General features: G+C 52.4%; 58 protein-coding genes, 3 tRNA genes and 1 riboswitch (1 of these 62 running past the window's edge). Of the genes, 31 read left to right on the forward strand and 30 right to left on the reverse strand.

Features of this window, described 5'->3' with window-relative positions:
• Positions 1–222: 222 nt before the first annotated feature.
• Both JDW22_RS07135 and JDW22_RS07140 read right to left on the reverse strand, forming a co-directional pair.
• Positions 223–621 (reverse strand): hypothetical protein, encoded by a 399-nt coding sequence (locus tag JDW22_RS07135; protein WP_040559057.1) that lies wholly within the window; start codon positions 619–621, stop codon positions 223–225.
• A gap of 25 nt (positions 622–646) precedes the next feature.
• On the reverse strand, positions 647–1,135 hold the full coding sequence (locus JDW22_RS07140) for an outer membrane protein assembly factor BamE (RefSeq protein ID WP_040559059.1): 489 nt from the start codon (positions 1,133–1,135) through the stop codon (positions 647–649).
• A 132-nt stretch (positions 1,136–1,267) separates the two neighbouring features.
• Here JDW22_RS07140 and JDW22_RS07145 point away from each other — a divergent pair.
• Positions 1,268–1,358: transfer RNA gene (locus JDW22_RS07145), tRNA-Ser, on the forward strand.
• Positions 1,359–1,408: 50 nt separating this feature from the next.
• Here JDW22_RS07145 and JDW22_RS07150 read toward each other — a convergent pair.
• The 6 genes from JDW22_RS07150 to JDW22_RS07175 all read right to left on the reverse strand — a co-directional run bounded on the left by JDW22_RS07150 (position 1,409) and on the right by JDW22_RS07175 (position 5,532).
• Positions 1,409–1,480: transfer RNA gene (locus JDW22_RS07150), tRNA-Arg, on the reverse strand.
• Between the two features lie 7 nt (positions 1,481–1,487).
• Entirely contained in the window at positions 1,488–2,462 is a 975-nt protein-coding gene (locus tag JDW22_RS07155) for a polyprenyl synthetase family protein (RefSeq protein ID WP_003798218.1), read from the reverse strand.
• A gap of 156 nt (positions 2,463–2,618) precedes the next feature.
• Positions 2,619–2,891 (reverse strand): 50S ribosomal protein L27, encoded by a 273-nt coding sequence (gene rpmA, locus JDW22_RS07160; protein WP_003798220.1) that lies wholly within the window; start codon positions 2,889–2,891, stop codon positions 2,619–2,621.
• A 25-nt stretch (positions 2,892–2,916) separates the two neighbouring features.
• On the reverse strand, positions 2,917–3,219 hold the full coding sequence (gene rplU / locus JDW22_RS07165) for a 50S ribosomal protein L21 (protein ID WP_003798221.1): 303 nt from the start codon (positions 3,217–3,219) through the stop codon (positions 2,917–2,919).
• Between the two features lie 192 nt (positions 3,220–3,411).
• Positions 3,412–4,722, reverse strand: coding sequence for an ATP-binding protein (locus JDW22_RS07170; RefSeq protein ID WP_003798222.1), 1,311 nt, complete (start codon positions 4,720–4,722; stop codon positions 3,412–3,414).
• A gap of 141 nt (positions 4,723–4,863) precedes the next feature.
• The gene (locus JDW22_RS07175) at positions 4,864–5,532 is read right to left on the reverse strand and encodes a response regulator (RefSeq protein WP_003798224.1); all 669 of its coding nucleotides are present in this window, start codon (positions 5,530–5,532) and stop codon (positions 4,864–4,866) included.
• A 299-nt stretch (positions 5,533–5,831) separates the two neighbouring features.
• Here JDW22_RS07175 and rseP point away from each other — a divergent pair, with 299 nt between their 5' ends.
• From rseP to JDW22_RS07210, 7 genes are all read left to right on the forward strand, one after another.
• Positions 5,832–7,160, forward strand: coding sequence for an RIP metalloprotease RseP (gene rseP, locus JDW22_RS07180; protein ID WP_407929584.1), 1,329 nt, complete (start codon positions 5,832–5,834; stop codon positions 7,158–7,160).
• Between the two features lie 13 nt (positions 7,161–7,173).
• Positions 7,174–9,711, forward strand: a complete 2,538-nt coding sequence (gene bamA / locus JDW22_RS07185) for an outer membrane protein assembly factor BamA (RefSeq protein WP_200522464.1) — start codon at positions 7,174–7,176, stop codon at positions 9,709–9,711.
• A gap of 185 nt (positions 9,712–9,896) precedes the next feature.
• Complete coding sequence (locus JDW22_RS07190) at positions 9,897–10,409, forward strand: OmpH family outer membrane protein (RefSeq protein WP_003798229.1); 513 nt, start codon at positions 9,897–9,899, stop codon at positions 10,407–10,409.
• 171 nt (positions 10,410–10,580) lie between these two features.
• Positions 10,581–11,621 carry a UDP-3-O-(3-hydroxymyristoyl)glucosamine N-acyltransferase gene (gene lpxD / locus JDW22_RS07195; protein ID WP_040559061.1) on the forward strand — a complete coding sequence of 347 codons (1,041 nt, stop codon included), beginning with the start codon at positions 10,581–10,583 and terminating at the stop codon, positions 11,619–11,621.
• A gap of 62 nt (positions 11,622–11,683) precedes the next feature.
• Positions 11,684–11,923, forward strand: coding sequence for a hypothetical protein (locus JDW22_RS07200; RefSeq protein ID WP_200522465.1), 240 nt, complete (start codon positions 11,684–11,686; stop codon positions 11,921–11,923).
• A 2-nt stretch (positions 11,924–11,925) separates the two neighbouring features.
• A complete protein-coding gene (locus JDW22_RS07205) occupies positions 11,926–12,141 on the forward strand; it encodes a hypothetical protein (protein WP_003798234.1) in 216 nt (71 codons plus the stop codon).
• Positions 12,142–12,320: 179 nt separating this feature from the next.
• Positions 12,321–12,500: a hypothetical protein gene (locus tag JDW22_RS07210; protein ID WP_200522466.1), complete on the forward strand. Its 180-nt coding sequence runs from the start codon at positions 12,321–12,323 to the stop codon at positions 12,498–12,500.
• Positions 12,501–12,531: 31 nt separating this feature from the next.
• Here JDW22_RS07210 and JDW22_RS07215 read toward each other — a convergent pair whose 3' ends face one another.
• The 5 genes from JDW22_RS07215 to gloA form a co-directional block, all read right to left on the reverse strand.
• On the reverse strand, positions 12,532–13,419 hold the full coding sequence (locus JDW22_RS07215) for a polyprenyl synthetase family protein (RefSeq protein WP_200522467.1): 888 nt from the start codon (positions 13,417–13,419) through the stop codon (positions 12,532–12,534).
• Positions 13,412–13,639 (reverse strand): exodeoxyribonuclease VII small subunit, encoded by a 228-nt coding sequence (gene xseB / locus JDW22_RS07220; protein WP_003798240.1) that lies wholly within the window; start codon positions 13,637–13,639, stop codon positions 13,412–13,414. The genes JDW22_RS07215 and xseB overlap by 8 nt, the downstream gene beginning before the upstream one ends.
• 92 nt (positions 13,640–13,731) lie before the next feature.
• Positions 13,732–15,129, reverse strand: coding sequence for a tRNA uridine-5-carboxymethylaminomethyl(34) synthesis GTPase MnmE (gene mnmE / locus JDW22_RS07225; protein ID WP_200522740.1), 1,398 nt, complete (start codon positions 15,127–15,129; stop codon positions 13,732–13,734).
• Between the two features lie 84 nt (positions 15,130–15,213).
• Positions 15,214–15,669, reverse strand: a complete 456-nt coding sequence (locus JDW22_RS07230) for an acyl-CoA thioesterase (protein ID WP_200522468.1) — start codon at positions 15,667–15,669, stop codon at positions 15,214–15,216.
• 128 nt (positions 15,670–15,797) lie between these two features.
• The gene (gene gloA / locus JDW22_RS07235; protein WP_200522469.1) at positions 15,798–16,208 is read right to left on the reverse strand and encodes a lactoylglutathione lyase; all 411 of its coding nucleotides are present in this window, start codon (positions 16,206–16,208) and stop codon (positions 15,798–15,800) included.
• A 347-nt stretch (positions 16,209–16,555) separates the two neighbouring features.
• On the opposite strand from gloA, the gene tsaA reads away from it, so the two are divergent.
• Positions 16,556–17,227: a tRNA (N6-threonylcarbamoyladenosine(37)-N6)-methyltransferase TrmO gene (gene tsaA, locus JDW22_RS07240; protein ID WP_200522470.1), complete on the forward strand. Its 672-nt coding sequence runs from the start codon at positions 16,556–16,558 to the stop codon at positions 17,225–17,227.
• A 123-nt stretch (positions 17,228–17,350) separates the two neighbouring features.
• Here the strand turns inward: tsaA and JDW22_RS07245 are convergent, their stop codons facing one another.
• On the reverse strand, positions 17,351–17,665 hold the full coding sequence (locus tag JDW22_RS07245; protein ID WP_200522471.1) for a PepSY domain-containing protein: 315 nt from the start codon (positions 17,663–17,665) through the stop codon (positions 17,351–17,353).
• 453 nt (positions 17,666–18,118) lie between these two features.
• On the opposite strand from JDW22_RS07245, the gene JDW22_RS07250 reads away from it, so the two are divergent.
• The 3 genes from JDW22_RS07250 (at position 18,119) to JDW22_RS07260 (ending at position 20,793) form a co-directional block, all read left to right on the forward strand.
• On the forward strand, positions 18,119–19,237 hold the full coding sequence (locus tag JDW22_RS07250; protein ID WP_200522472.1) for an RNA ligase RtcB family protein: 1,119 nt from the start codon (positions 18,119–18,121) through the stop codon (positions 19,235–19,237).
• A 71-nt stretch (positions 19,238–19,308) separates the two neighbouring features.
• On the forward strand, positions 19,309–19,929 hold the full coding sequence (gene prfH / locus JDW22_RS07255) for a peptide chain release factor H (RefSeq protein WP_200522473.1): 621 nt from the start codon (positions 19,309–19,311) through the stop codon (positions 19,927–19,929).
• A gap of 180 nt (positions 19,930–20,109) precedes the next feature.
• On the forward strand, positions 20,110–20,793 hold the full coding sequence (locus JDW22_RS07260; RefSeq protein WP_200522474.1) for a 2,3-diphosphoglycerate-dependent phosphoglycerate mutase: 684 nt from the start codon (positions 20,110–20,112) through the stop codon (positions 20,791–20,793).
• Between the two features lie 85 nt (positions 20,794–20,878).
• Here the strand turns inward: JDW22_RS07260 and gap are convergent, their stop codons facing one another.
• The gene (gap, locus tag JDW22_RS07265; protein WP_200522475.1) at positions 20,879–21,883 is read right to left on the reverse strand and encodes a type I glyceraldehyde-3-phosphate dehydrogenase; all 1,005 of its coding nucleotides are present in this window, start codon (positions 21,881–21,883) and stop codon (positions 20,879–20,881) included.
• Between the two features lie 389 nt (positions 21,884–22,272).
• Between gap and lpxC the strand changes: the two genes are divergently transcribed.
• Positions 22,273–23,196, forward strand: coding sequence for a UDP-3-O-acyl-N-acetylglucosamine deacetylase (gene lpxC / locus JDW22_RS07270; RefSeq protein WP_200522476.1), 924 nt, complete (start codon positions 22,273–22,275; stop codon positions 23,194–23,196).
• Between the two features lie 182 nt (positions 23,197–23,378).
• On the opposite strand, the gene JDW22_RS07275 is transcribed toward lpxC, so the two are convergent.
• A complete protein-coding gene (locus JDW22_RS07275; RefSeq protein WP_003798271.1) occupies positions 23,379–23,729 on the reverse strand; it encodes a heavy metal-binding domain-containing protein in 351 nt (116 codons plus the stop codon).
• 86 nt (positions 23,730–23,815) lie between these two features.
• Positions 23,816–25,264, reverse strand: a complete 1,449-nt coding sequence (gene gnd / locus JDW22_RS07280) for a decarboxylating NADP(+)-dependent phosphogluconate dehydrogenase (protein WP_200522477.1) — start codon at positions 25,262–25,264, stop codon at positions 23,816–23,818.
• A gap of 443 nt (positions 25,265–25,707) precedes the next feature.
• Here gnd and JDW22_RS07285 point away from each other — a divergent pair, with 443 nt between their 5' ends.
• The 10 genes from JDW22_RS07285 to polA all read left to right on the forward strand — a co-directional run bounded on the left by JDW22_RS07285 (position 25,708) and on the right by polA (position 35,954).
• Positions 25,708–26,454 (forward strand): electron transfer flavoprotein subunit beta/FixA family protein, encoded by a 747-nt coding sequence (locus tag JDW22_RS07285; protein WP_200522478.1) that lies wholly within the window; start codon positions 25,708–25,710, stop codon positions 26,452–26,454.
• A gap of 12 nt (positions 26,455–26,466) precedes the next feature.
• Entirely contained in the window at positions 26,467–27,405 is a 939-nt protein-coding gene (locus tag JDW22_RS07290) for an electron transfer flavoprotein subunit alpha/FixB family protein (RefSeq protein WP_200522479.1), read from the forward strand.
• Positions 27,406–27,469: 64 nt separating this feature from the next.
• A complete protein-coding gene (gene fabZ / locus JDW22_RS07295; protein WP_040559135.1) occupies positions 27,470–27,925 on the forward strand; it encodes a 3-hydroxyacyl-ACP dehydratase FabZ in 456 nt (151 codons plus the stop codon).
• 139 nt (positions 27,926–28,064) lie between these two features.
• A complete protein-coding gene (gene lpxA / locus JDW22_RS07300; protein WP_200522480.1) occupies positions 28,065–28,841 on the forward strand; it encodes an acyl-ACP--UDP-N-acetylglucosamine O-acyltransferase in 777 nt (258 codons plus the stop codon).
• Positions 28,842–28,921: 80 nt separating this feature from the next.
• Positions 28,922–28,998, forward strand: a tRNA-Met gene (locus tag JDW22_RS07305).
• A gap of 109 nt (positions 28,999–29,107) precedes the next feature.
• Positions 29,108–29,938, forward strand: a complete 831-nt coding sequence (locus JDW22_RS07310) for a GNAT family N-acetyltransferase (RefSeq protein ID WP_200522481.1) — start codon at positions 29,108–29,110, stop codon at positions 29,936–29,938.
• Between the two features lie 63 nt (positions 29,939–30,001).
• Positions 30,002–31,864 (forward strand): ABC transporter ATP-binding protein, encoded by a 1,863-nt coding sequence (locus JDW22_RS07315; RefSeq protein WP_200522482.1) that lies wholly within the window; start codon positions 30,002–30,004, stop codon positions 31,862–31,864.
• A gap of 261 nt (positions 31,865–32,125) precedes the next feature.
• Complete coding sequence (locus tag JDW22_RS07320) at positions 32,126–32,659, forward strand: hypothetical protein (protein ID WP_003798295.1); 534 nt, start codon at positions 32,126–32,128, stop codon at positions 32,657–32,659.
• A gap of 260 nt (positions 32,660–32,919) precedes the next feature.
• Positions 32,920–33,114, forward strand: coding sequence for a hypothetical protein (locus tag JDW22_RS07325; protein WP_003798300.1), 195 nt, complete (start codon positions 32,920–32,922; stop codon positions 33,112–33,114).
• Positions 33,115–33,176: 62 nt separating this feature from the next.
• Complete coding sequence (gene polA, locus JDW22_RS07330) at positions 33,177–35,954, forward strand: DNA polymerase I (protein WP_200522483.1); 2,778 nt, start codon at positions 33,177–33,179, stop codon at positions 35,952–35,954.
• A gap of 80 nt (positions 35,955–36,034) precedes the next feature.
• On the opposite strand, the gene JDW22_RS07335 is transcribed toward polA, so the two are convergent.
• Together JDW22_RS07335 and JDW22_RS07340 are read right to left on the reverse strand one after the other, a co-directional pair.
• Complete coding sequence (locus tag JDW22_RS07335) at positions 36,035–37,042, reverse strand: thiamine ABC transporter substrate-binding protein (RefSeq protein ID WP_040559141.1); 1,008 nt, start codon at positions 37,040–37,042, stop codon at positions 36,035–36,037.
• Positions 37,043–37,121: 79 nt separating this feature from the next.
• A riboswitch (TPP riboswitch) is annotated at positions 37,122–37,214 on the reverse strand.
• 216 nt (positions 37,215–37,430) lie between these two features.
• Complete coding sequence (locus JDW22_RS07340; RefSeq protein WP_200522484.1) at positions 37,431–37,847, reverse strand: MliC family protein; 417 nt, start codon at positions 37,845–37,847, stop codon at positions 37,431–37,433.
• A 247-nt stretch (positions 37,848–38,094) separates the two neighbouring features.
• Here JDW22_RS07340 and ileS point away from each other — a divergent pair, with 247 nt between their 5' ends.
• The 3 genes from ileS to JDW22_RS07355 all read left to right on the forward strand — a co-directional run bounded on the left by ileS (position 38,095) and on the right by JDW22_RS07355 (position 42,628).
• Positions 38,095–40,878: an isoleucine--tRNA ligase gene (gene ileS, locus JDW22_RS07345; RefSeq protein ID WP_200522485.1), complete on the forward strand. Its 2,784-nt coding sequence runs from the start codon at positions 38,095–38,097 to the stop codon at positions 40,876–40,878.
• 275 nt (positions 40,879–41,153) lie between these two features.
• Complete coding sequence (locus JDW22_RS07350; RefSeq protein ID WP_200522486.1) at positions 41,154–41,624, forward strand: Dps family protein; 471 nt, start codon at positions 41,154–41,156, stop codon at positions 41,622–41,624.
• Between the two features lie 173 nt (positions 41,625–41,797).
• Positions 41,798–42,628, forward strand: a complete 831-nt coding sequence (locus JDW22_RS07355; protein WP_200522487.1) for a 5'-nucleotidase, lipoprotein e(P4) family — start codon at positions 41,798–41,800, stop codon at positions 42,626–42,628.
• A gap of 78 nt (positions 42,629–42,706) precedes the next feature.
• Here the strand turns inward: JDW22_RS07355 and JDW22_RS07360 are convergent, their stop codons facing one another.
• From JDW22_RS07360 to JDW22_RS07395, 10 genes are all read right to left on the reverse strand, one after another.
• Entirely contained in the window at positions 42,707–43,411 is a 705-nt protein-coding gene (locus JDW22_RS07360) for a DUF4198 domain-containing protein (RefSeq protein ID WP_003798314.1), read from the reverse strand.
• 156 nt (positions 43,412–43,567) lie between these two features.
• Entirely contained in the window at positions 43,568–44,317 is a 750-nt protein-coding gene (locus tag JDW22_RS07365; protein ID WP_200522488.1) for an ABC transporter permease, read from the reverse strand.
• A gap of 10 nt (positions 44,318–44,327) precedes the next feature.
• The gene (locus JDW22_RS13690; protein ID WP_235965311.1) at positions 44,328–44,963 is read right to left on the reverse strand and encodes an ABC transporter substrate-binding protein; all 636 of its coding nucleotides are present in this window, start codon (positions 44,961–44,963) and stop codon (positions 44,328–44,330) included.
• Positions 44,963–45,493 carry an ABC transporter substrate-binding protein gene (locus tag JDW22_RS13695; RefSeq protein WP_235964970.1) on the reverse strand — a complete coding sequence of 177 codons (531 nt, stop codon included), beginning with the start codon at positions 45,491–45,493 and terminating at the stop codon, positions 44,963–44,965. The genes JDW22_RS13690 and JDW22_RS13695 overlap by 1 nt, the downstream gene beginning before the upstream one ends.
• A 90-nt stretch (positions 45,494–45,583) precedes the next feature.
• Positions 45,584–46,381: an ABC transporter ATP-binding protein gene (locus JDW22_RS07375; RefSeq protein WP_200522489.1), complete on the reverse strand. Its 798-nt coding sequence runs from the start codon at positions 46,379–46,381 to the stop codon at positions 45,584–45,586.
• Positions 46,382–46,566: 185 nt separating this feature from the next.
• Complete coding sequence (locus JDW22_RS07380; protein WP_200522490.1) at positions 46,567–46,836, reverse strand: GNAT family N-acetyltransferase; 270 nt, start codon at positions 46,834–46,836, stop codon at positions 46,567–46,569.
• Between the two features lie 90 nt (positions 46,837–46,926).
• A complete protein-coding gene (locus JDW22_RS13905) occupies positions 46,927–47,058 on the reverse strand; it encodes a hypothetical protein (RefSeq protein ID WP_268884218.1) in 132 nt (43 codons plus the stop codon).
• A gap of 48 nt (positions 47,059–47,106) precedes the next feature.
• A complete protein-coding gene (locus tag JDW22_RS07385; protein WP_200522741.1) occupies positions 47,107–47,964 on the reverse strand; it encodes an EamA family transporter in 858 nt (285 codons plus the stop codon).
• Positions 47,965–48,216: 252 nt separating this feature from the next.
• Positions 48,217–49,332 carry a glycosyltransferase family 2 protein gene (locus tag JDW22_RS07390; protein WP_003798328.1) on the reverse strand — a complete coding sequence of 372 codons (1,116 nt, stop codon included), beginning with the start codon at positions 49,330–49,332 and terminating at the stop codon, positions 48,217–48,219.
• Positions 49,333–49,346: 14 nt separating this feature from the next.
• A complete protein-coding gene (locus JDW22_RS07395; RefSeq protein ID WP_200522491.1) occupies positions 49,347–51,653 on the reverse strand; it encodes an HAD family hydrolase in 2,307 nt (768 codons plus the stop codon).
• On the opposite strand from JDW22_RS07395, the gene ruvC reads away from it, so the two are divergent.
• On the forward strand, positions 51,644–52,180 hold the full coding sequence (ruvC, locus tag JDW22_RS07400) for a crossover junction endodeoxyribonuclease RuvC (RefSeq protein ID WP_200522492.1): 537 nt from the start codon (positions 51,644–51,646) through the stop codon (positions 52,178–52,180). The two genes, JDW22_RS07395 and ruvC, sit on opposite strands and share 10 nt — an antisense overlap.
• Positions 52,181–52,322: 142 nt before the next feature.
• On the opposite strand, the gene JDW22_RS07405 is transcribed toward ruvC, so the two are convergent.
• Positions 52,323–52,535, reverse strand: a complete 213-nt coding sequence (locus tag JDW22_RS07405; RefSeq protein ID WP_200522493.1) for a hypothetical protein — start codon at positions 52,533–52,535, stop codon at positions 52,323–52,325.
• Between the two features lie 57 nt (positions 52,536–52,592).
• Between JDW22_RS07405 and JDW22_RS13910 the strand changes: the two genes are divergently transcribed.
• From JDW22_RS13910 to mltA, 4 genes are all read left to right on the forward strand, one after another.
• Positions 52,593–52,718: a hypothetical protein gene (locus tag JDW22_RS13910; RefSeq protein WP_003798339.1), complete on the forward strand. Its 126-nt coding sequence runs from the start codon at positions 52,593–52,595 to the stop codon at positions 52,716–52,718.
• Between the two features lie 66 nt (positions 52,719–52,784).
• A complete protein-coding gene (locus JDW22_RS07410) occupies positions 52,785–53,207 on the forward strand; it encodes a hypothetical protein (RefSeq protein WP_200522494.1) in 423 nt (140 codons plus the stop codon).
• 91 nt (positions 53,208–53,298) lie between these two features.
• Positions 53,299–55,821, forward strand: coding sequence for a DUF4132 domain-containing protein (locus JDW22_RS07415; RefSeq protein ID WP_200522495.1), 2,523 nt, complete (start codon positions 53,299–53,301; stop codon positions 55,819–55,821).
• A gap of 164 nt (positions 55,822–55,985) precedes the next feature.
• A protein-coding gene (gene mltA, locus JDW22_RS07420) for a murein transglycosylase A (RefSeq protein WP_200522496.1) crosses the window boundary here: on the forward strand, positions 55,986–56,248 show its 5' end (the start). 1,081 nt of this gene lie beyond the right edge of the window; 263 of the gene's 1,344 nt are visible here — the first part of the coding sequence; its start codon is at positions 55,986–55,988; its stop codon lies off the right edge, out of view.

Here is a 56,248-nt window from a genome sequence, read left to right on the forward strand (position 1 = left end):
GTGAGGCGGCTGCCGTAGCAGCGAAAGATGCGAACTATACGCACACAAACCAATATTGTCAATCCCCACAACAGAAAATGTTTCTGTAAAACGGTCAAATGATTGCGCAATAATGGTTTTTTTGTTCGGATGCACTTGCTCGCAATCAATGGTAATAGGTTGTGGGGTGGTGTGCGGACAGCATGAAATTGGGGGGAGTGGGGTTTTCAGGCTGCCTTACTATCAAATCACTTCAAGCACAAAGTATTCTCGTAATTTCTCATAAACTGCATCGCTAACATTAATGCAGCCATTTGTCATGATACGGTCTGACACTTTATCGGATACGATTCTTTCTTGCCTGCGTTCCGATGGCTTTCCTAGCCATACACGATGCAATGCAAACAGAAAGTCTTTTTCTTCTTTGAATCCAATAATTTCTCCGCCGTATCCTTTCTTTGCAGTCGCGTAAAGTGTTAATGGAAAAACGCCTTTCGGGGTTGTTTTTCCAATAAGCACTTTATGGCAATCTTGCGTATCAGCAAAACATAATTCTGCTTTTTTCGTATCCACAACAACTCTTCGGCTTTGTTTATATTGCTCAATGTTATCCTCGGCTTGCGCATAGGAGAACAACAGCAAAGACAAAACAAAGCCGATAATTGCGTTATTGACGGATTCTTGCGGGCGTTTGCACAATTTCACGGACAATCACTTGAGGTTCAGCTTGTTGAACAACAGGAGCGGGGGCAGGAGGCGGACAAACAGCATCAACAGGATCTACTGCGCGCCAGTGGAAACTGCGGGCGTATTTTTTGCTATCAAACAGCACTTTGTATTGGCAGGTTGTTACGCCTTGCGTGCCTTGCCCGGGTGTGTTGAAGTGGAACAGATAGTTCCATTCGCGCACACGGAAGCCTTCGGTGAACTGCGGGCGCCCGATTAAGTCGTACAATTCGTCTTTTGACATGCCTGAGCGAATTTTGCTGAGGTTTTCCAAATTGGGATAGGTGCCGCGATCTTTATTGAAAGATGTGCTGGTCGGATTAGGCCAGCTTAATTCGCTTGCTGTGCCATCTTTGGCTACTTTTGTGCTTGTGCCAGAACAGGCGCTAAGGGCTGCCACGGCAACTAATGTTAATGCCAATGCCTTCATAATTTTCTTTCTGTTGACCAAAAATTTAAAACGTTAAGATAACTTAATATTTTTAATTTGTCTATTCTAAATCGCTTCTGCTTGCTTGTTATGTTGTTTATTTATGCGTATAATCGCGCCCTTCACTTCAACAGAGGGGTGGATGAGTGGTTTAAGTCGCACGCCTGGAAAGTGTGTATACGTTAATAGCGTATCGTGGGTTCGAATCCCATCCCCTCTGCCAAAATATGTTTAAGGCAGCCTGAAAATTGATTTCAGGCTGCCTTTTTTGTGTCCCGCCGACAGGAATCGAACCTGTATTTTACGCTTAGGAGGCATACGTTCTATCCGTTGAACTACGGCGAGCGGAGCTTTATGCGATGCGCGATAGGGATTGTTCCGCCAGTTCGCGCATGGCGTGGGTAACTTCGTTTTCAGGCAGCATTTGCAATGCCAAAATGGCTTTATCCGCTGCGTGCCGGGCTTGCTGCACGCAATAATCCAGCGCACCCGATTGCATTACATGATTGTGTATGGTTTCAAAATAACTGCGGTCGGCGTGTTGCAAGGCGTGGCGCACATCGCGGGCGGCTTCTTCGCTGCCTTGCCGCATCAGATAAATCAGCGGCAAGGTAGGCTTGCCTTCGGCTAAATCGTCGCCGACATTTTTGCCGATTTGCTCCACGCTGCCCGAATAATCCAACACGTCGTCAATGATTTGGAACGCGGTGCCGATGTGCGCGCCGTAGTCTTTCAGGGCTTGCTCTTGCCCGCTCGTTGCGCCTGCTAGGATTGCGCCCACTTGCGCGGCGGCTTCAAACAGCTTGGCAGTTTTGTATTGGATGACTTGCAAATACTCAGTTTCGCTGATTTCGGTGTTGCCGATGTTCATTAGCTGCATCACTTCGCCCTCGGCGATGATGTTGGTGGCTTCTGCCATCACTTCTAGGATTTTCAGGCTGCCCGAACCCACCATCAGCTGAAACGCGCGCGTGTATAAAAAATCGCCCACCAACACGGCGGCGGCGTTGCCAAACAGATTGTTGGCGGTTTTGCGCCCGCGCCGCAGTTCGCTTTCGTCCACCACATCGTCATGCAACAGCGTGGAGGTGTGGATAAATTCTACCATGGCGGCGAGGGAATACAGTTTGTCGCTGTCGCAGCCCAAGCATTTGCCCGCCAAAATGGTGAGAATGGGGCGTAGCCGCTTGCCGCCTGCGCTGATGATGTAGGTGCCGATTTGCGAAATCAGGGCAACTTCGGATTGCACCGCGCGGTTGATGACCACGTTTACGCGGCTTAAATCGGTTTCCAAATTTTGTTGAAAATAGGGAATGGTGTGCAGCATGACTTGCGGCTTTCGTGCGAATGCGTGTGGTTGGGAAAAGGGGCGATTATAGCAGTTATCGGCTTTTCAGGCTGCCTTTTGCTCGCGCAGCAGAGGCAGCCTGAAAATTGAAAAACCCCGTTGCGGCACAACAGGGTTTGCTTGGCGAAAACCGGATTAGTTTTCTGCACCTTCGTAGGGGCGAACGCTTACGGTTTTGCGGTTCAACGCGCCTTTGGTGGCGAATTCTACATAACCGTCCACTTTGGCAAATAAGGTATGATCTTTGCCCATGCCTACGTTTTCGCCTGCGTGAAATTTGGTGCCACGTTGGCGCACGATGATTGAACCTGCGGGAATCAGCTCGTTGCCGTAGGCTTTCACGCCTAGGCGTTTGGCTTCTGAATCGCGTCCGTTGCGGGTGCTACCGCCTGCTTTTTTACTAGCCATGTTGGTTACTCCTGATTAGATTGGTTTAGGCGATGGACAAAATTTCAATTTGGGTGAAATTTTGGCGATGGCCTTGACGTTTTTGATAGTGTTTGCGGCGGCGCATTTTGAAAATGCGGACTTTTTCGCCGCGACCGTGGGCAACCACTTTGGCTACCACTTTGGCTTTGGCGGCTTCTTCGCCTAGTTTTAGTTTATCGCCGTCAGCAATCATCAGAACTTCTAGTTCGATTTGGCTGTCGAGTTCGGCTGGTATCTGTTCTACTTTCAATTTTTCGCCAACGGTAACTTTGTATTGTTTACCGCCGGTTTTTATGACCGCGTACATGCTCAACTCCGTAAGAATTGGGTTAATGAAAAGTTCCGCTTGCGGGGCGGAACGTGGAAAGCGGCGAATTATGGCAATATTGGTTTGTTTTGTCAAAAGATTTTTGCCGAATGGTTGGGGCAGCCTGAAAACCGTGCGGGATGGTGTTTTCAGGCTGCCTTGGGGTGTTGCGGTATGGGCAGCCTGAAAACGCTATGGGTGGTTAGGCAAGGTAATTTCTACGCGCAAGCCTGTGGGGAAGTTTTGGCTGTCGTGCAGGGCGATGCTGCCGCCGTGGCGTTGAGCGATGGTTTGGGCGATGGACAGCCCGAGCCCTGTGCCTTGTTCGTCGCTGCCGAGGATGCGGTAGAAGGGGTCAAATACGCGCTGGCGTTCGGCGGGGGGGATGCCGTTGCCGTTGTCTTCTATGATGATGGTGGTGCTGCCCTGCTGGCTTTGGGTGGATAGGTCTATTTGGCTGCTTCTTGGGGTGTAGCGGATGGCGTTGTCGGCAAGGGTTTTGACAAGGGTGTATAGGTCTATTTCGCTGACGGGCAGGCTGGGGTTTTCGCTGGTGGTTACGCCGATATCTTGGTTTTTGGCTTGGGCTAGGGGGTGCAGGTCTTGGATGATGCGTTGGAAGATGGGTTGAATTGGGGTGGCAGGGGCGGGCTGGGCGGGCTCGGGGCTGGCTTGGCTGCGGGCGAGGGTGAGCAGTTGTTCTTGCAGTTGGTGGCTGCGGGCGATGGTGGTTTTCAGGCTGCCTATTTGGGCTTGGAGTTCGGGCGGGAGGTTGTGTTCGGCTAGGCGTTCGGCTTGTAGGCTGAGGGCGGTGGTGGGGGTGCGCAGTTCGTGGGCGGCATCGGCGATAAAGCGTTGCTGCTGTTGCATGGCTTGGTGGGTGCGGTGGAGCAGTTGGTTGATGGCGTGGATGAAGCCTTGGATTTCGCTGGGGGCTTGCTGGGGGTTGAGCGGGGCGAGATTGGTGGCTTGGCGGTGTTGCAATTCTTGCGATTGTTGGCGCAGGGGGCGCAGGGCGCGGCGGATTTGCCCAATCAGCAGGGCGATGGCAAGCGGGATGGTGGCTAGGATGGGCGCGGTGCTGTGCCATGCGATGCTTTGGGCTAGGTCGTCGCGGTATTCGTTTTCTTGATAGATGATGATTTTGCCTTGCTCAGTGGTGGTGGTGTAGACGCGGTAGGTGTCGTCGCCGTCGGCTTCGGTGAGGGTGTGGAAGCCGTCGGGCAGGTGGCTGGCTTCGGGCAGGGCTTTTTTGTCGGGCGCTTGTTGGGTGCTGGTGCGGATGTGGATGCGCGCGTCGTTTTTGCTTTTTTGCGATTTGGGCAGGGGTTGGCTGGGGTTGATGTAGGCGGCGATTTGGCGCAGTAGGTCGTCTTGGATTTTGTGGGTTTGGTGGTAGGTCTCGTAGAACGAGAGGCTGCCTGAAACCAAAGCGATGAACAGCAGCAGGGCGGTGATGGTGAGGCTAAGTTGCAGTTGGAGAGAGTGTTTGATGCGGGTCATTTTCAGGCTGCCTTTTGGGTGTGCGATGGGTGGGCTGTGGGAAGCGTGGTGCGCGGCAAGACGCGCGTTCTGGCGAATATTTGTTTACAGCATTTCAGGCTGCCTTGGAATATGAGGCAGCCTGAAATTGGTTTGAGTGGATTACTCAGCTTTGGGCATCATCCAGCCCACGCCGCGTATGTTTTTAATATGCTCTTTGCCGATTTTTTTGCGCAGGCTGTGAATCAGGAAATCGATGGCGTTGCTTTCCACTTCTTCGCCCCAGCCGTAGATTTTGTCTTCCAGCTCGCTGCGGGAATGGATGATGCCTGCGCGACTAATTAGGGCTTGGAGTACGGCGAATTCTTTTTGGCTCAATAGGATGTTTTCAGGCTGCCCTTCCAGCGTGGCTTGGTAGGTTTGCGGGTTAAGCTGAATGCTGCCGTTGCGCAACAGCGGGCTGGCTTGCCCTGCGTGGCGGCGCAGGATGGCGCGGATGCGGGCTTTAAGTTCCGCCATGATAAAGGGTTTGATGATGTAATCATCCGCGCCGCCATCTAGCCCTGCAAGGCGGCTTTGGATGTCGTCGCGGGCGGTGAGGATGAGAATCGGCGTGGCGTTGCGAAGCGCGCGGGTGTGTTGCAGCACTTGGATGCCGTCTTGCCCGGGCAGCCCCAAATCCAGCAGGATGATGTCGTAGTTTTGGCCGGCGAGGGTGGTTTCGGCGGTGTTGCCGTTGTTCACCCAATCCACCGCGTAGCCGTCGTCTTTCAGGCTGCCGACAACGGCTTGGGCAATCATGGAGTCGTCTTCAACAAGCAAAATGCGCATGGGATGTCCTTTGGGTTTGGGCGGGTGGTTTTCGGATGGATTGTAGCAGGAGATAATTAGCAGAAAATTAGGGTAGCCTGAAACGGGGGCGCGGCGGCTGATATTATAGATAACGGGCGGCCAAGCCGTATCATTCTTGCGCCATTATGGCTTTTCAGGCTGCCACAATCTATCTAACTCTTTATCATCTAACTCTTTATCATCTAACTCTTTATCAAATAAACCAAAACTGCTATGCTAGCCCCGTTTTTCCAACCCCATTCACACGGAGCGCCGCCTTGTCCACCGTTTTATCCGCTTTGCACATGCTTGCCGCATTTATTGTCGCCATCGTTTTACTCGTTAGCCTGCACGAACTCGGGCATCTTGTCGTGGCGCGGCTGTGCGGCATCAAAGTGTTGCGCTTTTCCGTGGGCATGGGCAAACCGTTTTACACCAAGCGCTGGCGCAATATTGAATGGTGTCTCGCCCCCTTTCCCGTTGGCGGCTATGTGAAAATGGTGGACACACGCGAAGGCGAAGTCGCGCCCGAAGACCTGCCCGTCGCCTTTGATAAACAGCATCCGCTCAAACGCATCGCCGTGGTGCTGGCAGGGCCGTTTACCAATCTTATCCTTGCCGTGCTACTGTATGGGTTGAGCTTCGGCATCGGCGGCATCACCCAAATCCGCCCCTATGTGGGCACGGTAGAGCCCGCCAGCATCGCCGCGCAAGCAGGCTTTCAACAAGGCGACAAAATCATCAGCGTAAACGGCAAGCCCGTAAACAATTTTTCCGATGCCTACACCGAAATCGTGCTGGATTTAGAAACAGGCAAAATCAACGTGCAAGTGGAAAACGCGCAAGGGCAGCCTGAAAACCGCATCGTCAATGCAGCAGGCACGCAGCAAGCCAACGATGTCGCCAAGCGTAAAATCGGGCTGGGCATTTCGCCCGTTAAAGTGAGCAACAGCATCGGCGAAGTGCGCCCCAACACCCCCGCGCAACGCGCAGGCTTGCAAAAAGACGACCAAATCATCGCCATCAACAACCAAGCCATGCCCACATGGGAAGCGTGGAGCAAAATCATCCGCGAAAACCCCAGCCGCAGCCTGAAACTCCAATACATCCGCCAAGGCAAAGCATACAGCACCACCATCACCCCCACCGCCGAGGGCAAAATCGGCGTGCTGCCACAAAGCGATGCCGCATGGGACAACAAAGTCCGCCACCACTACACCCCCAGCTTCGCCGAAGCCATGCAGCTTAGCTGGAACAAAACCGTTAATTATTCCGGCATGACACTATCTTTCTTCGGCAAATTGCTCACAGGCAACGCCTCGCTGGCGCATATTTCAGGCCCGATTACCATCGCCGAAGTGGCGGGCAAAACCGCACAAATCGGCTGGCAGCCTTATGTGGAATTTCTCGCGCTGGTGAGCATCAGCCTTGGCGTGATGAACCTGCTGCCGATTCCCGTGTTAGACGGCGGGCATTTTGTTTACTATACTATTGAGCTTTTGATTGGGCGACCCATCAGCAAACGCGCCCAAGAATGGGGCTTACGCTTTGGCATTTCCGCTATGCTCGCCATGATGATTCTGGCCTTTTTCAACGACATCACCCGACTAATCGCCTCTTTTGGATAATTTTGGATAACCTATGAAACTCAAACACCTCACCGCCACCCTCATCGCACTCGGCATTGCCGCGCCCGCATGGGCAGCCGATTTCACCATCAAAAACTTCCGCATTGAAGGCGAGCAACACACTTCCGAAGCCACCGTGCGCTCGCTGCTGCCCGTAAAAGAAGGCGACACCTACACCGATGCCGTTGGCGAAGACATCATCCGCCGCCTGCACGCCAGCGGTTTCTACGAAAACGCCCTGCTGGAACAAAACGGCAATATGCTGATTATCACCGTGAAAGAACGCCCGATTGTGAGCGAATTAACGGTGAAAGGCGCGAAAGTTTTGCCCACTGATGCCATTGTGAAGCAAATGTCCACCGTGCGCGCCAGCAACGCAGGCAGCGATGAAGATTTGGTGAACAGCAAGCAAGACACCGAAAAATCGTATGACCAAAAACAAGCCGATTTTGAACGCACCACCGATTCCAGCACCGCGCAAGCCATTGCCAGCGCAGGCTTAGCCAAAGGCGATTTTTTCAGCCAAGAAGCCCTGATTCGCGCCTTGCGCGCCTTAGATGCCGCCTATAAAGAGCAAGGCAAAAACAACGTAAAAATCACGCCCGAAGTGCAAGAGTTGTCGCAAAACCGCGTTGCCGTAACCATCAACATCGAAGAAGGCGAAACCACGCGCGTGAAAAAACTGGATTTTGAAGGCAACGAACACTTTTCCGATTACCGCCTCAGCCGCGTGATTGGCTTAACCGACGGCACTTGGATTTCGTGGGTAACCAAATCCAACGTGTTCTCATGGGAAAAATTCAGCAAAGACAAAGCCCGCCTAGAATCGTTCTACCACCGCAAAGGCTATTTTGATTTCAAAGTGGACTTTGAAGACGTGCAACGCCAGCTCAACGAAGACCGCACGCGCGAAAGCGTAACCATCCGCGTGCACGAGGGCGAACGCTATTATTGGGGCGACACCCAAATTGAAGGCGACAACAAAGAAGTGCCGATTGCCCAATTGCAAAAACACCTGAAAAAAATCAAAGCAGGAAGTTTGAGCAACATGGACACGCTGCAAGAAGCGCTAGCCAAAATCAAACTGGATTTGCAATCCGCAGGCTATGCCCGCGCCGAAGTAACCACCGAAGCGCGCCGCCGCGAGGAAAACGGCAAGCATTATGTGGATTTGACCGTGCAGCTGAACCCCGGCAACCGCGTGGCGGTGCGCCAAATTGAAATCAGCGGCAACAACAAAACCCGCGATGAAATCATCCGCCGCGAAATGCGCCAAATGGAAGGCGCAACCTACGACCAAGGCAAGCTCAACCGCTCGGCAGAACGCTTGCGCCAGCTAGGCTATTTTGAAGACGTGCAAGTAACCACCACGCCCGTGCCCGAAGATGAGCAGCAAATGGATGTTTCCGTTGCCGTGAAAGAACGCGCCACAGGCAGCCTGAATGCTTCGGCAGGTTGGTCGCAAGACGACGGTTTGATTTTGGCGGCGGGCGTGTCGCAAGACAATTTGTTCGGCACGGGCAAATCCGCTTCGCTGAACGTGTCGCGCAGCAAAGTAACCCAATCGGCAAACCTGTCGTTCACCGACCCTTATTTCACTCCCGACGGCGTGAGCATGACTTACAGCCTGTTCGGCTCGCGCTACGACCCGTCCAAATCCACCAGCACCAGCACGCGCCGCAATTACCGCATGACGCGCTACGGCGGCACGGCAACCATGGGCATCCCGATTACCGAATACGACCGCGTAAACTTTGGCTTGGGCGTGGAACACATGGGCGTTACGCTGTTACGCAACCCGCCTTATCGTTATCAACGCTTTGTGGATGAAAACAAGCGCAACAACTGGATTTACAAAGGCTTGTTAAGCTGGTATCGCAACACCACCGATGATGGCTATTGGCCTACTCGCGGCTACAACGCCAATGTAACAGGCGAAATTGGCTTACCCGGTAGCGGCTTGCAATATTATCAATTAGGGCACCAACAAACTTGGTACTTCCCGATTTCTCGCTCGTTTACCCTGATGCTGAATGGGCAAATTGGATACAGCGGCAGCTATGGCAAAACCAAAGATGTGCCGTTTATGTACACCCAATCGGGCGGCGGTTTAGGCTCGGTGCGCGGCTACGAAACAGGCACGCTCGGCCCCAAAGTGTATGACGTTGACCCCTACGATGGCTCGCTGGACACTGAGGCATACGGCGGTAAATTTGCCGTGAACGCCAACGCCGAATTGCTGTTCCCCTTCCCTGGCTTAAAAGACAGCAAAAGTATTCGCATGAGCTTGTTTGCTGATGCGGGCAGCGTGTGGGATGGCAAAAACTACAACCAATTTGCATACAGCCGCAGCAATCCTTATGGCAGCAATGGTTTTTACACCAGCAGCCATAAATCCAGCTTTAAAGAAGAATTGCGCTATTCAACAGGCTTGGCTTTAACGTGGATTTCCCCCGTCGGCCCAATTAAATTGAGCTACGCCTTGCCGCTCAACAAAAAAACGGGCGACCAAGTGCAACGCTTCCAATTCCAACTGGGCACTGTGTTCTAAAATCAAAAAGCCTGTTGGCAGTTATTTGCAAACTGCCAACAGGCTTTTATTGATTTAAGCGGCATATAGGCAGCCTGAAAATTGATTGGCGCGGTTGCTTTATCCGCACGCAATGAATACACTTATCCCTACGCGCGCGCCATCCCACCGCGTATCGCAAACAAACCAAAAATAGGACGAACAACATGAAACCCCTAACCATCCGAAATCTTTGCGCCGCTGCTGTGTTTTCAGGCTGCCTTATTGCGCTGCCCGCCCATGCCGAGCGCGTGCAAAAGTTTGGCTATGTAAACCCCGAGCGCGTTTACACCGAAACCCAAGCCGCGCAACGCATTGAAGCCACTTTGCAACAAGAATTTGGCGCGCAGCAGCAAAAACTCAACGCACTGCAACAGCAAGGCATTCAACTTAAACAAAAGCTCACGCGCGGCAAACTGAGCAACGCGGCGCGTAAACAAACCGAAGCCAAATTACTGGAAACAGGCAAGCAATACCGCATCGCCTCCGCCCGCCTTGCCGAAGAATACAACCTGCGCCGCAACGAAGAATTTGCCGCGCTGCAAAACAACGCCAACACGGTTATCCGCAATATTGCCGAAAAAGAAAAATACGATTTGATTGTGCAAGAAGCGGTGTTTGTTACCCAGCAATACGACATCACCGACCGCGTGATTAAACTGTTGGATGAAATGAAGTAATACAACCCAAAAGGCAGCCTGAAAACGGTGAAACGAATTTCAGGCTGCCTTTGGCGTTATGATGGAATAGACGCCCTACTTATGCCGTTGTTTATCGTTTTCAGGCTGCCTCTGAAACGCACAAGGCAGCCTGAAACCCCATTCAGCCAAGCCTACCCGCAAGGAGCTCCCATGACCCAATTCACCCTCTCCCAGCTTACCGCCCAACTCGGCGGCGAACTTATCGGCAACGACATCGTCATCACTGCCATCGCCCCCGCCGCCCGTGCCCAAGCGCATGAAATCACCTTTCTCGCCAACCCCAAATACAAAAGCGAAGTGGAGCACAGCCAAGCAGGCGCAATTATCGTTGCGCAAAAAGCCGCCGCACTTTTCCCTAATCGCAACCTGATTATCGCCGCCGACCCCTATCTTTACTTCGCCCAAGTGGCAAGGCTGTTCCACCCCGCGCCCATAGCTCAAGCAGGCATCCATCCCACCGCCGTGATAGACCCTACCGCCCGCGTGCCCGCCAGCTGCGAAATCGGCGCAAATGTGTACATCGGCGCACGCACGGTGTTGGGCGAACAATGCCGCATCCTGCCCAACAGCGTGGTGGAACACGATTGCACGCTCGGCAGCCAAGTCGTACTGCACCCCAACGTAACCGTTTACCACGGCTGCACGCTGGGCGAGCGCGTGGAAATCCATTCGGGCAGCATCATCGGCGCAGACGGCTTCGGGCTGGCGTTTGCGGGCGACCATTGGCTCAAAATCCCGCAAACGGGCGCGGTTACGCTGGGCGACGATGTGGAAATCGGCGCCAACACCACCATAGACCGCGGTGCGATGAGCGACACCACAATCGGGCGCGGCACCAAAATCGACAACCTGATTCAAATCGCCCACAACTGCCAAATCGGCGCGCACACCGTCATTGCCTCGTGCACCGGCATTTCAGGCAGCGTGAAAATCGGCGACTACTGCATCCTCGGCGGCGGCGTGGGCACGGTGGGGCATATTGAAATCGCCGACAAAACCACCATCGGCGGCGGCACATCCGTTACCCACAGCATCAAAGAAAGCGGCACGCACTACGCCAGCATCTACCCGATGCAAACCTTCCGCGAATGGACGCGCAACGCCGTGCACCTGAACCACCTGAACGAAATGCACAAACGCCTCAAAGCGCTGGAAGCGCAGTTAGCCGAACGAAACGGCAACGAAGAATGATTTTCAGGCTGCCTGTGCACAATCCACAGGCAGCCTGAAAACGGTTATCGCAAAGGAACACCATGCCGCTCAAACCTTTAACCATCCCCGTTCTAACCGCCCTGTTTATGACCACCCCAGCCCAAGCCGCCCCCGAACACAACCTCCTCAGCCAAAACGGCCACATCCTTGTTCAAACCCGCGCCCATGCCGAAGCACCCGCCGAAGTTCATATCGCCAACGTGTACGGCAAAAGCCGCGCCATCCAACATGTGATTAACAAGCAAAACGGCGCGGTTCTGCGGCTCACGCACGGGCGGTAGGCATGTGGCACATCATCCTAATCGGCTATGTTTTCGTCACGCTGATGTTTTCCATCGCGCAGTATCCGCAAGGCATCGCGCGGGTGTTGATTTATCTGGTGTTTTGGACGGTGCTGCCTACGCTGTTTTCGTTGTGGGTGGTGTTGATTCGGCGGCGCAATAAGCGGATGAAGTTGGAAGAGAGAGCAGAGCGTGGCAACCGCGATAAGGCAGCCTGAAAACGAACGAAGTGCGTTTCAGCGAAGCTAAAACCACAGGCTGCAGCGAAGCTAAAACCATCCGTCCTGCAAAAAATCGTTTGGCGCGACACCAAACGGTTTTGTCTTTTTCAGGCTGCCTCTTTGGCGCGTCGGCTCGCCGACATTTTTCCAACCCGTAAAGCCCCGTTGAATACTATTTGGCGGCGAGCCGTCGCCGCGCCATTTTAGATTTCAGGCTGCCTCAAAGATTCGGGCCGGGTAACAAGCCCAACTTAAAACGCGGGCGCAAAGACAGGCAGCCTGAAACGCTCACCCCGCGCTTTCTACGGCTTGCTGGCAAGCCGTGCGCTGGCGAAAAGTATTTTCAGGCTGCCTGATGATGCGCTGTTTGATGGTCGGCGAGGGTGGTTAGAACTTGCGCCCGACGGTGAATTCTGCCAGCTCGCGCAGGCGTGTGGCGCGTGCATCAAACGTTGCCAGCGCGTTGATGGCGTCGGCGGCGAGTTGTTCGGCATAGCCTCGCGCCGCGTCCAAGCCGAGCAGTTTCACATAGGTGGGCTTGTCGGCATCGGCATCTTTGCCTGCGGTTTTGCCCAGCGTGGTGGTGTCGGCGGCGCAGTCCAACACGTCGTCAATCACTTGAAACGCCAAGCCGAGTTTGGCGGCGTATTCGTCCAGCGCGGCGAGCGCGGCCTCATCCACATCGGGGCAGCTTAATGCGCCCAGCTGCACCGCCGCGCGAATCAGCGCGCCTGTTTTCAGGCTGTGCATTTGCTCCAACGCATCTTGCGGCAAATCGTGCCCCACGTTAGCTAAATCAATTGCTTGTCCACCTGCCATGCCTGCGCTGCCCGAGGCGCGTGCCAACACGTTGAGCATGCGCAGCTGCTGCGCGGCGGGTAAATCGGTTTGGCGCGACAGCAGCTCAAACGCCAGCGTTTGCAAGGCATCACCCACCAGCAGCGCGGTTGCCGCGCCATACGCCACATGGCAGGTGGGCTTGCCGCGCCGCAGCGTGTCGTTGTCCATTTCGGGCATATCGTCGTGCACCAGCGAGTAAACGTGGATGCATTCCACCGCCGCCAGCGCGGCTTCGCAGGCAGCCTGAACACGGTTGCCCAGCTCGGCGGCGGCTAACACTAGCATCGGGCGCAGCCGTTTGCCGCCATCCAATGCGGCATAGCGCATCGCTTTGTGCAAGCCTTGCGGCGCAAGGGCGGTTTCAGGCAGCATCTGTTGCAACACGGCTTCGGTGTGCGCCTGCGCGGTTTTTTGCCACGTTACAAAATCATTCACCTTCTAGCTCCCAGTCTTTTAAATCGCCGTGGTCTAACACTTGAATTTTTTGCTCTACGGCGGCGAGTTTTTGTTGGCAGTAGCGCACCAATTCCACGCCTTCGGCGTAGTTTTCTAGGGCTTCTTCTAGCGGTTGGGCGTTGTTTTGCATGGATTGGGTGATGGCTTCTAAACGAGCGATTGCGTCTTCAAATGTTTTGGGCGGGGATTTTTTTGCCATGATGGGTCTCGGGGGGATTAGAGAAAGGGATAACGGCGTTGATTGGTTTTCAGGCTGCCTGCACTTTGAGGCAGCCTGAAAACGCATTCAGCCTATTTGCCAATGCAAAAGCGGCTGAATATCACGCCCAGCAAATCATCGGCGGTAAATTCGCCGGTGATTTCGCTGCACGCGTTTTGCGCAAGGCGCAGGTGTTCGGCAAGCAGTTCAAGCTGGTGGTTGCCGCAAAGGGCGGCGTTGTCTAGCTCGCGTTGGGCGGCTTCTAGCGCGTGGATGTGGCGGCTGCGGGCAAGGAACAAGCCCTCGCTTTCGCCTTGCCAGCCCACGGCATCCAGCAAGGCTTGTTTGAGCAAATCCAAGCCTACGCCTGTTTTGGCGGATAGTTTGATGAGCGTGGCGGGCGTATCCGTTTTAATTTTCAGGCTGCCTATGTGGTTGTCCGTACGGCTGGGCGTTTCGTTGCGCAAGTCGGCTTTGTTGTGGATAACAATGCGGGTGAGGCTGCTGGGCAGCTTGTCTAATATGCTTTGGGTGGCGGAGTTGATGCCCTCGGCGGGGTCAATCAAAATCAGGGCAACATCGGCGTTTTGCACCGCTTTTTCGCTGCGCTCTATGCCGATTTTTTCCACCAAATCATCCGTTTCGCGCAAGCCTGCGGTGTCGGTGATATGAATAGGCACGCCGTCCAGCGTGATGTGTTCGCGCACGGTGTCGCGCGTGGTGCCTGCAATGTGGGTAACAATGGCGATGTCGTCGCCCGCCAGCGCATTAAGCAGGCTAGACTTGCCCACATTGGGCGCGCCCACCAGCACAACATTCATCCCTTCACGCAAAATTGCGCCTTGGTTGGCTGTGGATAAAATTGTGGACAGTTCGTTTTGCAGCGCGGTAAGTTTGCCTTTTGCATCGGCGGCTTCTAAAAAATCTATTTCTTCTTCAGGAAAATCCAGCGTGGCTTCCACCAGCATCCGCAATGTGATTAAATCGTCCACAAGGCGATGGATTTGGTTGGAAAACGCGCCTTTGAGCGAGCGCACCGCCATGCGGGCGGCGGCTTGGCTGGATGCGTCAATTAAATCGGCAACGCTTTCGGCTTGGGCAAGGTCTAATTTGTTGTTTAAAAAGGCGCGTTTGGTGAACTCGCCTGCTTCGGCGATGCGCGCGCCCAGTTGCAGGCAGCGGTTGAGCAGCATTTGCAGCACAATTTGCCCGCCATGCCCTTGCAGTTCGATTACGTCTTCGCCGGTGAAGCTGGCGGGGGCGGCGAAATAGAGCAGGATGCCGTTGTCGATGGCGTTGCCGTGTTCGTCTAAAAAATCGGTATAGAGCGCGGTGCGCGGCTTGGGCGTTTTGCCGCCTGTGATGGCTTGGGCGAGGGACAAAAGCTGATGACCCGAAATGCGAATCACGCCCACGCCGCCGCGTCCTGCTGCGGTGGCGATGGCGGCGATGGTGGGGGCGTTGGCTGTGGATGGTTGTGTGGATAACATTTTGAGATGATGGATGGGGATGATTGAGGCAGCCTGAAACGGCGTAGGCAATAGGCAAACCATGAATAATTGTTTTCAGGCTGCCTATTGGTTGGCTTGCAGCCGTATTTTTTTGCGCTGCTCGGCAGCGGCATGGCGGCGGATTTGTTCTTCGGTATGCAATGCCAGCGGCGGCACGGCAACGGGCTTGCCGTCTTTCATTGCCACCATGGTGAAATAGCAAGAGTTGGTGTGGCGCACGCTGCGCGTTTGGATGTTTTCAGCTTCCACGCGGATGCCGATTTCCATGGAGGTGCGCCCCACCAGGTTCACACTGGCGTAGTAGTTTACCAGCTCGCCCACATGAATCGGCTCTTTAAACATCACTTGGTCCACCGACAGCGTTACGCACATATTGCCCGAATAGCGGCTGGCGCAGGCGTAGGCAACTTGGTCCAGCATTTTGAGCAGCTCGCCGCCGTGTAGGTTGCCGCTAAAATTGGCCATAGCGGGCGTAATCAGCGTAGTCATGTGCAGTTCGTGGGGCAGGATGTTTTGCATGATTGTTTGAATTGTTTGGCGTAAAAAAGGCGGTATTTTAACAAATTGGCGGGAGTAGGCAGCCTGAAAATATGGTGCGCCTAAAAAGGCAGCCTGAAATTCGGTTTTCAGGCTGCCTTGTAGCGGGTTTACGCGCCCTTGTAGGTATCCGCGCCCGTGCCTTTTTCAATAAATTCAATTTTATAGCCATCGGGGTCTTCCACAAACGCAATCACGGTGGTGCCGTGTTTCATTGGTGCGGCTTCGCGGATGACTTTGCCGCCTTTGGCGCGCACGGCATCGCAGGCAGCGGCGGCGTTGTCCACTTCTATGGCGATGTGCCCATAGCCTGCGCCGAGGTCGTAGGACGGCGTGTCCCAGTTGTGGGTGAGTTCCAGCACGGTGGTGTCGTGCTCTTCACCGTAGCCCACAAACGCCAGCGTGAAACGCCCGTCGGGGTAGTCTTTGCGGCGCAACAGTTTCATATTCAGCACTTCGGTGTAAAACGCCAAAGATTTGTCCAAATCGCCCACGCGCAGCATGGTGTGGAGTAATCGCATGATTGTGTTCCTTTATGTTTGTTGGTTAAAAGGCAGTCTGAAAATCGGTTTTCAAACTTTCAGGCTGCCTATTTTACGATTGATTCCGCCGTTTACCTAATCTTGCCTGCGCATTAGGCAGCCTGAAAACGGGTTGAGGATTGTTTGGCAAAGCCCGTTTAACTGATTTGCTAATTCTGTCCTAAAAAATGCCCGCCTTTTTATTCAAACAGCCAACCCACTCTATTTTCAAGCTGTCTTAAATAAACCAGCGCATTGGTTAGTAAACTATTGCTGGTTTCCTTTTTTCAGGCTGCCACCAATCACGATAAAATACCCACACCCATCCCAAAAGGCAGCCTGAAACCATGTTCCACACCCTCCACCCCATCGGCACAGTCCAATCCCCCTACGCCCAAAAATTCGGCATTCCCCGCCAGCCGCAGCTCGTGCCCGCCGCCGAAACCATCATCACGCTCAACCCCGAATTCACCGCCGACAGCGTGCGCGGTTTAGACGGCTTTGATTACATCTGGCTGCAATTTCTGTTTCACGATGCCATCGGCGAAGGCTGGGCGCAAATGGTTCGCCCGCCGCGCTTGGGCGGCAAACAAAAAATGGGTGTATTCGCCACCCGCAGCCCGCACCGCCCCAACCACATCGGGCTTTCCCTGCTGCGCCTTATCCGCATAGACACCACAGGCAGCCGCGTGCACATCCATTGCCAAGGCGGCGACCTGCTCAACGGCACGCCCGTTATCGACATCAAACCCTATATCCCCTTTGCCGAAGCCCATCCCCAAGCCCGCGCAGGCTTTGTAAACGGCGCGCCCGCTTTGTTAAACGTTATCTGGCAGCCTGAAAGCCGCCCCGCCGCGCTTTCCCCCGAACAGCGCGCCCTAATCGAACAAAGTCTCGCCCAAGACCCCCGCCCCGCCTATCAAGACCTCCCCGAGCGCATCTACGGCACGACCATCGCCGGCAAAGAAGTGAAATTTCAAATCGCCAACGGCAGCGTTCGCATTCTGTCGTGCGAATAAAACCGCCGCACGCAAAAAAGGACGTGCCCGGCACGTCCAATCTCACAAGAAAAAGGGAATGTAATTCGCGGCAAACAAACCGTTTTAGCTTCGCTACGCAGGCTGCCTAAGCGCCTGCGCCGATTAGTCATCCAATTTGCTGGAAATCACCGCGCCCGTTTTGGCATTCACTTCCACTTCGTATTTCTGCCCGTTTGCCGTGCGCACGTCCACGTCAAAATGGTCGGGCTTGTTGCGGCTGCGGTCAAATTCCACTTCCGTCGCCTGCCCGCCGCCCACTTTGGCAACGGCAATTTGCGCCGCTTTTTCATGCGTGATGTAGCTGGCGCGGTTTTGCTCGTAGTGCAAATAATCGCCGCCGGCCAAAGCGGGCGCGGAAACTGCGGCAAACAATGCGGCAAATAAAACGGCTGCGGTTTTTTGGGTGTTGAATTTCATGGTATGACTCCTGTTAGTGGTTAAGAAAATGTGTGTCGCTTGACAACGGTTCGCAGTATAGAGAGCGAAAATTAGGAGATAATTAGGAGTGTATTAAGAATGTGTAAAGGTTTTCAGGCTGCCTCAATGTAAAGGCAGCCTGAAATCGCATTTGGGCTTTATACGAAGCAAAAACCACACTTTGCCACCATTATCCGGCTCAAATTTGCCAAACTCCGCCGCCCGCGCGTATCATCCGCGCTTTCATTGTTCAACCCATTGCCAAGAAAGGATAAACCATGCAAACCATCGCTCAAACTACCATCCAACTTGGCAGCCTGAACGCCGCGCGCGTTATCTAACTGCCCGTTCGGGCTGCTTTCTCCAATTATTGTTTAGACAAAGATTTCAATGCCATGCCGTTTTAGGCAGCCTGAAACACGTCTCAACAAAAGCAAAAGAAAGTATCCCATCATGGGCAATCAAATTATTATTATCGAAAATTCAAACGCTTGGATAGAAGGCAACGCCGTTCAACAACTGGAAACCACCGCCAAACTGCCGCATATTCAGCGCGTGGCAGGTATGCCCGATTTGCACGCAGGGCGCGGTTATCCCATTGGCGCGGCGTTTTTTAGCGTGGGGCATTTTTACCCCGCGCTGATTGGCAACGACATCGGCTGCGGCATGGCGTTTTGGCAAACTAATTTGGCCGCGCACAAAGCCAAAACCGGCAAATTGGTCAAACAATTGGGTAGCATAGACGCGCCGCTAGGCGAGGATTGGCAGGCGCGGATAAACGAGCTGCTGCCGCAGCATCCGTTTCAGGCTGCCTTGGGTACCATCGGCGGCGGCAACCATTTTGCCGAGCTGCAAGCGGTGGATACCGTTTACGCGCCCGACAGCCTGCCCGCCGCGTTTAATCCGCAATGCCTGCAACTGTTGGTACACAGCGGTTCGCGCGGCTTGGGGCAACAAATTTTGCGCCGCCATGTGGACAAATTCAGCCATGCAGGGCTGCCTGAAAACACGCCCGAAGCCGCCGCCTATCTTGCCGAACACGATGCCGCGCTGGATTTTGCCCGCGCCAATCGCCGCCTAATCGCCGAGCGGATGCTGGCGCGTTGGGGCGCAGACGGCGCTTGCCTGCTGGATGTGCATCACAATTTTCTGCAATCCGTTCAAATAGATAACCAGACAGGCTGGCTGCACCGCAAAGGCGTAACTCCGTCCGATTGTGGCTTGGTGGTTATCCCTGGTTCGCGCGGCGATTACAGCTATCTTGTGCGCCCGATTGTGGATAACGCGGCAATCGCCTTGTTTTCCTTGGCGCACGGCGCAGGACGCAAATGGCAGCGCGGCGAATGCAAAGCGCGGCTGTCGCACAAATTTTCCGCCGATAGCCTGCGCCAAACCGTATTTGGCAGCGCGGTGGTGTGCGCCGATAAAGCCTTGATTTTTGAAGAAGCCCCGCAGGCTTATAAAAAAATAGACAGCGTGATTGCCGCCCTGCGCGATTTCGGGCTGATTGAGCCGGTGGCGCGGATGAAGCCCGTTTTAACCTACAAAACCGCAGGCGGCTGCGCCGATTGATGACGAACCGATTTCAGGTCACCTTTTTCAGCATTAAGGCAGCCTGAAAAAGCAAAAACACAAGGAACGCTATGATTTATCTGCAACTCTCCACAGGGCAATCGCCCGCCGAATGCCAAATTTTCGCCCGATTCGCGTTGCGCCAAATCCTGCGCGAAGCCGAAGCCGCCGGTGTGGCAGCCGAGCTGTTGAGCCAAACCGGCAGCAAACACGGCATTTTGTCCGCCACGTTTGCCTTCAACGGCGCGGGCGCAGAAGCCTTGGCGCAACGCTGGCTCGGCACGCTGCAATGGATTAGCGACAGCCCCGTGCGCCCTAAGCATCCGCGTAAAAACTGGTATATCGGCGTTTTCAGGCTGCCGCAAATTCCCGCGCTGCCCGATGACGACAGCATCCGTTTTGAAACCTGCCGCGCGGGCGGCAAAGGCGGGCAGCATGTCAATAAAACCGACAGCGCCGTGCGCGCCACGCATTTGGCAACGGGCGTTTCGGTGCGCGTGGAAAGCGGGCGCAGCCAACACGCCAACAAAAAACGCGCCCGCGAGCTGCTGGCTTTGAAGCTGGCGGAACAGCATTCGGCGGCGTTGGGACAGCACGCGGCAAACGCGCATTCGCAGCTATACCAAGTGGCGCGCGGCAACCCCGTGCGCATGTTCAAAGGGGCGGATTTTCGCGAGCAACCGGTAGCCTGAAAACAAGCCAAGCGCGTTTGAGAGAAACGAAAAAACAACGGCGCAGGCAGGCGGCAATGCCTAAACTGGGCCGTTGCCTTTTTCAGGCTGCCTTTTATCAACTTATCCGCCATTTCCCGCCAGCTTGGCGCACAAATCCTTTAAAATCACGCCTTTCAACCCCACTGCGAAAGGAACACTATGGAACTCGTCTTTATCCGCCACGGTTTGAGCGAATGGAACGCCAAAAACCTGTTCACAGGCTGGCGCGATGTAAAATTGAGCGAAAAAGGCATCGCCGAAGCGCAAGAAGCGGGGCGCAAACTTAAAGCCGCAGGCTATCAGTTTGACATCGCGTTCACCTCGGTTTTAACCCGCGCCATCAAAACCTGCAACATCGTGCTGGAAGAAAGCGACCAACTTTGGGTGCCACAAATCAAAACATGGCGTTTAAACGAACGTCATTATGGCGCATTGCAAGGCATGGACAAAAAGCAAACCGCCGAAAAATACGGTGACGAGCAAGTGCACATTTGGCGGCGCAGCTACGACACCTTGCCCCCGCTGCTGGACAAAAACGACGAATTTTCTGCCCACAACGACCGTCGCTATGCCCATTTGCCCGCCGATGTGGTGCCTGACGGCGAAAATTTGAAAGTAACGCTGCAACGTGTGTTGCCGTTTTGGGAAGACCATATCGCCCCCGCTATCATCCGCGGCAAGCGCGTGTTGGTGGCGGCGCATGGCAACAGCTTGCGCGCGCTGGCAAAACACATTGAAGGCATTTCCGATAACGACATCATGGGCTTGGAAATCCCCACGGGGCAGCCTTTGGTGTACAAATTGGATGACGATTTAAACGTGGTTGAGAAATTTTATTTGTGATTTTTATTTCTAACTGCTTGGATAGCATAAAGGCAGCCTGAAAACGGATAATCGCGTTTTCAGGCTGCCTTTTTATGTGGATAACTTAGATTTTTTCCGCAAAATATTTCAGCGTGCGCACCAATTGGCAAGTGTAAGACATCTCGTTGTCATACCAAGCCACGGTTTTCACCAACTGCTTGTCGCCCACCGTTTGCACGCGCGTTTGCGTGGCATCAAACAACGAGCCAAACTCAATGCCGATTACATCAGACGACACAATCTCGTCTTCTGTGTAGCCAAACGATTCATTGGCAGCGGCTTTCATCGCCGCGTTCACTTCTTCTTTGCTCACATTTTTTTCCAACACACAAACCAATTCCGTCAGCGAACCAGTCGCCACGGGCACGCGCTGCGCCGAGCCGTCTAATTTGCCGTTCAATTCGGGAATCACCAAGCCGATGGCTTTGGCTGCGCCTGTGCTATTGGGCACGATATTGCAAGCGGCGGCGCGGGCGCGGCGTTTGTCGCCTTTGCGGTGCGGCGCATCCAGCGTGTTTTGGTCGCCTGTGTAGGCATGGATGGTAGTCATCAAGCCTTGCACCACGCCAAATTGTTTTTGCAACACCGCCGCCATTGGCGCAAGGCAGTTGGTGGTGCAAGAAGCCGCAGAAATTACAGTTTCGCTGCCATCCAACACATGATGGTTCACATTAAACACCACGGTTTTCATATCGTTGCCCGCAGGTGCAGAAATCACCACTTTGCGCGCGCCCGCGCGGATGTGCGCTTCGGCTTTATCTTTGCTGGTGAAAAAGCCCGTGCATTCCAACACCACATCAACGCCCAATGCTTTCCAAGGCAATTCTTCGGGATTAGGCTTGGCAAACACTTTGATTTCTTTGCCGTTTACGAGAAACGCTTCTTCTTTTTGCTCAATCGTGCCGTTGAAGCGACCTTGCGTGGTATCGTATTTAAACAGATGAACCAGCATATCAGCAGGCGTTAAATCGTTTACGGCAACCACTTCAATGCCGTCTGTTTTCAAGATTTGGCGCAAAGCCAAGCGTCCAATGCGCCCAAAACCGTTAATTGCCACTTTAACTGCCATTTTTACGTTCCTTCTGTGCGTTGAAAAACGCTTCTTTTTACCATTTTTTACGCTTAAACGCAAAAGGCTTTTGTTTTTGGCTGGGCGAGTTTGTATTTGTAATTAAATTAAAAACAAAAGATTAAAAAATAAAAAGACGATATTTATGAGGCACAGCACGCATTGTGGATAAATCGGTTAAACAAATGATTTGATAACAAAATAAGATAAACAAAAATCTGTGCGCGATGGCGGTTAATTGATTGGGATAACTATGGATAAAATGAAACGTAAATCGCTTTATTGTGGATAAATCGGCTTTATCACGCTTTTTTATTGCCTTAACCACACTTTCAGGCTGCCTAAAATGGTTTATGATGCAGCCTGAAAATCATTTTTAGGATAACTGCATGAAACAACGCACCCTAGCCAAATCCGTAACCGCCACGGGCGTGGGCCTGCATTCGGGCGAGCGCGTGTCGCTCACCTTGCATCCCGCCGCCGAAAACACAGGCATCCAGTTTCGCCGAAGCGATTTATCGGGAGAGCAAGGCGAAATTGTGCCGCTTACGCCGTATTTGATTAACGACACGCGCTTGTCGTCCACCATCGTTACCGAAAACGGCATTCGTGTCGGCACGATTGAACACATTATGTCAGCGTTTGCCGCGTATGGTGTGGATAACATTTTGGTGGAGCTGAATGCGCCCGAAATCCCGATTATGGACGGCAGCAGTTTGCCGTTCATCTTTTTGTTGCAAGATGCGGGCGTGGTGGAACAGCAGGCGGAAAAACGCTTTTTGCGGATATTAAAAGAAGTGTCGTTGGAAGAACCAAATAAAGCGGTGAAATTTACCCCGTATGATGGCTTTAAAGTGCGGCTCACGATTGAGTTTGACCACCCCGTGTTTAACCGCTCATCGCCCACGTTTGAGATTGATTTTGCAGGAAAATCTTATGTGGAAGAGATTGCGCGGGCGCGGACGTTTGGCTTTATGCAAGAAGTGGAGCTGATGCGCGCGCACAATTTGGGCTTGGGCGGCAATTTGTCCAACGCGATTGTGATTGACGACACAGATGTGCTGAACCCCGAGGGGTTGCGTTATCCCGATGAATTTGTGCGCCACAAAATTTTGGATGCGATTGGCGATTTGTATATTGTCGGGCATCCGATTATCGGCGCGTTTGAGGGTTATAAATCGGGGCACGCGATTAACAATGCGCTGCTGCGCAAGGTGCTGGAGGACGAAACGGCGTTTGAGTGGGTGGAATTTCCCGATGATGATGCGCTGCCGCGCGCATTTTCGGGGATTGAAACGTTGGGCGTGAGCTAGTTTGCCGCAATCCAAAAGGCAGCCTGAAACGGGTCATCCCCTGTTTCAGGCTGCCTTTTGCACATCAAGTTATCCCTGATTATTTTTATTGAAAACAATAGGATGACGTTTTATCAACAAAGTTATACACAATAAAAGGCAGCCTGAAAATGGGATTACCTATTTTCAGGCTGCCTCAACCATTAAACCGCCACCTTAACCGCCGTGCCGCTCACGGTTACCATCATCATGCCATTGGTTTCGCCCAACACTTCGTAGTCAAAATCGATACCGATGATGCCGTTTGCGCCCAACTCCTTCGCGGCCTGCTTCATATCCGCCAACGCCGCTTCGCGCGCGCCGGCCAGAGCGCGTTCATAACCGCCGGCGCGCCCACCAACCACATCGCGGATGGAAGCAAACATATCGCGGAAAATGTTTGCGCCGATAATCGCTTCACCGTTCACAATGCCCAAATAAGCATCTAGCTGAATATCGTTGGGCGTTACGGTGGCGAGAAAAAAGGCTTCTTCTTTGCGGGAAAACCAACCCATGTTGCACTCCTGTGATAGATGGTTTTCAGGCTGCCTTAGATACATAGGCAGCCTGAAAACCAAAAATGTTAATGTGGATAACTTGACTACACTTCGTAAGTGCTGGAAGCGGTGTCGCCGCCTGTTCCTGTCCAATTGGTGTGGAAAAACTCGCCGCGCGGTTTATCGGTGCGCTCGTAAGTGTGTGCACCGAAGTAATCGCGTTGCGCTTGCAGCAGATTGGCAGGCAAGCGCGCGGAAGTGTAGCCGTCTAGGAAAGTAATCGCCGCCGCCATGCAAGGCATGGGAATGCCGATTTCAATCGCTTTGGCAACGGTTTTGCGCCATGCGGGCAAGGCGTTGAGCAGGATTTTTTGGAAATACGGGTCTGCGCCCAAGAAGGCTAAATCGGGGTTGGCTTCAAACGCATCGCGGATGTTGCCCAAGAAAACGCTGCGAATAATGCAGCCCTCGCGCCACAAGAGCGCGGTTTTTCCGTAATTTAATTTCCAGTTAAACGTGTTGCTGGCTTCGCGCATCAGCATAAAGCCTTGCGCATACGAAATAATTTTGGATGCAAGCAACGATAAACGCAGCGATTCCAGCCATTCTTCGCGGCTGCCCGAAACAGGCGTAATGCTGTGTGGGAATGCGCTGGCAGCGGCAACACGTTGGTCTTTTAACGCGGAAACGCAACGCGCAAACACAGATTCAGAAATCAGCGTAAGCGGAATGCCCATATCCAAAGCGTTGATGCCCGTCCATTTGCCTGTGCCTTTTTGCCCTGCGGTATCCAAGATTTTTTCCACCAGCGGCGTGCCGTCTGCGTCTTTGTAAGCAAGAATATCGGTGGTGATGTCCACCAGATAAGAGTTTAACTCGGTGTTTTTCCAAGATTTAAACGTCTCGTGCATTTCGTCATACGTCATGCCCAAGCCATCTTTCATAAACTGATAGGCTTCGCAAATCAACTGCATATCGCCATATTCAATGCCGTTGTGCACCATTTTCACAAAATGCCCCGCGCCATTATCGCCCACCCAATCGCAGCAAGGCTCGCCATTAGGCGTTTTTGCCGCAATGCCTTGCAAAATTGGCTGAACGTATTGCCACGCTTCGGGATTGCCCCCTGGCATAATAGACGGACCATGCCGTGCCCCTTCTTCCCCGCCTGAAACGCCTGCGCCAATAAAACGAATACCCTTGGCAGCCAGCTCAACCGTGCGGCGGTTGGTGTCGGGATAGTTGGCGTTGCCGCCATCGATAATGATGTCGCCTTGTTCCAGATAAGGCACAATTTGCGCAATAAATTCATCTACCGCGCTGCCTGCGCGAACCATCAGCATGATTTTTCGTGGTTTTTCTAATTTATCCACAAACTCTTGCAAGGAATGCGCGCCCACAATATTGGTGCCTTTTGCAGCACCATTTAAAAATTCATCCACTTTGGAAACGGTTCGGTTGAACGCCACCACTTTAAAGCCTTTGTCGTTCATGTTCAAAATCAAATTCTGACCCATAACCGCCAAACCAATTACACCAATATCGCCTTTCATAGCTATTCCTTGCGAGTTGATAAAGCTGTAACTTTACTCCATTGGCATGGGATAGACAATGCAAGAAACCTGCGTTGCCGGTAATAGTATTTAAATCCAAAATTTAAATATAAACTGATTATGTAAGATAAAGAATGCGCTATCTGTTTGTTGATAAGTTTAAAAATAAAATAATTTCAAAATGTTGGATTGTATTTATGGCTTTGGAAAAGGTAGCCTGAAAACAAGGATAGGGTGTGAATAGCAGTGGATAAAATTTCGTAAACAGCAACATTATGTGGATAAATTTGGAAAACAAACAGGCTGTCGTTTTCAGGCTGCCTCAATCTGTGGATAATAAAACAACGGCTATGTTAAAACGTGTTCAAAAATGTGCTTTTCCGATAAAATACCGCTCTTTATTGGTTTCAGGCAGCCTGAAAATAACGGTATAAGGAATTCTCATGAAAGCATTGGTGGCGGTAAAACGCGTGGTTGATTTCAATGTGAAAGTGCGCGTGAATGCAGATGGCTCGGGCGTGGATATCGGCAATGTGAAAATGTCGATGAATCCGTTTGACGAAATTGCGGTAGAAGAAGCAGTGCGTTTGAAAGAAGCAGGCAAAATCAACGAAGTGGTCGCCGTATCGCTGGGCGAAAAAAAATGTGAAGACACGCTGCGAACTGCTTTGGCAATGGGTGCCGACCGTGCCATTCATGTGGAAACCGATGCGCCGCTTGAACCGTTGGCCGTGGCTAAATTATTAAAAAAAATCGTAGATAAAGAGCAGCCTAGCCTTGTTCTGCTGGGTAAACAAGCGATTGACGACGATGCCAACCAAACGGCGCAAATGCTGGCAGCATTGATGAACGCGCCGCAAGGTACGTTTGCCAGCAAAGTGGCATTGTCTGCCGACGAGGCGGTGGTTACGCGCGATATTGATGGCGGCGTGGAAACGGTTGCGTTGAAATTGCCGGCTGTGATTAGCGCAGATTTACGTTTGAATGAGCCGCGTTTTGTGAAGCTGCCTGCGCTGATGCAAGCGAAGAAAAAAACAATTGAAAAGCAATCGGTTGAAGAATTGGCTGTAAACGTTGAACCACGGTTGCACGTGAAACAATACGCCGAACCCAAAGCGCGGCAAGCTGGCGTGAAAGTGGCGAGCGTTGCTGAATTGGTTGAAAAACTGGCGGCTGCCAAAGCAATTTAAAGGAAAAACAAAATGACCGTTTTGGTATTGGTAGAACATGATGGCAAGCAAGTCAATCCGGCCACGTTACACGCTGTCTGCGCTGCGCAAAAATTAGGCGAAGTTCATGCGCTGGTGGCGGGTTCAGGCAGCCTGAAAGTGGCGGAACAAGCCAGCAAAATTAATGGTGTGAGCAAGGTATTGCTTGCCGAAGCGCCGCATTTTGCCGAATTGTTGGCAGAGGAAATCGCACCGCTTGTTGTTTCGTTGGCTGCGCCGTATCGGTATTTTGTAGCGGCAGCCAGCGCGTTCGGTAAAAACATCATGCCGCGTATAGCGGTAATGCTGGATTGCTCGCAAATTTCCGATTTAACAGAGATTGTGGATAAGCAAACCTTTATCCGTCCTACTTACGCGGGCAATGTGTTCACCACCGTATTTAGCAATGAAGAAAAACTGGTGCTGACCATTCGCGCCAGCGCATTTGATGCAGCAACATACGGCGAACAAGCGGCAGAAATTGAAAATGTGGCGGCTACGCCGGCGCAGCAGCTGAGTCGATTTGTGTCGCGCGAATTAACACAATCCGACCGCCCGGAATTAACACAAGCAAAAGTAATTGTGGCGGGAGGTCGCGCATTAGGGAGTGCGGAGCAGTTTGATGCTGTTTTAACACCATTAGCCGATGTATTAGGCGCAGCGATTGGTGCATCACGCGCGGCGGTGGATGCTGAATATGTGCCAAATGATTATCAAGTGGGGCAAACGGGTAAAATTGTTGCGCCTGAATTGTATTTTGCGATTGGTATTTCAGGAGCGATTCAGCACGTTGCGGGGATGCAGGACAGCAAAGTTGTGGTTGCCATTAACAAAGATCCTGATGCCCAAATTTTCAATGTGGCAGATTTTGGCATTGTGGGCGATTTGTTTGAAGTTGTGCCGCAATTAACCGAAGCATTGAAAAATCGTTAGTCTCGTGTCTGTGTTTCACATGAAACATAGATTGGTTTTAATTATTTGCAAAAGAAAAAACAAAGTGAACATTTCTCTACCAATAGAAGCAAAAGATATTCAAAAACTGATTCCTCACCGTTTTCCATTCATGCTGATTGACCGTATCACAGCGTTTGAAAGCGGAAAATCGCTTACGGCAATTAAAAACGTAACCATGAATGAGCCGCAGTTTGTGGGGCATTTTCCTGAATATCCTGTTATGCCCGGTGTGTTGATTATTGAAGCGATGGCACAAGCATGTGGCGCATTGGCTATTTTGACCGAAGGCGGGCGCAATCCTGATGAGATTTATTTCTTTGCGGGGATTGATAATGCACGATTCAAACGCCAAGTTATTCCTGCTGATCAGCTTGTTTTTGAGATTGAGCTGCTGCAAAGCAAGCGGGGTATCGGCAAGTTTAAAGCTGTTGCAAAAGTGAATGGCGAGTTGGCGGTTGAGGCGGAAATTATGTGTGCTAAACGCAAAGTGGAAAAATAATACCAAGTCATAAAACGAACTGGCGGGGTTGGTTTATTGCTTCAAACAGCTTGTTTTTTGAATGAGTATTTGAGTTTTCAGGCTGCCTAATCCATCTAGGCAGCCTGAAAAAGACAAATTAAACAATAGCGAGAGTATTATGTCTTTAATCCACAAAACAGCCATCATAGACCCCAAAGCTGAATTAGATAGCAGTGTGAAAGTGGGTGCTTATTCCGTTATTGGCGCAAATGTGCAAATTGATGCAGGCACGGAAATTGGCGCACATACTGTGATTGAAGGGCATACGACAATAGGTCAAAACAATAAAATTTTCCAATTCGCCAGTTTGGGTGCGCAGCCGCAGGATAAAAAATACTGCAATGAGCCTACTAAGCTTATTATTGGTAATGGTAACACCATTCGTGAATTTACAACATTTAATACAGGAACAGTTACAGGCATTGGTGAAACGCGCATTGGCGATGATAATTGGATTATGGCGTATTGCCATTTAGCGCATGATTGCGTAGTAGGGAATCATACTATTTTTGCTAACAACGCATCGCTTGCAGGACATGTAACCATTGGCGATTGTGTGGTGCTAGGCGGTTATACATTGGTATTCCAATTTTGTCGCATAGGAGCATATGCCATGACAGCGTTTGCCGCAGGTGTGCATAAAGATGTGCCACCTTATTTTATGGCAGCAGGGTATCGCGCAGAGCCCGCAGGTTTAAACAGCGAAGGCATGCGACGTAATGGCTTTTCAGCGGAACAAATTGCGTTGGTAAAACAAGCCTATAAGGTTCTTTATATGCAAGATTTAAGCTTGGATGAAGCAAAAGCAAAAATTGCAGAAATGGCAAAAAATCATTCGGAGCTACAAATTTTGCATGAATTTGTCGCAACATCACAACGTGGCATTATTCGTTAAACCGTTTTCAGGCTGCCTGAAAAGAAACGTAAAGAGTTTGACAGATAAAACGGCATAGCGTATAGTTCGCTTTTTTATGACGCGGGGTGGAGCAGCATGGTAGCTCGTCGGGCTCATAACCCGAAGGTCGTAGGTTCAAATCCTGCCCCCGCAACCAAATTTCAACCGCTTGGTATTCCAAGCGGTTTTGTTTTATCTTTCAAGGTTTGATTGATACATGTCAGGTATAATGAGCACTCTTTGTGCTGCTTTTTGCGGAATGGATTATGTTACCCAGCGATGAAATTATTATTCATGGCACAACCAGTAATGGCAAGGTGTTTCGTCCCAGCGATTGGGCAGAACGGTTGTGCGGTATTCTTTCGTCGTTTGGCAAAGATAATCAATCGTCGCATCAAGAATGGGTGCGACCTGTATTATTGAATAAAGTCCGTTGTGTAGAGGTTTCGCCCAGCCTTGAAGAAATTAATCCCGGCATGTTCCGTTTTTTGATGGATTTTGCGGCGGATAATGATTTGCAGATTATGCGTGGTTCGGATTTTTACTCTCATCGGCAGCCTGAAAATCAAGTTGCAGAGTCTGTTAAAGATAACAATAAATCCATTGTTGAAGAAAAAGCAGAACAATTTATTGAAAAAGCAGAAGAACCAACCAGCCATGTGCGTGAAATTTTGCCCAAAGAAACGGCAAGTGTATTTGCTGCATTGAGCGTGTTGCGCCCCACGCTTAATGACATCAACCAATTTGTAGAGCAAGTGAATAATGTGCAACGTGCGCAAGGCTATCGCTTGCTTGGATTGTTTGAAGCAGGAAAAACCAACGCGGTTGCTGTATGCGGGTTTCGTGAAAAAACCGATTTGGTTAGCGGGCGGCACATTCATATTGATGATTTGATTACCATCCCCCAAAGTCGCCGTTGCGGTTATGCTTCGCGGCTGTTGGATAAAGTGCATCAAATTGCTGCGGAACAAGGTATCACGCAAATTCATGTTGATTGTCATGTGGGCAGCGAGCGAACGATTGCTCATCGCGTTTATTTTCAACAAGGCTTTGAAATTCAATCGTACCACTTTGTTTGCCAAACCCGTTTAGATTAACAACATATCCGTTTTCAGGCTGCCTAGAATGATATTTAAGGCAGCCTGAAACCATTATCCTTTATGAAAAACACTAAATTCTTAACCAAAATATTCGCTTGGTTTGAAAGCCGAGTGGAACCTTATCCCGAAGCAACGCCCATTACACCTTCCAAAGGTTTGTTCCGCTTTATTTGGAGCAATTTGGAAGGGGTGCGCGTGTGGATATTTGTGCTGGCGGTTTTGACCGCAGGCATCGGCATTATGGAAGCGCTGCTGTTTCAATTCATGGGCAAACTTGTGGACTGGCTTGGAAAATTCACACCAGAAACATTGTTCGCTGAAAAAGGCTGGGCGCTGTTCGGCATGGTTGCAATGATGGTATTTGCCGTGTTGTGGCATTTTGTTGCGTCTAATGTGCGCTTGCAAACCTTGCAAGGCGTGTTCCCGATGCGCTTGCGTTGGAATTTTCACCGCTTGATGCTGAACCAATCGCTCGGGTTTTATCAGGATGAATTTGCGGGGCGCGTATCCGCCAAAGTGATGCAAACCGCGCTTGCCGTGCGCGATGTGGTGATGACCATCGCCGATATGGTGATTTACATTTTTGTGTATTTTTTGACTTCCGGGCTGATTTTGGCGGCAATGGATGGTTGGTTGCTTGTGCCGTTTGCCTTGTGGATAGTGTCGTTCGCGCTGATGATGAAGCTGTTGATGCCGAAGCTTGGCAAAACGGCGCAGGCACAAGCGGATGCGCGCAGCCTGATGACGGGGCGCATTACCGATGCCTATTCCAATATTGCTACCGTGAAACTCTTTTCGCACGGCGCACGCGAAGCCCGTTACGCCAAGCAGTCTATGGACGAATTTATGGTAACTGTGTACGCCCAAATGCGGCTTGCCACGCTGTTGCACACTTGGAGTTTCATTATTAACTCATCGCTCACGTTATCCACCGCCGCGCTGGGTGTGTGGCTGTGGCATGGCGGACACGTTGGCGCAGGGGCGGTTGCTACCGCCACCGCCATGGCATTGCGGCTCAATGGCTTGTCGCAATTTATCATGTGGGAGTCGGCACGGCTGTTTGAAAATGTCGGCACAGTGTCGGACGGCATGACGACCTTGTCTAAACCGCAAACTATTTTGGATAAACCTGCCGCATTGCCGTTAAAAGTGGAACAGGGCAATATCAGTTTCAGCCATGTTGATTTTTCTTACGAAGCGGGCAAACCATTGCTAAAGGGCTTCAATCTGAACATCAAGGCAGGCGAAAAAGTCGGCTTAATCGGACGCAGCGGTGCAGGCAAATCCACCATTGTGAACCTGCTGTTGCGCTTTTATGAGCCGCAAAGTGGCACAATTGAAATTGACGGGCAAAACATCAACGACATCACACAAGAAAGCCTGCGCGCCCAAATCGGCTTGGTAACACAAGATACCAGCCTGCTGCATCGCTCCGTGCGCGACAATATTGTGTACGGCAGACCCGAAGCCACCGACGAAGAAATGTTTCAGGCTGCCGAACGCGCCGAAGCCGCTGACTTTATTCCCAGCCTATCGGATGCAAAAGGCAGAACGGGCTACGATGCCCATGTTGGCGAGCGTGGCGTGAAATTATCGGGCGGACAACGCCAACGCATCGCCATCGCCCGTGTGATGCTTAAAGATGCACCGATTTTGCTATTGGACGAAGCGACCAGTGCGTTGGATAGCGAAGTGGAAGCGGCAATCCAAGAAAGCTTGGATAAAATGATGGAAGGCAAAACCGTAATCGCAATTGCCCACAGGTTATCCACAATCGCCGCCATGGACAGATTAATTGTGCTAGATAAAGGGCGAATCGTGGAAGAAGGTACGCACGCAGAACTGTTGGCAAACAACGGGTTGTATGCCAAATTATGGGCGCATCAGAGCGGCGGATTTTTGCCCGAACAAGTGGAACACTAAGCACAAAAAAGTAGGCAGCCTGAAAACTTATCCACAGTTTCAGGCTGCTTTTTTATAGTTTTAAAAGGCATCCAAATCATTAAAAAAAATTTGTGTGGCGATAAGATTTAAAACAAACAATTGAAGTAAATAAAAATAAAGAAAAGTTAATAGTGCAAAGTTTTCTAAAAATGAGGGATTGGCGGCTGTTTCAGGCAGCCTGAAAAGCGTAATTTTGGTATGATGTTGCTTTAAGTTATCCACATTAGGCAGCCTGAAAACATGATGAAATTTAAATGGTTGGTATGCCTTGCAGCAGCAAGTTTCATCCACAGCGTCCATGCTGAAACCGTAAACACGAGCGCAGAAGCGGCATCTGAACCCGCTTCTGCTTCTATGGTTGCGCCTATTCCTGCCAGCGTGCCACAAGCGATTGATGATGAGATTAGCCGTGTGTGGAAAGATTCCAGCCAGCTGTTTAACGATACGGTTTTGCTGCCGCCTGTTTCTGATATGGCTGCGGATAACAAGGTACAAGCCAATTTACGTAACCAAGTGGCGGCACTTCACACTAATACGCGCATTCCCAGCCAGCTTGCCAAAGTTGTATCGCTGTCTGAACCGAAAAAATTAACGCAGCGCGAAGTGTTGCAACAGGAAATCAGCCGCGAAAAAAATGCGCTTTTAGCCGCGCAAAATAATTTGGTTAAAGCAGGCAAAGCGAAAAATGATGCGGCAATTAAACGCTTTGGTATGCAAGTGGCTGACCGTATTAGAAATATGCAGGCGTTGCAAGAAGAATTGCGCCGTTATTAGGGACTGTTGATAATCAACATTTTGGCGGATTTTTCGCCCTAAAACGGCATCTGCCGCGTTAAAAATACTCGCCAATGGATGGCATTGGCTCGCATTTTTGCCTTGCATCTGCCATTTTATGACGCAAAATTCACTTCAAAAGTTGAATATCAGCAGCCCCTAGGCAGCCTGAAAACAGGAATAGCTAAACAAATCAATCAGATTATTGTTATAATAGCAGCCATTATCATTGTGTATTTGTTTAGTTGAAAGGACGAAAAATGAATTCATCAGAAGGTCAAGAAGCGTTGGAATCTATGGTTGGGCAAATGCTGGTTGCCAAATTGAAAAAATTGGGCGCGCAAGAGCATAAAGTTGACCAAATTGTGGCTTCGCTTTCGTTTGAGGATATCCGCAAATGCTTGCCGCTTACCGATGATGATTTGAAAAAAGCGTTTGCCAAATTATTTGCCTAAATTGATTTTCAGGCTGCCTAGAATGGTTTTAGGCAGCTTTTTTATTGATGTTGAATATTAAAATGACCACAAAAACCTTACTCTTGGTGGACGGCTCGTCCTATCTTTATCGCGCGTTTTACGCCATGACTCATCTTTCTGCGCCTGATGGCACGCCAACCAACGCGGTTTACGGCGTATTGAATATGCTGCGCCGCTTGCGCTCGGAAACACCGCATGATTATTGCGCTTGCGTGTTTGATGCCAAAGGCAAAAATTTTCGCCACACGCTGTCTCCTGACTACAAAGCCACGCGCCCACCTATGCCTGATGATTTGCGCCCGCAAGCCGATATGCTGCCTGATTTGGTGGAATTGATGGGTTGGAAAGTATTAAAAATCAATAATGTAGAGGCGGATGATGTGATTGGCACGCTGGCAAAGCAGGCTGAAAATGCGGATATGAAGGTGATTATATCCACAGGCGATAAAGATATGGCGCAGCTTGTGAGTGAACGCATCACGCTGGTCAATACCATGAAAAACGAAACGCTGGATGAAACGGGCGTGTTCAATAAATTTGGCGTGCATCCCAACCAAATCCGTGATTTTCTTGCGTTGATGGGCGATAAGGTGGATAACGTGCCGGGGGTGGAAAAATGCGGCGAAAAAACAGCGGCAAAATGGCTGGCAGAGTTTGGTTCGCTGGACAATATCATGCAGCGAGCCAATGAATTTAAAGGAAAAATTGGCGAAAACTTGCGCGCCGCTTTGCCGCAGCTGCCGCTGTCGTATGAATTGGTAACGATTAAAACCGATGTGGATTTATCTAGCGAGCTGCCGAATGGTATGGATGATTTGCGGCGCAGCGCGCCAAAGTGGGCGCAATTGGCGGTGCATTTTCGTGAACTGGGTTTTAAAACATGGTTAAAAGAAGCGGAAAATCAATTATCTAGCCAAGCAAGCGATGATTTGTTTGCCGCGGATGATATAGGCACGCAAGCCGCGTTTAAAGCGCAGAGGCAGCCTGAAATTACCCTCGCGCCTAAACCTGAAAAACTGAATTATCAAGCCATCACTACCCAAACGCAGTTGGATGAATTGCTAAAAAAATTAGCCGCGGCACAGCAAATCGGCTTGGATACAGAAACCACGTCGCTAGACCCCATGCGTGCACAGTTAGTGGGCATCAGCATGGCTTTTACGGCGGGCGATGCGGTGTATATTCCCATTAACCATACCTTTGCCGAGCAGCAATTAAGCTGGGAAACGCTTTCAGTCAGCCTGAAACCGTATTTGGAAAGCAAAACGCTGCGCAAAATTGGGCAAAATTTGAAATACGACCAACACGTTTTTGCCAATCATAGCATTCAGTTGCAAGGCATTGCGGGCGATGCGATGCTGGCGTCGTATGTGCTGGAAAGCCACTTGGGGCATGGTTTGGATGAATTGGCGCAGCGTTGGTTGGGCTTGGAAACGATTACTTATGAAAGCCTGTGCGGCAAAGGCGCGAAGCAAATTTCGTTTGCCGATGTTGCCGTGGAACAAGCCACGGAATACGCTTGCCAAGATGCGGATTTTGCCTTGCGCATTGAAGCGCATTTAAAAGCGCAGATGAGCGGTGAGCAGCGCAAAATGTATGAAGAGATGGAATTGCCTGTGGCGCAGGTATTGTTTCACATGGAACGCAATGGGGTATTGATTGACCGCGCAGAGTTGGCGCAGCAAAGCGCGGAATTGGGCGCAGAATTGTTGAAATTGGAACAGCAAGCCTATGATTTAGCAGGGCAGCCGTTTAATTTGAACTCGCCCAAGCAGTTGCAAGAAATCTTGTTTACCAAATTAGGCATTCCCACCAAAGGGCTGAAAAAAACCAGCACGGGCGGCATATCCACCAACGAAGCGGTGTTGGAACAGCTGGCGATGGATTATCCTTTGCCAAAAATCATCTTACAAAACCGCAGTTTAGCGAAACTCAAATCCACCTACACCGATAAGCTGCCAGAAATGATTAACCCCACCACCCAGCGCGTTCACACCAATTACGCACAAGCGGTGGCGATTACGGGGCGGCTGGCAAGCAATAATCCTAATCTGCAAAATATTCCCATCCGCACCAGCGAGGGGCGACGCGTGCGCCGAGCGTTTATTGCGCCCGAGAATAGCGTGATTGTGTCTGCCGACTATTCACAAATTGAGTTGCGCATCATGGCGCATTTAAGCGGCGATACCACGTTGATTGAAGCGTTTAAAAATGGAGAAGATGTACACCGCCGCACCGCCGCCGAAGTGTTTGGGATGCAGCCTGAAAACATTACGCCCGAGCAACGGCGTTATGCCAAAACGATTAACTTTGGCTTGATCTACGGCATGAGCAGCTATGGTTTGGCGAAATCGTTGGGAATTGATAATGCCTCTGCCGATATGTTTATTAAACGCTATTTTGCGCGTTATACGGGCGTGGCGGATTATATGCAGCGCACCAAAGATCAAGCAGCGGATTTGGGCTATGTGGAAACGCTGTTTGGGCGGCGGTTGTATCTGCCTGATATTCATGCCAAAAATGCGCAGGCACGCGCAGGTGCAGAACGCGCCGCCATCAATGCGCCAATGCAAGGCACGGCTTCCGATTTAATCAAACGCGCCATGATTGCGGTGGATAATTTCTTGCGTTTAGGCAGCCTGAAAACGCGTTTGACCATGCAAGTGCACGATGAATTGGTGTTGGAAGTGCCCAAAAGCGAACAAGAACGGATTGTGCAAAATATCCCTGCGCTGATGGCAAGCGTGGGCAAAGGTGTGCTGGATGTGCCGCTGGTTGCCGAAGTGGGCATCGGCAAAAATTGGGACGACGCGCATTAAACGGCATGCCGATACGCCCTAGCCGCGCAGCAAAAAAGGTATCCCAAACGGATACCTTTTTGTTTTCAGGCTGCCTCAAATCATTTGAGCACCACGCGCGTCCATTGCGCCACCCAATCTTTTTGTTTGCTGTTTACTTGCGCCGCGGGCAGCAACTTGGCATCTTTGGGCGTAGAAGCGTGGGTTGCAATCGGATGCGCTTTCGTTCCTTTTACCGCAGGATAAACCCACATGGAAGTCATCAGCGAATCTTGCACCGCAGGGCTTTGCAAATATTGCACCAGCTTCGCCGCCATTTCAGGCTGCTTGGCTTGGTTTAACACTGCCGCGCCTTCAACCTGCAAATAGCTGCCGCCGTGCAAGAACAAGTTGCCCATATTGGGCGATTTGAGCTTGCCTTCGCTGTAAAACACTTCTGCCGCAGGGCTGGTGGCATAGCCCACGATAATCGGGCGTGAACCGCCGTTGAGTGTGAATTCGGTGTAATACGCTTGCGACCAGCCTTTGGTGATTTTCACGCCATTTTGCCGCATTTGTCCCCACCATTTAAACGCATTTTTTTCGCCTAAACCGCTGATATTGGCTAACAAAAATGCCAAACCTGGGGTGGATGTGGCCGGGTTGGGAACGGCAACCAAGTCTTTGTATTTGGGCTGTGCCAAATCATCCAGTGTTTTAGGCAAAGGCAGGTTGTTTTTGGCAAACCACTGTTTGTCATAGTTTAACGTTACAAAACTAAAATCCACCGCTAATGCGTGTGATAAAGAAACCGATGTTGCTTTGCTTTGCGGTTGTTTCGCTGTCAAAATGCCTGCCGCGTGCGCTTTGGCGGACGAATTGTTATCCAGCCCGAATACCGCATCGGCTAACGGTGATTTTTTACTTAAAATCAATCGGTTCAGCATTTCATTGCCACTGCCCAGTTTCACAATGGAAACTTTGGCATCGTTTTGCTGCTCAAATTGTGCAATCACGGGTTTGGGCAAATCAAATGAATCGCTCACGGCCAACCGTACTTCTGTTTGCGCCCAAGCGGCGTGGCTTAAAGCGAGCGACAAAGTAAGCACGCTAAAATGAACAAATTTCATGAGTATTCTCCTGTTAAAAATAAAAAACGCCATTTGCACAACACGGCAAATGGCGGCGGGTTTCATAAATCAACATAAACAGTTGTTTTGATTAGTTTCCTACGCCAGTATTACCTGTGTCAGGTTCACGGGTGTTTTCTCAGCCGCTTGCGCAGCACCCCGACTAATTGTGTTTAGGCTGTGAGGCAGCCTGAAAATCATTGTTCAGCGCGTTTTTGATTAAGCGAGAACAACGGGCACATTCTAGCATAATCTTTCTATCCAGTTAAGAATTGTTAAGCAGACAGCATGGCGAAGCCAGATTTGCTGTTTCAGGCTGCCTTCAAATACGAAAACCGATTTCAACAACCATGCTGAAATCGGTCTGATTGACTATTCAAATATCGGATTATTTTGCCATGCAGTTGGTGTTCACAACGCTGCCGTCCGAGCCGCTAAATTCAAAATAGGCTTCGCGTCCTGCTTTTTCGTGCCACTCGGCAGGGTTGCCATAGAACGCGCTGTTAGACGCATAGCGCACGCCTGATGCCGACATCGCTTGGTTCAACACAGCCGATTTGCCCATGGTGTCCACGGCAAGATTGATTGCGCCGCTGCCGTATTTCACGGTGGCGGTTATGCCGTTGTCGCATTCAAAGCGTTTGGTGCCACCTACTTGGGGCTTCATCGCTTGCTGTTGTTGCATAGACATATTGCCCATTGCGCTATCGCGTGGGTCGTTGTTTGCCGAAGGGTTTTCGCTGCCCGCGCAAGCTGCCAAAGCCAGTGCAGAAACCGCAATCAAGGAAACGTGTTTGATATTCATGGTAAATCTCCATTGGTTGAATATTGCCAAATGGCAACGGCGCGCATCTTACCTGCAAATGCAGCGTTTGGTAATGAGCATTAACCCGCGTTTACACAGCAGCGAAACGCCGCCCGCGCCACCGCATTGCTTTTCACAAAGGATAAAGGCTTGTAGAATGGCTGTTTTTCCCTACCCAAGCCGATTTCAGGCAGCCTGAAAACCCCTTTTCCTCTTTCTTTATTTTTACGATTACAGAGCCCACACCATGACCGATTACTCCAAAACCGTTAATCTTTACGAATCTCCGTTTCCCATGCGCGGCAACCTTGCCAAACGCGAACCTGCTTGGGTAAAACAATGGCAAGACGAAAAGCGCTATCAAAAACTGCGCCAAATTGCCAAAGGCCGCCCCAAATTCATTCTGCACGACGGCCCGCCTTATGCCAATGGTGACATCCACATCGGACATGCGGTCAATAAAATTTTAAAAGACATCATCATCCGCAGCAAAACGCTGGCGGGCTTTGACGCGCCTTATGTGCCCGGTTGGGATTGCCACGGGCTGCCGATTGAAGTGATGGTGGAAAAACTGCACGGCAAAGACATGCCCGCCAGCCGTTTCCGCGAGCTGTGCCGCGAATATGCTTCCGAGCAAATCGCCCGCCAGAAAAAAGACTTTATCCGTTTGGGCGTGCTGGGCGATTGGGAAAACCCCTATCGCACGATGGACTACAAAACTGAAGCCGACACCGTGCGCATGATTGGCGAGATTTATTCCGCCGGCTATTTGTTCCGCGGCGAAAAACCCGTGCAGTTCTGCTTGGATTGCGGCTCGTCGCTTGCTGAAGCCGAAGTGGAATACAAAGACAAAGTCTCGCCCGCTATTGACGTGGTATATCCCTTTCAAGACACCGCCGCGCTTGCCCAAGCGTTTGGGCAGCCTGAAATCGCAGGCGAAGCCTTTGCCGTGATTTGGACGACTACGCCGTGGACACTGCCCGCCAGCCAAGCCATTTCCGCAGGCGCAGACATCGTTTATCAGCTGATTGACACGCCCAAAGGCAAATTGGTGCTGGCAAAAGATTTGGCGGAAGACGCATTGGCGCGCTACGGTTTTTCAGGCTGCCCCGTGCTGGCGGAAACCACAGGCGCAGCTTTGGAAAACCTGCTTTGCCGCCACCCGTTTTTGGAGCGCGACATCCCCATTTTAAACGGCAGTCACGTTACCACCGATGCGGGTACCGGCTTGGTGCACACCGCGCCCGCGCATGGTATGGAAGACTATTTTGTCTGCAAGCAATACGACATCCAGCTCATCAACCCTATTGACGGCTCGGGGCGGTTTGTTAACAGCGTGCCGCGCGTGGCAGGCAAAACTGTTTGGGAAGCCAATCCGCTGATTTTGGAATGGCTGGAAGAAAAAGGACGCTTGCTCGCCAGCAGCAAAATTGAACACAGCTACGCCCATTGTTGGCGGCACAAAACCCCGCTGATTTACCGCGCCACGCCGCAATGGTTTATCGGCATGGATAAAGCAGGCACCGAAGGCAACACCCTGCGCAACGCCGCGCTCAAAGCGGTGGACAATACCGAATTTTTCCCCGCATGGGGACGCGCCCGCCTGCAAGCGATGATTGAACAACGCCCCGATTGGGTGGTGTCGCGCCAACGCTTCTGGGGCACGCCGATGGCGTTTTTTGCCCACAAAGAAACAGGGCAACTGCACCCCGATTCTGCCGAATTGTTGGAAAAAGTCGCCCAAAAAATTGAAGAAAAAGGCATCAACGCATGGTTTGAATTGGACAAAGCCGACATTCTGCCGCCCGAAGACTGCGCGCAATACGACAAACTGCCCGACACCATGGACGTTTGGTTTGATTCGGGCAGCACGCATTATTCCGTGTTGAAACAGCGCGAAGAATTGGCTTGGCCTGCCGATTTGTATTTGGAAGGCAGCGACCAACATCGCGGCTGGTTCCAATCGTCCATGCTCACAGGCTGCGCCGCGTTCGGGCGCGCGCCGTACAAACAGCTTTTGACGCATGGCTTCGTGGTGGATCAAAACGGGCGCAAGATGTCCAAATCCATCGGCAATGTGGTTGCGCCGCAAGAGGTGTACAACGAGTTCGGCGCGGATATTCTGCGCTTGTGGGCAGCGGCAACCGATTATTCGGGCGATTTGGCGATTTCCAAAGAAATCTTGAAGCGCGTTACCGAAAGCTACCGTCGCATCCGCAACACGCTGGCGTTCTTGTTTGCCAATTTGAGCGATTTCAACCCGATTGAAGACGCTGTGCCGCAAGCCGATATGGTGGAAATTGACCGCTATGCGCTGGTGCTGGCGCGGCAGTTGCAAGAGAAACTAGCGGGCGAGCATTATCCGCGCTACGCCTTCCACTTTGCCGTGCAAGAGCTGGTGCAGTTTTGCTCGGAAGACTTGGGCGCGTTCTATTTGGATATTCTGAAAGACCGCCTCTATACCACCAAAACCAACAGCCACGCCCGCCGCTCGGCGCAAACCGCGCTGTATCACATCGCGCGCAGCTTGGTGTTGCTGATGTCGCCGATTTTGTGTTTCACCGCCGAGGAGGCGTGGGACATCATCGGTGGCGGTGAGGAAGACAGCGTGCTGTATCACACTTGGCACGACTTCCCGCCGATGAACCCCGCCAGCGAAGCCGCGCTGGTGGAAAAATGGAAGCATATCCGCGAAGCCCGCGCCGTGGTGAACGCGGCGATTGAGCCTTTGCGTGCCAATAAAGCCGTCGGCTCATCGCTGCAAGCGGAAGTGGTGTTGACCGCGCCCGAGCCTGTGTTAGGCAGCCTGAAAACGCTGGGCGATGAGTTGAAATTTGCCATGCTGGTTTCCAAAATCACGCTGCAACAGGGCGATGCACTCGCCGCCCAAGTGCGCGCATCTGCCGCGCCCAAATGCGAACGCTGCTGGCATTATGTGGCAACCGTGGGCACGGTGGCTGGGCATGAAACCGTGTGCGCCCGCTGCGCGGACAATGTGGACGGCAAAGGAGAAAGCCGCGCGCACGTTTGATGCGTAGGGTTGAGGCAGCCTGAAAGTGGGTTTGGTTACGCTGAACTTTGTTTCAGGCTGCCTATTTCACAGAAGCGATAACAGATTTTTAACCGTATGATTGCATTCACATAATTGTTGAGACAACAAGCGCATTGAGGCAGCCTGAAACCGATTTTCAGGCTGCCTCAACGCATTTAAAATATAAAAAACAAATTAAACTTGCAAAAATTTATTGTTTAACGCTATTATAAACCCCGCTGGATGTCCAGCGTTCTCATTTGAAAGGAAACACCATGAGCATCAACATCGGCATGACCGAACAACAACGCCAAACCATCGCCCAAGGCTTGTCCAAAGTGCTGGCGGATACCTACACCCTTTATCTGAAAACTCACAATTACCATTGGAACGTGCGCGGCCCGATGTTCCACAGCCTGCACACCATGTTTGAACAACAGTACACCGAGCTGGCGCTGGCGGTGGACGAAGTAGCCGAGCGCATCCGCGCGCTGGGCGAGCTTGCCCCCGGTTCATACGGCGAATTTGCCAAACTCGCTTCCATCCCCGATGGCGACAGCCGCAACGACGCGCAGGCGATGATTCGCGAATTGGTGGAAGGACAGGAAGCCGTGGTGCGCACCTGCCGCGCCCTATTCCCCGCTGTGGACGAAGCCAACGACGAACCCACCGCCGACCTGCTCACCACCCGCATGCAAACCCACGAGAAAAACGCTTGGATGCTGCGCTCGCTGTTGGAAAACTGATTTTAGATAAACCATAAACCGTTTTCAGGCTGCCTCAAAGCATAGAGGCAGCCTGAAAGCCCAATTCAAGCCGTCTGCAACGCTATTCAGACGGCTTTTCCCATTTGGCTATTTTGTTTCCCTTTTCCTTGCGCTATAATTCCTTAACATTTCATAACACAAGGAGAAACCAAATGAGAACAACCAAACTTTCCGCCCTCGCATTCAGCTTGATGCTTGCCCTAACAGGCTGCGCCACGCAACACGCGCCATCTGGCGATGAGCAAGCCCAAGCCAATGCCCAGTTGCAGCAACAAGCGGTGATGGGCATTAACTGGATGCAGCAATCGGGCGAATATCAAGCCTTGGCGTATCAAGCGTTTAACACGGCAAAAGTGGCTTTTGATAACGCCAGCGCAGCCAAAGGCAAGAAAAAAGCCGTGGTGGTGGATTTAGACGAAACCATGGTGGACAACAGTGCCTACGCAGGCTGGCAAGTGCAGCACGGCAAAGCGTTTGACGGCAAAGACTGGACGCGCTGGGTGAACGCCCGCCAAACCCAAGCGGTGCCTGGTGCGGTGGAATTCAACAATTATGTAAACACGCACGGCGGCACGATGTTTTATGTGTCCAACCGCAAAGATGACGGCGAAAAAGTCGCCACTGTTGCCGATTTGAAAAAACTCGGCTTCAACGGCGTAACCGACCAAACCTTACTGTTGAAAAAAGACAAATCAAGCAAATCCATCCGCTTTGCCGAAATTGAAAAACAAGGCTACGACATCGTGCTGTATATTGGCGACAACTTGAACGATTTTGGCGATGCCACTTACCACAAACCCAACGCCGAACGCCGTCAATTCGTAAAAGAAAACAGCCAAGCGTTTGGCAAAAAATTCATCGTGTTGCCCAATCCGAACTATGGTGATTGGGAAGGCGGCTTGGCGAAAGACTACTTTAAAGGCACGCCGCAAGACCGCGTGAACATCCGCCTGAATGCGATTAAAGCGTGGGACGGCAAATAAACCGGAAGCGTTATTCAATGATAAAAAGGCAGCCTGAAAACCACCAAAACGGTTTTCAGGCTGCCTTTTTATCTCAAATCACTTTTTAGACGAGGTAAACGACAGCGTTGACACCACGCGGTGCAGCGTTGCCACTTTATCTTGCGGCATGTTGGCGGACAGCATCGCACCGACCACGTTCACACCTGCGTTGCGAACGTGCAGCGTGGCGCGTCCTTGCGCGTCGGTTTTCACGCGGTTGGGCATATCGTTCACATAATCAGCGGTAACTTCCGCATTGGCGGCGGGGCGGCCTTGGTTGTATACGGTTACGGTGAACGCTTCGCCTTGTTTGAGCTGCGAGGGGTCTTGGTCGGGGATGATTTGCACGGGCAAATCGGCAAACGGCTGCAATTTGCCCTGATAGGGTTTCAAAATGCTGATGTTGTATTTGAGCGAGCGCGAAACTTCGTCGGCGGGCGCGTTTTCGCCTGCTTTGAGCTCTTTCCATTTGCCCTCGGGCGTTTTGCGCCACAAATCGTTGTCAAACACCACGGTTACCACCGCCGCTTTTTGCGGCTCGACAAAGGTGTGCTGCATATGGCCGCGCGTTTGCACGGGCGTGGGTTTCAGGTTTTCGTCCAAACCGTTTACCGCGCGCACTTTCTTGCCGGCATACGCATCGTCATACGCGCCCATGCCGTACACGATGCCGTATTCGCCATAATGCTGCGCCACCCAAACGCCGTGTGCGCCTGCCGCGCCGGATAACGCCAACGCCAGTGTTAAAACCAGTTTTTTCATATTGTTCCTTTGCAGGTTGTTGAGGGGAAGGGTTTAATTGTTTATTCGGTTTGCGGATTATAGCAAGAAACGGATTTCAGGCTGCCTCAAACGTTGTTTCGGCAAAAAGGCAGCCTGAAAACCGTGATGGGATTTTCAGGCTGCCTTTTGGGTGTGCTATGCCTTGCGCCGTTGTTTCGCCAGCAGGCGCGCCGCGCTGTCCAGCAGCCAGCCGATGATGCCGATGAGCACAATCGCCGCCATCAGATCCGAATACGCCAACCTGTTGCGCGTGTCCAAAATAAAATAGCCCAAGCCTTCGTTTACGCCGAGCATTTCGCAGGGCACCAGCACCACCCACGAAATGCCAATCGCCAGCCGCAAGCCGTTGAGAATGTCGCCCAGCACGGCGGGCAGCATGATTTTGAACAGCATCTCCGCGCGTGTTGCCGAGAGCGAGCGCCCGAGTTCCAGCCATTGCGGGTTGATGTTGCGCACGCCCGAGGCGGTGTTCAGGATAATCGGCCACACGGCGGCAAACGCCAGCAAAAAATAAATCGGCGCGTTGCCGATGCCAAACAGCATCACCGCCACGGGCATCCACGACAGCGGCGACACCATGCGCGAAAACTGAAACGCGGGGCCGGCGGCCTCTTCGACGCGGCGCGACAAGCCGAGCGCAAAGCCGATGGGAATGCCCGCCGCCAACGCGCCCATCAAGCCCACCGCCACGCGCTGCAAACTTGCGCCGATGTGCGCCCACAGCGCGGCTTCGGGCAACAGATGCGCCAAGCTGCCCAATGCGGCGGCGGGCGTGAGCATGTTGGCCAGCGGCATCGATTGCGCCAAAATCAGGCTGCCGATTTGCCAAAACGCCAGCAGCGCGAGCAAGCCCGTTAATCCCAAAATTGGTGTGCGGTATTTCATGGTGTGTGTCCTATAAAGCGAATGTTTTCTGCCGTTGCAGCGATTGCAGGCCGAACGACGACATCAAACCGTCGCGCTGCAAGGCGCGTTCCACAAAGCGGGTGTCAAACAGCTCGCGGGCGGCTTTTTCAGGCTGCACATCGTTCAGAAAGGTGTTCACGCCCGCCAGATGCGTTTCTTTGAGCAGCTTAACCAGCAATTCGCTGTATGACTGGAACGGGAACGGCTGGAAATCCACCCGCCGCTGTTGCCAATCGGCATGGCGGATGGCGCCCGTGCGCTCGTATTTCTGCCACACGATGGGTTCGGGCTGCAACACGGCGCGCAGCACTTTGGCATCGTGCGGCGTGTAGTGCCGGATGCCTTGCTTTGCCAGCAGCTCCGCCGTTTCGGCGCGGCGGTGTTTGGCAAACGCTGCCGCGTCCACCAGCGCGTTAATCACGTTTTGCACCCATTCGGGGCGCGATTGGATGTCGTGGTCGTGCATCATGCTCAGGCAGCAGGCGTGGTCGCGCCAGATGTCGCCCGAAAAGCGCAGGATTTTGCCCACGCCTTTGGCTTCCGCCAGCGCGTTAAACGGCTCGGCAACGATGAATCCGCCGATTTGCTTGGCCGCCAACGCCGCCACCATGTCGGAAGGAGGCATCACGGTGAGCCGCACCTGCCCCGCCTGCGGGTTTTTTCCACTACCGCCAAGCCCGCCTGCCGCAGCATCTGCTGCACGATGATGTTGTGAATGGAATACCAAAACGGAATCGCCACCGTTTGCCCCTGCAAATCCGCCAGCGCGTTTACATCGGGGCGCACCGTGAGCGCCGAGCCGCAAACGTGGTTCCACATCAGCGCGTGCACGGGCGCACGGCTGCCGTAGCGCATCCACACGCTCATCGGCGAGAGCACGTGAATCAGGTTCACCTGCCCCGACAAAAACGCTTCCACCAGCCCCGCCCATGAGCGAAACAGCACGGGCTTTTGCGCCTTGATGTCGTGCTGTGCAAACAGGCCTTTGCCGTACGCCACCAGCAGCGGCGCGGCATCCACAATAGGCAGATAGCCGATGGCAAGTGGCGCGTCGGGCCGCATGGCGGCGTTTTTGCCGCAGGCTTGCAACAGCGGCAGCGCGGCGGATGCGGTGAACAGGGCGGACAATTTCATAAAATCGCGGCGTGTGTACATAATCGGGTTCTTTTTTGTTGTCGGATGGATAGGATGGGGCGGTTATGCGTTGAGGCAGCCTGAAAACGGACAGGGCGTTTTCAGGCTGCCTCAAATCACAAATTCCACCGTTGCCGCCTGCTGCGTATCCTGCTGCGCGTGATACAGCGATTGCATAATCTCGCCGCGCAAACGGCTCAAATCGTGCAGCCGCCCGTGGCGCGGAAACGGCGTTTCAGGCTGCCATTCGCCCGCTTTGCGCCCGCCCGCGCCCACTAGCACGATGCGGTCGGACACCAGCAGTGCCTCGTCGATGTCGTGGGTAACCATCACCGCCGCCGTGTTGTGCCGCCGCACGATTTCGCGCAGCATCGTCTGCATCTGCTCGCGTATCACCGCGTCCAACGCCGAAAACGGCTCGTCCAGCAGCAACACCTGCGGCTGGCGCGCCACTGCCCGCGCCAAAGCCGCCCGCTGCGCCATGCCGCCCGACAGCTCGGACGGATATTTCTGCGCCGCGTGCGCCAAGCCCACTTCTTCCAGCGCATCGTTCACCCGCCGATTGCGCTCGGCTTCGCCCAGCAGCGGCTGGCGTTTGAAATCCAAGCCGAACGCCAGGTTGTCGCGCACATTCAGCCACGGCAGCAGCGCCGCGCTTTGGAACACCAGCCCCACGCGCGGATGCGGGCGCGAAAACGGCTCGCCAAACAGTCGCACCTGCCCCGACAGCGCCTGCTTCAACCCCGCCAGCACGCGCAGCAGCGACGATTTGCCCACGCCGCTTGCCCCCAGCAGGCTCACCAGCTCGCCCGAGCGCACCGCTAAGTCAAAGTCGTGCAAAACGATTTTGACCGCGCCGCCTTGCGGATAGCCCAGCGAAACGCGGTCGATTTCTAATGCGTGTGTCATGGCGTGTTCCTAAGAGAAGGGTGGCGGCGTAGGATACGCAATGGCATTGCCGATTTGATTTTTGATACTTTGCTTTATGCGGTTGGTTTATATGAAAGGCAGCCTGAAACGCGTTTCGCTTGTTTTAGCTTCGCTGAAACGCGCTTCGCTTGTTTTCAGGCTGCCTTTGGGGCATCGCGGCACTTTCACGCCTTTACGCCGTCGTATTCGCCGCTGCGCGCGAACCATGCCTGCACGAACGGGCACACCGCGCGGATTTTCCAGCCCTGCGCCGCCGCGTGCGCCGCCAGCGCGTCCAGCAGCTTTTTGCCCACGCCCTGCCCGCGCAGCGATTCGTCCACAAAGGTGTGGTCGGCGGTGATGGTGTGCGCGTTTAATGTTGTCCAATGGATAAACGCCAGCGTGCGCCCGCCTTCGCGGTAAACGATTTGGTTGGCTTCGGTGGTGAACAGCATGTGGTCTCCTTGGTGGGTTGGGACGGCGTTTCAGGCTGCCTTTTGTGTGGCTAGGGCACGGCTTGCGGGCAAGCCGTAGGGAGCGCGGTTTTAGGTTTTCAGGCTGCCGTCATCTGCGCTCGCGTTTGCCTTGCGCGCCGGTTTGCATGGATAGGCAGCCTGAAATCCGATTATTCTGCCCAAAAAATCAACTTTCAGGCTGCCTTTGGCATTGATACGCAAGCAACAAAAGGCAGCCTGAAACAAATTGACGCACCGCCGCGCTGCCCATCAACGCATCGCCCGCTGTATCCCCGCAATCGACACCAACGCCAACACCAGCCCAACCATCGAGCGCACATCCAAAGCCTGCCCCAAAAACAGCCAGCCCAACACAAATGCGCTCACAGGGCTGAGCAGCCCCAGCGACGACACCGCCGCAGGCGACAGTCGCGCCAGCCCGCGAAAAAACAGCCCGTATGCCAGCACCGCCCCCACCAGACACAAATACGCATAGCCGCCCGCATTCGCTGCCGTCAGCTGATGCGGCACGCCCTCGCGCCACAGCGTTATCGGCAGCAAAAACAGCCCGCCCGCCACCAGCTGCCAGCCGGTAAACGCCGCGCCCGACAGCTTAATCTGCCAATGCTTGGACAAATACACGCCCAACGCCATCGCCGCCGAACCCGCCAACGCCGCCGCCACGCCCAGCCCGTCCAAGCGCGCCGTGGGCGACAATACCAGCAGCCCGATGCCCGCCACGCCCGCCGCCGCCCAAGCCCACGCCGCTTTCAGCGGCATCTGCCCGCCAACCAGCCAAGTGAGCAGCAGCACCATCAGCGTTTGCGTGGACGTTAAAATTGCCGCCAGCCCGCCCGTGAGCCGATACGCTGCCACAAACAGCATCGCCTGAAACAGCCCGATATTCAGCACGCCCAGCAGCGCAATCCTGCCCCAATCGCGCCGCGCGGGCATCTGCCGATACGCCGCCAGCAGCAGCACCCCCGCAGGCAGCACGCGCAACAGCGCCGCCGTAAACGGACGCTCGGGCGGCAAAAACAGCGTAGTAACCAGATAAGTGCTGCCCCAAATCAGCGGGGCAAGTGCGGTGAGCAGCAGGTCGGGGAGATGGGTGCGGGTGGCGGGCATTTTGGGTCTGTTATGGTTGGGATGGTTGAGGCAGCCTGAAAACGAGATAGGCGGTTTCAGGCTGTCGCTGGTGTTCAATCTTCGGGTAGTAACAACATTTCGCCGTTGCATCACACGCGGCGGCTGACCAAGCAGAATTTTTCGGATAAAACGGGCATGGGAACTCCTGCGAACAAAGCGGGGTTTGAGCGGTGTGATACCGCAAATGATTTAGGCAGCCTGAAAACCGCTTTTCAGGCTGCCTACTGCTGTTTATTTACGCTTGCCGCGCAACACACGCACCATGTCGCGTATTTGATGCGCCAGCGGACGAAGCACCTTGGATTCACGCCGCATTTTCCGCATGCGCTCGCGCCATTTGGCTGCTAAATTACGCATTGGCAAGCATTTGCGATAGAAATAATCCACGCGGGCAAACAGCTCTGCATCACGGTTCGCATGATGCCCGATGCCCACGTTGTCCAAGCGATATTTCAAATCTTGAATTTCGCGCAACAATTCGTTTTTATTGTTTTCCGCATCATGCAAAATCAAATGCAGCAAGCCATAATTGGCAGGGTCTTCCGCCAACGCGCGGCGCACCAGCGCATTGCGGTATGCTGCCTGATAGGCTTGATGTTTATCTACACCCGCGATAACCGAATTGCCATAAGCATCATTGCTGGAAATGCGATGGTGGTAATACGCCAATTCTTTGTTCAGCGTTTTAATTTCGCCTAAGCGAAATAGGCGCAAGTTGTAATCCCAATCGCCCAACACAGGCAATGCTGCGTTATAGCCGCCGATGGTTTTGGCAGCACTCATGCGAATCAACAAACAAATGGGTGGCGTAATATTGCCTTTAATTAAGCGAACCGCATCAGCATGATCGCGCCAAAAGCCCCATTCCAACACATTAAGCTGGCGCACGGTGTCTTGTTTAATTTCCTCGTGAATCACCACGCAGTTGGTCAAAACCGCTACCGCATCGCGGTTTTTCTGCAAAAAGGCAACCGTTTCCTGTAAAAAATCGGGATGCCAGCTATCGTCGTCATCATGGATAACCAAAAACTCCTCGTTCGCCCGCTCAAACGCGCAATTGGAAGCCGCTTCCATGCCCAGCGATTGCGGGTTGTGGATAACCGTTAATCGTTCGCCGAATAAATCGCGATAGGTGTCCAGCAATTTCTCCACTGTGGCAACATCGCCGCCATCATTGACCACATACAAATGCCAATTTTGATAACGTTGCTCCAATACGCTATTTAATGCGCGTGCCAACAGCACCGCTCTGTTTTTGGTGCGCGTGATAATGGCAACCGAACCGTCGGTTTTGAGATTGGGCAATGAAGCAAAGGCTTGGGGTTGAGGGAAAAGAGTTGTATTCATGGTGCTACCTGTGTTTAAAACTGGTTACGGATAAATTCAGGATACGCAGCAAATTCATTTTTGGCCACGTTGTACAAATGCGAGTTCGTAGCTTGCAACCCGCTGTTACACCAATATTTCATTACCCCGCAAGGCCAACCCCCACCATATAGAAACGAATACACTTCGCTTTCATTTTTTGGCAATTCGTTTTCAACGATGGGTCTAAATTCGGCGTGCGCATAAGTTGCCGCGTGCATGATTTGCCCCAAATGGGCAATTTCTTGCTTATTGGGCGAGCAGAATACCTGCATCATTGCGGCAATAGCCGTGTCAATAGAGGCTTCATCGGCAGAAAGGGTTAAATGTTTCTCGCCCGAATGCCATGTGCGAATCGCATCCAATGCAGCAGCCTGAAAATGGGCAATCGTGCTGTTGTACCAGCCTAGATAGCGATAACGCACATCTTTTTTAAACACAGGCTCAAAAGCATCGCCTACTTGCTTAAAATCCACCGTGGTTTCATGGTTGGCAGAATGCAGGTTTTCCAGCAAGTTCACGCCATTGCGCAATAGCAACGCGTTTTTCAACTGTTCAAATTTATTGCCAAACGCAGAGAACATCACGCCATTGTGATACGACTTACCCGCAATAGCTTCGCTTATCCCCCATAAACCATAGTAATAACCCGCCAAATTTTGCTCTACGCCCGCATAACGGCGCAAATCAATTAAGGCTGCCTGCATGGTGCCCGCCCAGCCTAAATCCACAATGGCTGCTTTGCGGTCATCGCGGAATACGCCTTCTTGGCGGTAATAGCCCATAGCGTTGTCAAAAACACCTTTAAAGGTGGGCAGCATGTCATCGAGCAAATAGCTGTTGATATAGTCTTTAATTAAAGCCGTTTTTGACCAATCCACTAAATTGTCTAACGGACCAATAATGTCATGCAAACCATGTTTATCGATAACTTCGTCGCTAAGATTGAAAGGTTTGAAAATATCGCGGAATGCACTGTTTTCATTAATTGAATGTTCTACCAAAAACAGTAATGATTTATCAGAGAGCCGCCCATTTTGGATAATTTCTGTATAGCAAGTAGAATAATGCAGCACTTTGCGCGAAACATATAAATAGCCGGATGTCGTACCGCATGACTTGTCTAAATCGCAAATATCCCATGCTGCTTGAATCACTTGGGCGTCGCGGGCGCAGAAATAAACATGCTCGATTTTGTTGCGTTTCACCTGTCCTGCCAGCCATTGAACATAGCTGTATAGCGTTAATGCGCCCAAACTTTTTCCCAGCTTGCGCCAAAAGGCTTCTTCGCGGTCGGTTTCTTTTTGAGCGTCCAAATCGGCCAAGCGGGACAAAATGGAAAATGGCACCAAATCGGCAGATAAGCTCGCGCCTACACGACGTTCCGCAATGAAACGAGGGTAGTGCAGCGTGCTGATGCCAGCTTGCTTGGGTTGCTCAACATCTGAATGCAAGTTATCGCCAATATGCAAAATACGTTGGTTGGCTGGAATATGTTTGCGCACAACGTTCCAAATTTTGCCCGTGTGCTTGGTTTGGTTGTATTCGGAAGAAACAAACAAATGATCGCAGAGCGTATCAATTTGGTTGTATGCCAAAATGGTGCTGATTTGCTCTTGGGACAAATACATATCCGAAACGAAAATAATGGTTTTGCCTGCCGCTTTTAAGCGTTTTATCAGTTCTACTTGGTCGGCAATTGCCACGCACGCTACTTTTTCAGCTTGAATTTCGGCTTCGCGCGCGGTCGCAACAAGACTGGCAGCTCCTGCCAATTGCGGCGCCGCTTGCACTTGCTGATAAATTTCATCGAATGTAATTTCTTCGGCTTTCGTTGCTGCCCATGCAATGGCGCGAGCGCGGTTTTCCGCGTCAAAGCGTATTTTGGCAAAGCCTTTCGCATCAAAACCATGCGCCAATAATTCACGTTCCACATATGCGAATAAGTCAATGGGGCATTCCAGCACGCGCGTGAGCACCGTATCAAAAATATCAAACGACACGACATCTGCATCTTTTGCTTTTTTTAATGCGGTTGCGATGTAGTTTTCATCTGGTTCGGGCGGTTGATTAAGCCATCTTTCTCTCGCGTCAAGCAATAATGTTTGAGAACGAACATCCATTCCTTTTTCCTTATTTACCTTATTTAATTTAAAAAAAATCAAAGACGTTTTACTAAACGGGCTATTATAGCCGATACGAGCAAATTTTGTTATTTTACCCCCTCCACTCCCATCGGCAGCCTGAAACCCGTTTCCGCTATAATCCCCGCTTTTTCTCCCACAGCAACACCATGACCCCATCCCGCCCCACCCGCATTCTTGGCATAGACCCCGGCAGCCGCACCACAGGCTTTGGCATCATCGACGTGGTGGGGCGCGAGCAGGTTTATGTGGTTTCAGGCTGCATCAAAACGATTAAAAACGACGAGCTGGCGGGGCGCATCGGCATCATCGTGGAAAACATCAGCGAGCTGATTGCCACCTATTGCCCCACCGTGGCGGCGGTGGAGCGCGTGTTTGTGAACGTGAACCCCGCGGCTACGCTGATGCTGGGGCAGGCGCGCGGCGCGGCGATTGCGGCGCTGGTGTTGCGCGGCTTGCCCGTTTACGAATACACCGCGCTGCAAGTGAAGCAGGCGGTGGTGGGGCAGGGCAAAGCGGCGAAGGAACAAGTGCAGCACATGGTGGTGCAAATGCTGAAACTGTCGGGCACACCGCAAGCCGATGCCGCCGATGGCTTGGCGATTGCGCTCACCCACGCGCTGCGCAATCAAGGCTTGGCGGCGAAGCTGGGCAGCACGCAAGTGAAAGGCGGGCGGTTTCAATAGGCAGCCTGAAAAAGGGGTTGATACATTTTCAGGCTGCCTATTTATGCTTTGCCAGTGCACGGCTTGCCAGCAAGCCGTAGGGGCGCGGGGTGCGTTTCAGGCTGCCCAAGCAAGCGCGCCCGCGTTGAAGCAGCCTGAAAAATCAATCCATCCAGTAAAAAACCGTTTGGCTCAATACCAAGCGGTTTTGTTTTTTCAGGCTGCCTTTGATGATTAGAGGCAGCCTGAAATCGTGGTAAACCAGCGGCAAATGAAACAGCGGGGGCTCGCCACCCAATGGCTGATGAAACAGAATGCTTGTAGGCCGGGCATTTATGCCCGACAAACTTAATACGCCACTCAAAACGTCGGACATAAATGCCCGACCTACTTAGATTTTGCCAACGTTTTAGCGTGTAGGACTGGCAACTCATTGCTCACCATACAGAGGCAGCCTGAAATCCAATCCACCCAACAAAAAACCATTTGGCACACACCCAAACGGTTTTATTTTTTCAGGCTGCCTCCCCCACCCAAAAAATTAAAACAAACCCTCTAACCCCCCGCTCGAAAACGCAAATTTACGTTAATATCCCACTTCCCCAACCCGACCAAAGGAAACCCCATGCCCGCCGTCCTCGCCCCGCAGCCCGCCACCATCACCGTCCAAGACCAAACTCCCGCCGGCAAAATCCTGCACGAGCTGTTTTTAAAATTCAGCACCAACCGCATCAGCGCCGCCGAGCTGATTCGCGAGCGCGTGCGCCAAGAAGTGGCCGCCTACAACAACCGCAGCGAAGCAGCCGTCCTGCGCCACAGCCTTGTCATCCCCACCGCGCGCGGCGACATCGTGCTAGAGCCGCACGGCAAAAAATATCAACCCGTGGATGCCGAAGCGCAAATCGCCGTCGCGCTCAAAGCCTTTGAGCAAAACGGCTTTTTCATCCTTGCCGACAGCCGCCAGCTAGAAACGCTGGACGAAACCGTGTATCTGCACGAAGGCTTGATTGTGAACTTCATCAAGCTCACGCCATTGGTGGGCGGCTAGTTTGAGCCGCGCAGCGATTTTCAGGCTGCCTGCGTAGCGCAGCGAAGTTGCGAAGCTAAAACCGATTAACCCCATCCGCAAAGGAATTGCCATGACCCAATATCAACTTGATAACACCATTTCCGCCGAACAACGCGCCGAATTTGACCAACTTCTCGTCCAAATCATTGAAGAATGGGCAGGCGAACTCAAAAACTGCCCCAGCTATGTCTCCAAAGTAGAAAAAGCCCCGCCCGAAACGCGCGTAAACCTGTTGATTTTTTTGATTGAGCAAATCCGCGGTTGGAAATTGTTTAAAGAAGGCGGTCCCGCATACAAAAGCATGCCCGCCGAAATGCGCTACACCAATAAAGGTACAAAGCGCTGCATCCTAGCCCAAGCCATCGCCCGTAAAAACCTGCCGATGAGCGAAGACGACATCCGCCGCATTTTTGCCGCCATGTTTGATGCCAACGGCTTAGCCGAAGACCAAGCCTATTTCTACCCCATCAAACACCTGCTCAACCAAATCAAAAAACAATATCCCAACCCATCCGAAGCACTCATAGGCAGCCTGAAAACCGCCCGCGAGCAATTCCAAAAGTTCAGCAGCCAAAGCATGCAAGACATTTATTTCATTGATCGCACTACCGCGAGCAAAATCGTTTCCGCGTTTGGTGAAAGCATCGGCGAAGTAGGGCAAGCTGCCTTCCCCTACGATGATAGATTTGCCGCATACGCCAACCCCCAGCTTGCCGCTTTGCCTGCGCCCGAACAAAAAACATGGGCAAAAATCATCATGCTCGCCCTATCCGCCAACGCCGCCCAGCCCAGCGCAAAATATCTGAAAGAAAGCAAAGCATTGATAGACGAATTGGGCGCGGATAAATTCAAAAAAATGCTGCACGGCTGGCTAGATTTTGCCCGCACCGCCGAAGACCGCCTAACCTTTCCCATTGAAAACATCAACCAAACCGTGTTTAAAGGCTTGGTATGGATGTGCGCCCATTTCCACGACACCGCCACCATCACAGCCATCGCCGATTTAGCCTTGCACAGCTACGAAAAAGTCCCCGATATAGGCGCACGCTATCAAGCTATCGGCAACGCCTGCTTCTACACGCTGTATCGCTCCAAAGGGCTGGACGGCATCGCCCAGCTCACGCGCCTGCGCCTGCGCATCAAATTCAGCAACGCCCAAACCGCCATCAGCAAATATCTGGAAGCCGCCGCTGCCGAGCGCGGTGTGAGCCGCAGCCAAATTGAAGACATGGCGGTGGACGACTTTAAGCTGCACAACCACAGCCGCGACTATGCGTTTAACGACTACACCTGCCGCTTGGCGGTAACGGGCGTGGGCAAAAGCGAGCTATTGTGGTTCAAGCCCGATGGCACGCCGCAAAAAACCGTGCCCAGCTTTGTGAAAGACGACTTTGCCGCCAAGCTCAAAAAAATCAAAGCCACACAAAAAAATCTAAACGCCCAACTCACCGCCCAGCGCGACCGCCTAGACCAAATGCTGCGCTCCGAGCAGCGCATCAGCCGCGAACACGCCGAGCAGTATTACTGGCAGCACGGCTTAATGTCCTACCTCACCCGCCCGCTGATTTGGCAATTCTATGCCAACGACAGCGACCCAAACGGCACCGCCGCGCTATGGCTGAATAACCAATGGGTAAACGAACACGGCGCACCGATAGACGTTTCAGGCTGCCTCAGCGTTATCCTGTGGCATCCCGCGCTAGCCAACCGCCAAAGCATAGAAAACTGGCGCAAATTGCTGATGGCGCACGAAATTCGCCAGCCGATTAAACAAGCCTTCCGCGAAATCTATTTGCTCACCGAAGCCGAACTCAACACCCGCACATACAGCAACCGCTTCGCCGCCCACATCCTTAAACAACACCAATACCTCACCCTCGCCAAAACACGCGGCTGGAAAGGCTCGCTCGGTGGCGCGTGGGACGGCGGCGACGATGCCCGCGTTACCCTAGATTTGCCTGAATACAACCTGCGCGCCGAATTTTGGGCGAACACCGTGGACGGCGACGAACAATCCTACACCGACGCAGGCATCTATTTTTACGTCAGCACCGACCAAGTGCGCTTTTATCATCTAGACGACTACGAACACCCCGTGGAACTCATCAACATCCCGCCGCGCGTATTCTCCGAAGTGCTGCGCGATGTGGATTTGTTTGTCGGCGTAGCCAGCGTGGGCAACGACCCCACATGGCAAGACAACGGCGGCTCGCCGCGCTATTTCAGCTATTGGCAAAGCTATTCGTTTGGCGATTTGAGCGAAGTTGCCAAAACGCGCAAAGCCGTGCTGGAAACCCTGCTGCCGCGCCTGAAAGTGGGCAAAGCGGCGCACATCGACGGCAATTTTTTGGTGGTGCAAGGCAAGCTGCGCACCTACAAAATCCACATCGGCAGCACCAACATCCTGATGCTGCCCGATGACCAATATTTGTGCATCGTGCCCGACCGCAGCAAAAAAGACGTTGCCGACAAGCTGTTCATTCCGTTTGAAGGCGACAACGCGCTCTCCGTGGTGCTGTCCAAAGCCATGCTGCTTGCCGACGACGACAAGATTACCGACAGCACGATTACCTCGCAGATTTTGCGGCGCTAGGCAGGCGGTTTTGCCCCGCAAACGCGATAAAGGCAGCCTGAAAACGAGTTTGACCGTTTTCAGGCTGCCTTTATGTCACATCCGCGCCAACGCAGCCTGAAAACGCGCACGCTGCTATAATGAACGCTTACCGTTTCAAAAAACCATTGTCAGCAGGAACCGCAATGTCTCCCCAAATCCGTCTTGCCGCCTTAGCCGCGCTCACCCTACTCCTAACCGCCTGCCCCACCACCATGCCGAGCCGGCAAGGGCAAAGCAGCCACACACACAACCACATCCCCGCACCCTACAACCCCAATCTCAGCGCAGGCACAGCCGTATCACGCGGCACCACCCTGCAACCCACAGGCAGCAGCACAACCTACCGCGCCGTCTCGTTCCAAGAGCTGCCGCAATGGAACGAGCAAAGTTTCGGCGAAAGCCTCGC

The organism is Kingella bonacorsii, assembly GCF_016623605.1.
In the GTDB taxonomy this organism is placed as follows: Bacteria; Pseudomonadota; Gammaproteobacteria; order Burkholderiales; family Neisseriaceae; genus Kingella_B; species Kingella_B oralis.

Bases quoted from the DNA above. Each gene is read 5' to 3' on its own strand.
- rpmA (WP_003798220.1), bottom strand. From the start codon at position 2,891: ATGGCTAGTAAAAAAGCAGGCGGTAGCACCCGCAACGGACGCGATTCA.
- JDW22_RS07365 (WP_200522488.1), bottom strand. From the start codon at position 44,317: ATGAAATACCGCACACCAATTTTGGGATTAACGGGCTTGCTCGCGCTG.
- JDW22_RS07275 (WP_003798271.1), bottom strand. From the start codon at position 23,729: ATGGGTTGGTTTTCCCGCAAAGAAGAAGCCTTTTTTCTCGCCACCGTA.
- gloA (WP_200522469.1), bottom strand. From the start codon at position 16,208: ATGCGATTACTCCACACCATGCTGCGCGTGGGCGATTTGGACAAATCT.
- JDW22_RS07395 (WP_200522491.1), bottom strand. From the start codon at position 51,653: ATGGGGTCATGGTGTTGCTGTGGGAGAAAAAGCGGGGATTATAGCGGA.
- JDW22_RS07320 (WP_003798295.1), top strand. From the start codon at position 32,126: ATGATGAAATTTAAATGGTTGGTATGCCTTGCAGCAGCAAGTTTCATC.
- gap (WP_200522475.1), bottom strand. From the start codon at position 21,883: ATGGCAGTTAAAGTGGCAATTAACGGTTTTGGGCGCATTGGACGCTTG.
- JDW22_RS07390 (WP_003798328.1), bottom strand. From the start codon at position 49,332: ATGAATACAACTCTTTTCCCTCAACCCCAAGCCTTTGCTTCATTGCCC.
- JDW22_RS07405 (WP_200522493.1), bottom strand. From the start codon at position 52,535: ATGTCCGACGTTTTGAGTGGCGTATTAAGTTTGTCGGGCATAAATGCC.
- JDW22_RS07140 (WP_040559059.1), bottom strand. From the start codon at position 1,135: ATGAAGGCATTGGCATTAACATTAGTTGCCGTGGCAGCCCTTAGCGCC.
- JDW22_RS07315 (WP_200522482.1), top strand. From the start codon at position 30,002: ATGAAAAACACTAAATTCTTAACCAAAATATTCGCTTGGTTTGAAAGC.
- lpxA (WP_200522480.1), top strand. From the start codon at position 28,065: ATGTCTTTAATCCACAAAACAGCCATCATAGACCCCAAAGCTGAATTA.
- prfH (WP_200522473.1), top strand. From the start codon at position 19,309: ATGATTTATCTGCAACTCTCCACAGGGCAATCGCCCGCCGAATGCCAA.
- gnd (WP_200522477.1), bottom strand. From the start codon at position 25,264: ATGAAAGGCGATATTGGTGTAATTGGTTTGGCGGTTATGGGTCAGAAT.
- JDW22_RS07250 (WP_200522472.1), top strand. From the start codon at position 18,119: ATGGGCAATCAAATTATTATTATCGAAAATTCAAACGCTTGGATAGAA.
- JDW22_RS07410 (WP_200522494.1), top strand. From the start codon at position 52,785: ATGCCCGCCGTCCTCGCCCCGCAGCCCGCCACCATCACCGTCCAAGAC.
- JDW22_RS07385 (WP_200522741.1), bottom strand. From the start codon at position 47,964: ATGCCCGCCACCCGCACCCATCTCCCCGACCTGCTGCTCACCGCACTT.
- JDW22_RS07200 (WP_200522465.1), top strand. From the start codon at position 11,684: ATGCCGCTCAAACCTTTAACCATCCCCGTTCTAACCGCCCTGTTTATG.
- JDW22_RS07285 (WP_200522478.1), top strand. From the start codon at position 25,708: ATGAAAGCATTGGTGGCGGTAAAACGCGTGGTTGATTTCAATGTGAAA.
- ruvC (WP_200522492.1), top strand. From the start codon at position 51,644: ATGACCCCATCCCGCCCCACCCGCATTCTTGGCATAGACCCCGGCAGC.
- JDW22_RS07230 (WP_200522468.1), bottom strand. From the start codon at position 15,669: ATGCAAAACATCCTGCCCCACGAACTGCACATGACTACGCTGATTACG.
- lpxC (WP_200522476.1), top strand. From the start codon at position 22,273: ATGAAACAACGCACCCTAGCCAAATCCGTAACCGCCACGGGCGTGGGC.
- JDW22_RS07360 (WP_003798314.1), bottom strand. From the start codon at position 43,411: ATGAAAAAACTGGTTTTAACACTGGCGTTGGCGTTATCCGGCGCGGCA.
- JDW22_RS07335 (WP_040559141.1), bottom strand. From the start codon at position 37,042: ATGAAATTTGTTCATTTTAGCGTGCTTACTTTGTCGCTCGCTTTAAGC.
- rplU (WP_003798221.1), bottom strand. From the start codon at position 3,219: ATGTACGCGGTCATAAAAACCGGCGGTAAACAATACAAAGTTACCGTT.
- JDW22_RS07170 (WP_003798222.1), bottom strand. From the start codon at position 4,722: ATGACCCGCATCAAACACTCTCTCCAACTGCAACTTAGCCTCACCATC.
- JDW22_RS07325 (WP_003798300.1), top strand. From the start codon at position 32,920: ATGAATTCATCAGAAGGTCAAGAAGCGTTGGAATCTATGGTTGGGCAA.
- JDW22_RS07375 (WP_200522489.1), bottom strand. From the start codon at position 46,381: ATGACACACGCATTAGAAATCGACCGCGTTTCGCTGGGCTATCCGCAA.
- polA (WP_200522483.1), top strand. From the start codon at position 33,177: ATGACCACAAAAACCTTACTCTTGGTGGACGGCTCGTCCTATCTTTAT.
- JDW22_RS07205 (WP_003798234.1), top strand. From the start codon at position 11,926: ATGTGGCACATCATCCTAATCGGCTATGTTTTCGTCACGCTGATGTTT.
- ileS (WP_200522485.1), top strand. From the start codon at position 38,095: ATGACCGATTACTCCAAAACCGTTAATCTTTACGAATCTCCGTTTCCC.
- bamA (WP_200522464.1), top strand. From the start codon at position 7,174: ATGAAACTCAAACACCTCACCGCCACCCTCATCGCACTCGGCATTGCC.
- tsaA (WP_200522470.1), top strand. From the start codon at position 16,556: ATGTTCCACACCCTCCACCCCATCGGCACAGTCCAATCCCCCTACGCC.
- xseB (WP_003798240.1), bottom strand. From the start codon at position 13,639: ATGGCAAAAAAATCCCCGCCCAAAACATTTGAAGACGCAATCGCTCGT.
- JDW22_RS07340 (WP_200522484.1), bottom strand. From the start codon at position 37,847: ATGAATATCAAACACGTTTCCTTGATTGCGGTTTCTGCACTGGCTTTG.
- JDW22_RS07415 (WP_200522495.1), top strand. From the start codon at position 53,299: ATGACCCAATATCAACTTGATAACACCATTTCCGCCGAACAACGCGCC.
- JDW22_RS13690 (WP_235965311.1), bottom strand. From the start codon at position 44,963: ATGCCTCCTTCCGACATGGTGGCGGCGTTGGCGGCCAAGCAAATCGGC.
- JDW22_RS07380 (WP_200522490.1), bottom strand. From the start codon at position 46,836: ATGCTGTTCACCACCGAAGCCAACCAAATCGTTTACCGCGAAGGCGGG.
- JDW22_RS07245 (WP_200522471.1), bottom strand. From the start codon at position 17,665: ATGAAATTCAACACCCAAAAAACCGCAGCCGTTTTATTTGCCGCATTG.
- JDW22_RS07310 (WP_200522481.1), top strand. From the start codon at position 29,108: ATGTTACCCAGCGATGAAATTATTATTCATGGCACAACCAGTAATGGC.
- JDW22_RS07190 (WP_003798229.1), top strand. From the start codon at position 9,897: ATGAAACCCCTAACCATCCGAAATCTTTGCGCCGCTGCTGTGTTTTCA.
- JDW22_RS07175 (WP_003798224.1), bottom strand. From the start codon at position 5,532: ATGCGCATTTTGCTTGTTGAAGACGACTCCATGATTGCCCAAGCCGTT.
- JDW22_RS13695 (WP_235964970.1), bottom strand. From the start codon at position 45,493: ATGTACACACGCCGCGATTTTATGAAATTGTCCGCCCTGTTCACCGCA.
- mnmE (WP_200522740.1), bottom strand. From the start codon at position 15,129: ATGTTATCCACACAACCATCCACAGCCAACGCCCCCACCATCGCCGCC.
- JDW22_RS07260 (WP_200522474.1), top strand. From the start codon at position 20,110: ATGGAACTCGTCTTTATCCGCCACGGTTTGAGCGAATGGAACGCCAAA.
- JDW22_RS07350 (WP_200522486.1), top strand. From the start codon at position 41,154: ATGAGCATCAACATCGGCATGACCGAACAACAACGCCAAACCATCGCC.
- JDW22_RS07155 (WP_003798218.1), bottom strand. From the start codon at position 2,462: ATGCTGCACACCATTCCCTATTTTCAACAAAATTTGGAAACCGATTTA.
- lpxD (WP_040559061.1), top strand. From the start codon at position 10,581: ATGACCCAATTCACCCTCTCCCAGCTTACCGCCCAACTCGGCGGCGAA.
- JDW22_RS07290 (WP_200522479.1), top strand. From the start codon at position 26,467: ATGACCGTTTTGGTATTGGTAGAACATGATGGCAAGCAAGTCAATCCG.
- JDW22_RS07355 (WP_200522487.1), top strand. From the start codon at position 41,798: ATGAGAACAACCAAACTTTCCGCCCTCGCATTCAGCTTGATGCTTGCC.